The organism is Streptomyces shenzhenensis (assembly GCF_021462265.1).
GTDB lineage: Bacteria > Actinomycetota > Actinomycetes > Streptomycetales > Streptomycetaceae > Streptomyces > Streptomyces shenzhenensis.
Genome location: NZ_JAJONF010000009.1, coordinates 112712 through 170382, shown reverse-complemented (window position 1 = coordinate 170382; position 57671 = coordinate 112712). Strand labels below are relative to the sequence as shown.

45 protein-coding genes (2 of these 45 running past the window's edge) are annotated in these 57671 nt (G+C 72.7%); 20 read left to right on the top strand and 25 right to left on the bottom strand.

The genetic code is table 11. The features are described 5' to 3' along the window. From LQ326_RS15200 to LQ326_RS15190, 3 genes are all read left to right on the top strand, one after another. Window positions 1-251: the 3' portion of an RNA-guided endonuclease InsQ/TnpB family protein gene (locus tag LQ326_RS15200; protein ID WP_234536752.1), read on the top strand. It extends 958 nt beyond the left edge of the window; 251 of the gene's 1209 nt are visible here — the last part of the coding sequence; its start codon lies beyond the left edge, outside the window; the stop codon is at window positions 249-251. A 163-nt stretch (window positions 252-414) separates the two neighbouring features. Next, the gene (locus LQ326_RS15195; protein WP_234536749.1) at window positions 415-1215 is read left to right on the top strand and encodes a hypothetical protein; all 801 of its coding nucleotides are present in this window, start codon (window positions 415-417) and stop codon (window positions 1213-1215) included. A 287-nt stretch (window positions 1216-1502) separates the two neighbouring features. Next, window positions 1503-2822, top strand: coding sequence for an alpha/beta hydrolase (locus LQ326_RS15190; protein WP_234536747.1), 1320 nt, complete (start codon window positions 1503-1505; stop codon window positions 2820-2822). Between the two features lie 45 nt (window positions 2823-2867). On the opposite strand, the gene LQ326_RS15185 is transcribed toward LQ326_RS15190, so the two are convergent. Further along, window positions 2868-4586 carry a dolichyl-phosphate-mannose--protein mannosyltransferase gene (locus tag LQ326_RS15185; protein ID WP_372496851.1) on the bottom strand — a complete coding sequence of 573 codons (1719 nt, stop codon included), beginning with the start codon at window positions 4584-4586 and terminating at the stop codon, window positions 2868-2870. An 81-nt stretch (window positions 4587-4667) separates the two neighbouring features. On the opposite strand from LQ326_RS15185, the gene LQ326_RS15180 reads away from it, so the two are divergent. Genes LQ326_RS15180 through fxsT (LQ326_RS15170) form a run of 3 tightly spaced genes read left to right on the top strand, consistent with a single transcriptional unit; the run spans window position 4668 to window position 12030 of the window. Continuing rightward, window positions 4668-6314, top strand: coding sequence for a VMAP-C domain-containing protein (locus tag LQ326_RS15180; RefSeq protein ID WP_308401923.1), 1647 nt, complete (start codon window positions 4668-4670; stop codon window positions 6312-6314). Next, window positions 6311-7408 carry an AAA family ATPase gene (locus tag LQ326_RS15175; RefSeq protein WP_234536744.1) on the top strand — a complete coding sequence of 366 codons (1098 nt, stop codon included), beginning with the start codon at window positions 6311-6313 and terminating at the stop codon, window positions 7406-7408. The genes LQ326_RS15180 and LQ326_RS15175 overlap by 4 nt, the downstream gene beginning before the upstream one ends. Then, window positions 7408-12030: an FxSxx-COOH system tetratricopeptide repeat protein gene (fxsT, locus tag LQ326_RS15170; RefSeq protein ID WP_234536743.1), complete on the top strand. Its 4623-nt coding sequence runs from the start codon at window positions 7408-7410 to the stop codon at window positions 12028-12030. The genes LQ326_RS15175 and fxsT (LQ326_RS15170) overlap by 1 nt, the downstream gene beginning before the upstream one ends. Window positions 12031-12126: 96 nt before the next feature. Here fxsT (LQ326_RS15170) and LQ326_RS15165 read toward each other — a convergent pair whose 3' ends face one another. Beyond that, entirely contained in the window at window positions 12127-13470 is a 1344-nt protein-coding gene (locus tag LQ326_RS15165; protein ID WP_234536741.1) for a cation:proton antiporter, read from the bottom strand. Between the two features lie 294 nt (window positions 13471-13764). Between LQ326_RS15165 and LQ326_RS15160 the strand changes: the two genes are divergently transcribed. The 5 genes from LQ326_RS15160 to LQ326_RS15140 all read left to right on the top strand — a co-directional run bounded on the left by LQ326_RS15160 (window position 13765) and on the right by LQ326_RS15140 (window position 19422). After that, window positions 13765-14823 carry a hypothetical protein gene (locus tag LQ326_RS15160; RefSeq protein ID WP_234536739.1) on the top strand — a complete coding sequence of 353 codons (1059 nt, stop codon included), beginning with the start codon at window positions 13765-13767 and terminating at the stop codon, window positions 14821-14823. Further along, window positions 14820-15932, top strand: a complete 1113-nt coding sequence (locus LQ326_RS48295; protein ID WP_234536736.1) for an effector-associated domain 2-containing protein — start codon at window positions 14820-14822, stop codon at window positions 15930-15932. The genes LQ326_RS15160 and LQ326_RS48295 overlap by 4 nt, the downstream gene beginning before the upstream one ends. 73 nt (window positions 15933-16005) lie before the next feature. Continuing rightward, window positions 16006-16182 carry a hypothetical protein gene (locus LQ326_RS15150; RefSeq protein ID WP_234536734.1) on the top strand — a complete coding sequence of 59 codons (177 nt, stop codon included), beginning with the start codon at window positions 16006-16008 and terminating at the stop codon, window positions 16180-16182. A 22-nt stretch (window positions 16183-16204) separates the two neighbouring features. Further along, a complete protein-coding gene (locus LQ326_RS15145; RefSeq protein WP_234536732.1) occupies window positions 16205-18001 on the top strand; it encodes an HEXXH motif domain-containing protein in 1797 nt (598 codons plus the stop codon). A 542-nt stretch (window positions 18002-18543) separates the two neighbouring features. Next, window positions 18544-19422, top strand: a complete 879-nt coding sequence (locus tag LQ326_RS15140; RefSeq protein WP_234536728.1) for an alpha/beta fold hydrolase — start codon at window positions 18544-18546, stop codon at window positions 19420-19422. Window positions 19423-19460: 38 nt separating this feature from the next. On the opposite strand, the gene fxsT (LQ326_RS15135) is transcribed toward LQ326_RS15140, so the two are convergent. The 4 genes from fxsT (LQ326_RS15135) to LQ326_RS15120 all read right to left on the bottom strand — a co-directional run bounded on the left by fxsT (LQ326_RS15135) (window position 19461) and on the right by LQ326_RS15120 (window position 27589). Continuing rightward, complete coding sequence (fxsT, locus tag LQ326_RS15135) at window positions 19461-23390, bottom strand: FxSxx-COOH system tetratricopeptide repeat protein (protein ID WP_234536725.1); 3930 nt, start codon at window positions 23388-23390, stop codon at window positions 19461-19463. Next, window positions 23387-24676: a TIR-like protein FxsC gene (locus tag LQ326_RS15130; RefSeq protein WP_234536722.1), complete on the bottom strand. Its 1290-nt coding sequence runs from the start codon at window positions 24674-24676 to the stop codon at window positions 23387-23389. The genes fxsT (LQ326_RS15135) and LQ326_RS15130 overlap by 4 nt, the downstream gene beginning before the upstream one ends. Window positions 24677-25112: 436 nt before the next feature. Continuing rightward, window positions 25113-27263 carry a radical SAM/SPASM protein FxsBH, inactivated beta-hydroxylase extension form gene (gene fxsBH, locus LQ326_RS15125; RefSeq protein ID WP_234536719.1) on the bottom strand — a complete coding sequence of 717 codons (2151 nt, stop codon included), beginning with the start codon at window positions 27261-27263 and terminating at the stop codon, window positions 25113-25115. 161 nt (window positions 27264-27424) lie between these two features. Beyond that, window positions 27425-27589, bottom strand: coding sequence for a hypothetical protein (locus LQ326_RS15120; protein ID WP_181805825.1), 165 nt, complete (start codon window positions 27587-27589; stop codon window positions 27425-27427). Between the two features lie 188 nt (window positions 27590-27777). Between LQ326_RS15120 and LQ326_RS15115 the strand changes: the two genes are divergently transcribed. Then, window positions 27778-28695 carry a DUF4231 domain-containing protein gene (locus LQ326_RS15115; protein ID WP_234536717.1) on the top strand — a complete coding sequence of 306 codons (918 nt, stop codon included), beginning with the start codon at window positions 27778-27780 and terminating at the stop codon, window positions 28693-28695. 66 nt (window positions 28696-28761) lie between these two features. On the opposite strand, the gene tnpB is transcribed toward LQ326_RS15115, so the two are convergent. Beyond that, window positions 28762-30189 (bottom strand): IS607 family element RNA-guided endonuclease TnpB, encoded by a 1428-nt coding sequence (tnpB, locus tag LQ326_RS15110; RefSeq protein ID WP_234536714.1) that lies wholly within the window; start codon window positions 30187-30189, stop codon window positions 28762-28764. Window positions 30190-30268: 79 nt separating this feature from the next. Between tnpB and LQ326_RS15105 the strand changes: the two genes are divergently transcribed. Next, window positions 30269-30472: a helix-turn-helix transcriptional regulator gene (locus LQ326_RS15105; RefSeq protein WP_234536711.1), complete on the top strand. Its 204-nt coding sequence runs from the start codon at window positions 30269-30271 to the stop codon at window positions 30470-30472. 71 nt (window positions 30473-30543) lie between these two features. On the opposite strand, the gene LQ326_RS15100 is transcribed toward LQ326_RS15105, so the two are convergent. The 6 genes from LQ326_RS15100 to LQ326_RS15070 all read right to left on the bottom strand — a co-directional run bounded on the left by LQ326_RS15100 (window position 30544) and on the right by LQ326_RS15070 (window position 39368). Beyond that, window positions 30544-31068 carry a hypothetical protein gene (locus tag LQ326_RS15100; RefSeq protein ID WP_234536905.1) on the bottom strand — a complete coding sequence of 175 codons (525 nt, stop codon included), beginning with the start codon at window positions 31066-31068 and terminating at the stop codon, window positions 30544-30546. Window positions 31069-31196: 128 nt separating this feature from the next. Next, complete coding sequence (locus LQ326_RS15095) at window positions 31197-32234, bottom strand: rod shape-determining protein (RefSeq protein WP_234536708.1); 1038 nt, start codon at window positions 32232-32234, stop codon at window positions 31197-31199. A 379-nt stretch (window positions 32235-32613) separates the two neighbouring features. Then, window positions 32614-34920 (bottom strand): IPT/TIG domain-containing protein, encoded by a 2307-nt coding sequence (locus LQ326_RS15090; RefSeq protein WP_234536705.1) that lies wholly within the window; start codon window positions 34918-34920, stop codon window positions 32614-32616. Window positions 34921-35199: 279 nt separating this feature from the next. Further along, window positions 35200-36555, bottom strand: a complete 1356-nt coding sequence (locus tag LQ326_RS15085) for a carboxyl transferase domain-containing protein (protein WP_234536703.1) — start codon at window positions 36553-36555, stop codon at window positions 35200-35202. Then, window positions 36548-38029 carry an acyl-CoA synthetase gene (locus tag LQ326_RS15080; RefSeq protein WP_234536700.1) on the bottom strand — a complete coding sequence of 494 codons (1482 nt, stop codon included), beginning with the start codon at window positions 38027-38029 and terminating at the stop codon, window positions 36548-36550. Before LQ326_RS15080 ends, LQ326_RS15085 begins: the two co-directional genes overlap by 8 nt. Before the next feature lie 259 nt (window positions 38030-38288). Beyond that, window positions 38289-39368: a MerR family transcriptional regulator gene (locus tag LQ326_RS15070; protein ID WP_234536697.1), complete on the bottom strand. Its 1080-nt coding sequence runs from the start codon at window positions 39366-39368 to the stop codon at window positions 38289-38291. 126 nt (window positions 39369-39494) lie between these two features. Here LQ326_RS15070 and LQ326_RS15065 point away from each other — a divergent pair, with 126 nt between their 5' ends. Then, the gene (locus LQ326_RS15065; protein ID WP_234536694.1) at window positions 39495-40373 is read left to right on the top strand and encodes an ATP-grasp domain-containing protein; all 879 of its coding nucleotides are present in this window, start codon (window positions 39495-39497) and stop codon (window positions 40371-40373) included. On the opposite strand, the gene LQ326_RS15060 is transcribed toward LQ326_RS15065, so the two are convergent. Then, a complete protein-coding gene (locus tag LQ326_RS15060; RefSeq protein ID WP_234536692.1) occupies window positions 40354-40908 on the bottom strand; it encodes a hypothetical protein in 555 nt (184 codons plus the stop codon). The genes LQ326_RS15065 and LQ326_RS15060 overlap by 20 nt on opposite strands. A 184-nt stretch (window positions 40909-41092) precedes the next feature. Between LQ326_RS15060 and LQ326_RS15055 the strand changes: the two genes are divergently transcribed. Both LQ326_RS15055 and LQ326_RS15050 read left to right on the top strand, forming a co-directional pair. Next, complete coding sequence (locus LQ326_RS15055) at window positions 41093-41866, top strand: IclR family transcriptional regulator (RefSeq protein WP_234536689.1); 774 nt, start codon at window positions 41093-41095, stop codon at window positions 41864-41866. Beyond that, window positions 41866-42714: an SMP-30/gluconolactonase/LRE family protein gene (locus tag LQ326_RS15050; RefSeq protein ID WP_234536687.1), complete on the top strand. Its 849-nt coding sequence runs from the start codon at window positions 41866-41868 to the stop codon at window positions 42712-42714. Before LQ326_RS15055 ends, LQ326_RS15050 begins: the two co-directional genes overlap by 1 nt. 237 nt (window positions 42715-42951) lie before the next feature. On the opposite strand, the gene LQ326_RS15045 is transcribed toward LQ326_RS15050, so the two are convergent. From LQ326_RS15045 to LQ326_RS15035, 3 genes are read right to left on the bottom strand one after another with little or no spacing between them, the layout of a single operon-like run. After that, complete coding sequence (locus LQ326_RS15045) at window positions 42952-44355, bottom strand: FAD-dependent monooxygenase (RefSeq protein WP_234536684.1); 1404 nt, start codon at window positions 44353-44355, stop codon at window positions 42952-42954. After that, window positions 44348-45583 (bottom strand): MAB_1171c family putative transporter, encoded by a 1236-nt coding sequence (locus LQ326_RS15040; protein ID WP_234536681.1) that lies wholly within the window; start codon window positions 45581-45583, stop codon window positions 44348-44350. Before LQ326_RS15040 ends, LQ326_RS15045 begins: the two co-directional genes overlap by 8 nt. Beyond that, window positions 45580-46176: a toxin-antitoxin system, toxin component family protein gene (locus LQ326_RS15035; protein ID WP_234536679.1), complete on the bottom strand. Its 597-nt coding sequence runs from the start codon at window positions 46174-46176 to the stop codon at window positions 45580-45582. The genes LQ326_RS15040 and LQ326_RS15035 overlap by 4 nt, the downstream gene beginning before the upstream one ends. A gap of 323 nt (window positions 46177-46499) precedes the next feature. Between LQ326_RS15035 and arfA the strand changes: the two genes are divergently transcribed. Continuing rightward, window positions 46500-48011, top strand: a complete 1512-nt coding sequence (gene arfA, locus LQ326_RS15030; RefSeq protein ID WP_234536676.1) for an arabinosylfuranosidase ArfA — start codon at window positions 46500-46502, stop codon at window positions 48009-48011. A gap of 86 nt (window positions 48012-48097) precedes the next feature. On the opposite strand, the gene LQ326_RS15025 is transcribed toward arfA, so the two are convergent. After that, window positions 48098-51079, bottom strand: coding sequence for a glycoside hydrolase family 35 protein (locus LQ326_RS15025; protein ID WP_234536674.1), 2982 nt, complete (start codon window positions 51077-51079; stop codon window positions 48098-48100). A 73-nt stretch (window positions 51080-51152) separates the two neighbouring features. Here LQ326_RS15025 and LQ326_RS15020 point away from each other — a divergent pair, with 73 nt between their 5' ends. Both LQ326_RS15020 and LQ326_RS15015 read left to right on the top strand, forming a co-directional pair. Further along, window positions 51153-51611: an RrF2 family transcriptional regulator gene (locus LQ326_RS15020; RefSeq protein ID WP_234536672.1), complete on the top strand. Its 459-nt coding sequence runs from the start codon at window positions 51153-51155 to the stop codon at window positions 51609-51611. A gap of 40 nt (window positions 51612-51651) precedes the next feature. Continuing rightward, a complete protein-coding gene (locus LQ326_RS15015; protein ID WP_234536669.1) occupies window positions 51652-51891 on the top strand; it encodes a hypothetical protein in 240 nt (79 codons plus the stop codon). Between the two features lie 82 nt (window positions 51892-51973). Here the strand turns inward: LQ326_RS15015 and LQ326_RS15010 are convergent, their stop codons facing one another. From LQ326_RS15010 to LQ326_RS14995, 4 genes are all read right to left on the bottom strand, one after another. Next, the gene (locus tag LQ326_RS15010; RefSeq protein ID WP_234536665.1) at window positions 51974-52960 is read right to left on the bottom strand and encodes a GlxA family transcriptional regulator; all 987 of its coding nucleotides are present in this window, start codon (window positions 52958-52960) and stop codon (window positions 51974-51976) included. A gap of 44 nt (window positions 52961-53004) precedes the next feature. Then, a complete protein-coding gene (locus LQ326_RS15005) occupies window positions 53005-53820 on the bottom strand; it encodes a helix-turn-helix domain-containing protein (protein WP_234536663.1) in 816 nt (271 codons plus the stop codon). A 10-nt stretch (window positions 53821-53830) separates the two neighbouring features. After that, window positions 53831-54859 carry an NAD-dependent epimerase/dehydratase family protein gene (locus LQ326_RS15000; protein WP_234536660.1) on the bottom strand — a complete coding sequence of 343 codons (1029 nt, stop codon included), beginning with the start codon at window positions 54857-54859 and terminating at the stop codon, window positions 53831-53833. Window positions 54860-54976: 117 nt separating this feature from the next. Beyond that, window positions 54977-55768 (bottom strand): helix-turn-helix domain-containing protein, encoded by a 792-nt coding sequence (locus LQ326_RS14995; RefSeq protein ID WP_234536658.1) that lies wholly within the window; start codon window positions 55766-55768, stop codon window positions 54977-54979. A 122-nt stretch (window positions 55769-55890) separates the two neighbouring features. On the opposite strand from LQ326_RS14995, the gene LQ326_RS14990 reads away from it, so the two are divergent. After that, window positions 55891-56283 (top strand): isomerase, encoded by a 393-nt coding sequence (locus tag LQ326_RS14990; protein WP_234536655.1) that lies wholly within the window; start codon window positions 55891-55893, stop codon window positions 56281-56283. Here the strand turns inward: LQ326_RS14990 and LQ326_RS14985 are convergent. The 3 genes from LQ326_RS14985 to LQ326_RS14975 all read right to left on the bottom strand — a co-directional run. Next, a complete protein-coding gene (locus tag LQ326_RS14985) occupies window positions 56280-56798 on the bottom strand; it encodes a hypothetical protein (RefSeq protein WP_234536653.1) in 519 nt (172 codons plus the stop codon). The two genes, LQ326_RS14990 and LQ326_RS14985, sit on opposite strands and share 4 nt — an antisense overlap. Before the next feature lie 149 nt (window positions 56799-56947). After that, a complete protein-coding gene (locus tag LQ326_RS14980; protein WP_234536651.1) occupies window positions 56948-57187 on the bottom strand; it encodes a DUF397 domain-containing protein in 240 nt (79 codons plus the stop codon). Beyond that, window positions 57184-57671: the 3' portion of a helix-turn-helix domain-containing protein gene (locus tag LQ326_RS14975; protein ID WP_234536649.1), read on the bottom strand. It continues 334 nt past the right edge of the window; 488 of the gene's 822 nt are visible here — the last part of the coding sequence; its start codon lies beyond the right edge, outside the window; its stop codon occupies window positions 57184-57186. Before LQ326_RS14975 ends, LQ326_RS14980 begins: the two co-directional genes overlap by 4 nt.

Sequence of the window (57671 nt, the reverse complement as noted above, 5' to 3'; positions counted from 1 at the left end):
TCGACGCGGGTTGGGCACAGTTCCTCGGAATCCTGGCGAACAAGGCTGAGAGTGCCGGTCGCCTCACAGTTCCGGTGGACGCGCGCAACACCTCCCGCACGTGCCCCCAGTGCGGGCACGTAGCGAAGGAGAACCGCGTCACCCAGGAAAGGTTCCAGTGCACGGCGTGCGGGTTCGCGGCGAACGCGGACCACGTCGGCGCGACGAACGTCCTCAACAGGGCCGGGCTGGTCCTCTGCGCGGCAGCTTAGCCACCGACGCAGGAAGCCCGCGCGTTTACGCGTGGGTGGAGTCACGAACACGGTAGGAACACGGGGGCAACCGTGACCGTCCCCCACATGTCTAGCGGGTGTGACACAGCATCAGGGCCTGCCGCCCGAAGGCGGCGAGCCGTCCATCCCTAAGGGGGATTCCATGCGCATCCGCCCGGCCGTCACCGCCGTCACCCTTGCCACCGGCCTTTTCGCCCTCGCCACGTCGGTGCTCCCGACAGCCGCCCAGGCGGCGGACCGGGCCACGCCCAGTGACACGGTGTTCTCGAACGTCGTCGTCAACGGCGGCAAGGACATCGTGCTCGGCCTGACCACCAAGAAGACCGTCACCCTCACCTGGACGGCCACGGACCCGGACGGCGTCGCCGCTTCCTGGGCCTACCTGTGGCACGGCCCGAACACCGACGACGCCGACGGCATCCTGCCGCTGTACCCGCCGACGGGCACCTGCACGGTGTCGCCCACCGACCCCACCACCTCCGCCTGCACGGTGAGCATCGCCGTGGACGCCGCGCGGGACCTCGACCACAACGGCCTCGCCGGCACCTGGAAGGTGCTCGCCGGGGCCCAGGACCGTACCGACGACTGGACGGAGATCGACGCCGCGGGCACGGCCCGGGTCAAGCGGCTGGCCAAGGTGACGGTGAACGCCTCGCCCGAACCGGTGAAGAAGGGCAGGACCGTCACCGTCACCGGCAGACTCACCCGCGCGAACTGGGAGAGCGGCAGCTACACCGGCTACCAGGGGCAGGCGGTCAGGCTGCAGTTCCGCAAGAAGGGCAGCAGCACCTACACCACCCTGAAGACGGTCACCAGCGGCAGCGCCGGAGCGCTGAGGACCACCACCAAGGCCAAGACGGACGGCTACTTCCGCTACGTCTTCGCCGGCACCGGCACCACCGGCCCGGCGACCGCGGCCGGCGACTTCGTCGACGTCAGGTGAGGCCGACGTCAGGTGAGCACGACGGCCCCCCGCGCGGGGGGCCGTCCCCCGGTTTGCCAGACTGCCGGCAGCCGTCGAAATCCGGCAGCGCGGCCTCCCGGCCGCTGCCGGTGCACGGGCCGGAGACGGTGATGTCCGTCACCTCTCGGCGGCGACCCCCGCCCGACATGGCGTAACAGGTCATGTCTTCTTCCTGAATCCCTCGTTACGGAACGCGGAAGGCTCTTCCGCCCTCCTCCTGTGCGGAAGCAACGAAGCACGGGCAGGGAAAACAGGGACTGAGGGACATGGGTTTGACCAGTCGTACGACGGTATACGCGCTCGCGGCGCTGGCCGCCCTGTGTGTGGCGCTGCTGGTCTGGCTGTGGCCGCGGCTCGCCAGGCCGGGGCTGTGGCCTGTGCTGGGGCGGCTCGGGGCCATCGGAATGACGCAAGTGACGATCGTCGCGGCGTTCGCGTGCGCGGTGAACTCGTCGTACCAGTTCTTCGGCTCCTGGAACGAGCTGTTCGGCAACGTCGACACCGCTCCGGTCGGCCTGACGCAGGCGGCCGGCGGGAACGGCGGCGGCTCGGTGAACGGCATAAGCAGCGTGCACGGGGCGTCCCTCGTGCAGCCCGGGGGCGACCAGCAGTTGAGCCGGGTCAGCGGGCTGCCCGACGGGCCCGCCGCGGCCGTCGGCCGGGTGGAGTCGGTGAAGATCATCGGCCGGCGCACCGGCGTGGTCGACCCGGCCTTCGTCTATCTGCCGCCGCAGTACTTCCAGAAGGCGTACCACCGCATGCGCTTCCCGGTGATCGTCGCGCTCAGCGGCTACCCGGGCAGCATCTACAACCTCGCCCAGCACCTGCGGGTCTCGCAGACCGCCGGCGAACTCCAGCGCCAGGGCCGGATGCAGCCGACGATCATGGTGATGATCCGGCCCACCATCGCCCCGCCCCGCGACACCGAGTGCGTGGACGTCCCCGGCGGACCGCAGACCGAGACGTTCCTCGCCAAGGACCTCCCGGAGGCGATCAAGTCCGTCTACCGGGCCGGCCACTACGCGAACTCCTGGGGCGTCATGGGGTACTCCTCGGGCGCCAGTTGTGCCCTCCAGCTCACGATGCGCGACCCCGGCGTCTACACCACGGCCGCCGCCCTGTCGCCCGACTACCGGGTCAAGGACGACCCCACCACCGGCGACCTGTTCGGCAACGGACCCGGCCGGCAGGCCCGGATCGACGGCCACGACCTGATGTGGCGGCTGAAGCACCTGCCCGTGCCCCAGGTCTCGGTCCTGGTCGCCAACAGCAAGCACGGCGAGAAGGGCTACCAGGAGACCGAGGCCTTCATCAAGGCCGTCAAGGCGCCCATGCGGGTCGTCTCCATCCTCCCCGAGAACGGCAGCCACAACTTCCCCACCTGGGTACGGGAGATGCCCGCCGCCCTGACGTGGATGAACGACCAGCTGATCTTCCCCCAGGACGTCGTGCCCCGCCACCACGCCAAGACGCCGGCCACCTCGGCGGCGGGCACACCCACTCCTCGCGCCACTCCCGGCCGCGACCACCGCTCGCTGCGCGCGGAGGGCCCGGCGCCCAGCCCCACGGCCTCGGCACACCGCTGACCGGCCGTCCGCCGCACCGAGCCGGACCCGAGAGGCGGCTGAGCGTCAGATCCAGGTGTCGAGCCACATCCTGGCCTGCCAGCCGCTGTAGGGGATCGTCTGCCCGGTGTAGACGGGGAAGAAGTAGACGAAGTTCCAGGCGATGAGGAGCACCAGCACCCCGGCGGCCACCGCGCCCCGCAGCCGCCGCCGCTGGGTCGCGCCGGGCGGACCGAGCACGGCTGCGATCATCATGGCCACGGCCAGGCACAGGTACGGCACGAAGACCACGGCGTAGAAGGAGAACACCGTACGGTCCTGGTAGAGGAACCAGGGGAGGTAGCCGGCCGCCACCCCGCACAGGATCGCGCCCGCCCGCCAGTCCCGGCGCATGGCCCACCGGTACAGCAGGTAGGCCAGGGCGAGGCAGGCCGACCACCACAGCAGCGGGGTGCCCAGGGCGAGGACCGTGCGGGTGCAGGAGCCCGTCGTGGAGCAGCCGTCCTGGCCGGGCTGCGGGGAGTTGTAGGCGAACAGCACGGGACGGCCGAGGACCAGCCAGCTCCACGGGTTCGACTGGTACTTGTGCGGTGTGTGCAGGCCCACGTTGAACTGGTACACCAGGTACTCGTAGTGCCAGAAACTGCGCAGCGGGGCCGGGATCCACGACCAGGTGCCGCCCCGGCCGTCCGCCCAGTGCCGGCCCCAGCCGTCGTCGGACAGGAACCAGCCGGTCCAGGTCAGCAGATACGTCAGGAGCGCGGTCGGGACGAGGGAGAGCACCGACCGGCCGAGGTCCCGGCGCAGGACCGCCCGGTACGGGTGACGGGCGCCGGCCACGCGACGGGCGCCGACGTCCCACAGCAGCGTCAGGACCACGAAGAAGGCCAGGACGTACAGACCGTTCCACTTGGTCGAGGCCGCGAGGCCCAGGAGCACGCCGGCCGCGAGGCGCCAGGGCCGCCGGCCCGTCGGGGCCCGGTCACCGGTGTCCGCGTCCGGGCGCACCCGGCCCTCCGCGTCGGCCGGCAGGGCCGCCGCGAGCCGGGCCCGGGCCCGGTCCCGGTCGATCAGCAGGCAGCCGAAGGCCGCCAGCACGAAGAACATGACGACGAGGTCGAGCAGCGCGGTGCGGCTCATCACCAGGTGCAGGCCGTCGATCGCCATCAGGGCCCCGGCCAGGCAGCCCAGGAACGTCGAACGGAACAGGCGGCGGCCGATGCGGCACAGCATGAACACCGACAGGGTGCCGAGGAGTGCCGTCATGAAGCGCCAGCCGACGGGGTCGAGGCCGAACAGCCACTCGCCGACGGAGATCACCCACTTGCCCGTGGGCGGGTGCGCGACGAAGGAGCCGGTGTCGGAGAGCGAGATCACCTGGGGGTGCGCCAGGATCTGCGGGTCGGCGATCTTGCGGTCCGGCCAGGTGCCCTCGTACCCGAGATGCAGCAGTGCCCAGGCGTCCTTGGCGTAGTACGTCTCGTCGAAGACGAGGTCCCGCGGCCGGCCGAGGCGCCAGAAGCGGAGGGCGCCGGCCAGGGCGGTGACGAGCAGCGGGCCCAGCCACTCCGTCGCCCTCGCGAGGCGCCGTGCCCGGTCCGGGCCGAGGCCCAGCAGCCGCCACAGGCGGGTGGCGGGTTCGGGGAAGGGCGGGACCAGGCGTTCCCTGACACCGGAGTGCGGGCCCGGCCGCGGGCCGGTGAGCAAGCCGGTGTGCGGGCCGGTGTGCGGGGCCGGACGTATGCCGTCGAGGTCGTGGGAACGGGTCGCGCTGCTGTTCGTCACCGGACGACCTTAGGCCGTGCCCCCGCCCGGCCGCGAAGCGGCAGCCGTACGGCGGCGGATCACCCGTCGGCCGCCCGGCGGATGCCGGTGACAGAGCGCTCCGGGGTGGCCACGCGTTACGCCTGGCCATACCCTGGACTCAGGGCTGCGGTGCCCGGACTACCCTGCGACGAGAGGGAGTTGAGGGGCACAGGAGTCATGACGGGGGGACGCTTGTTGAGTGGCGCAAACGGCGGTCATGCGGCGGGTTTCGAGCATGAGCTGGTGGAGCAGATGTGCGCGGTGTCGGGACTCGATGCACCGGGAGGGCGCGATCTCTTGATCGACATGCTGGCGGGCCGGTTACCCGAGTTAGCCAACCTCCGGCGACACGACCGGAAGCGGCACGACATCATGGAGATAGCCCGGGCCTGCTGGCAACGGCCCACCGGGCTCTCCGTGCTGGTGGACACCCTCCAGGTGTACGACCCCGGTTCCCTTCCGGTGCTGCGGATCGTGAAGCTCGTCGCCGCCTCGCCGGTTCTGGCGGTACTGCCCGAAGCCGAGTTCCGCAGAGCCCGCTCGCTGCTCGGCCGCTTCCCGCATCCCGATCCGCAGGGCCTGCTGCACGCGGCGGCCGGTGACCTTCCGCTCCCGGCCCGCCCGGTCGCCACCCTCCAGGAGGCCTTCGACTTCCTCGCCGGGGCCAACGCCCGTCCCGACGGCCTGCTTCCCGTGCTGGCCCTGGTGGAGCACGCGATCGCGGCGGGCCCGGCGTCCGGCGTCGACCGCCAGGTCATCGACGATCTGCGCGCCTGGAACGACGACCAGGGCAAGCGACTTGACCTGGTGAAACCCCTCGAGATCTTTCGCTCACAGATCACTCTGGGGGTGGCGGAACCGGCTCCCGCCTGTCTCGTTGTCCAGTTGAGCAAGCACGGGATCAGCTCGGACGAGTACCTGCTGTCCCACTGGCGCCAGCGGCGTCCGGGCTCATGGCGGCCGGAGCGAGGAGAGGACCAGATCGTGGCCCTGGACGAAGTCGAGGCCGCGGTCGAACAGTTGGTCGGCAGCGTGGAGGAGGACTGGGGCGAGCGCCCCGGCAGACCGGTCCTTGAGTTCGTGCTGCCCCTGCAGTTGCTGAACGACCCCATGGAGTGGCTGCCGACGGCCTCGCACCCGTCCTCGGCCACCGCCCTGTGCCTGGACTACCCGGTGGCGCTGCGGAGCCTGGAGCGGATGCGGGCCCGGCGGTACCACCGGCGCTGGCGCAACCGCTGGCAGCAGATGATGGCCGCCCCCCGGATCGTCTGCCACTGGGACACCACGGGGGAGCGCGGCCACGACCCGGTGCGGTGGAACAGCACGCTCGCCGCCGACGACCGGCTGGTGTCGGTCGCGCTCACCGCGCCGCCGCTGCCCGGACCCGGGGGCCGCCAGGCCACGCTCGAAGCCGCCCTGCGGGCCGGCGTGCCGCTGGCCGTCTGGGACCGCCGGCCCACGCCGCCGGGCGACTTCAGGAAAAGGGTCGACAAACTACTGAAGGGAACGGCCGCCGAACTGCCGGAACGCGTACGGCAGTTGCGCAGCGAAGCGGCCACCGCCGCCGCGCCGCGACGGGAGGCGCACGCGGGACGTCACCTCGCGGTGCTCCTCGACAATCCGAACCGGATGGTGGACTGGTCCGAATACCCGGCGTCGGATCCCGTCAGCGTGCGCGGCGGACACAACGACGAGGGGACCTCATGAGCCGCGTGCAGCACCCGGTGCAGAACAGCCACAACGGCGGGCCGGTCAGCCGCAGTTGGTGGATCTACCGGGGCACCGGGCAGCCGCTGCCCGACATCCGTCTCGCCGACGTGCTGCCGCCGCCGCCCGGCTGGCGGGCCTTCGACGGCGGTCCGGTGCTGCCGCCCGTACCGGCCGACAGCGCCGAGACCGACCGCCGGCTCGGCAGCGTGGGCCGTGCCACCTCCCGGCAGAACCCGCACGACATCGACATGATCAACACCGCGCTGCTGCTGCGCAGGCCGCTGCTGGTGACCGGCCGGCCCGGCATCGGGAAGTCCACGCTGGCCTATCTGGTCGCCCGCGAACTGGGCCTGGGCCGCGTCCTGCACTGGGGGATCACCTCGCGCAGCACCCTGCGCTCGGGACTGTACGAGTACGACGCGATCGGCCGCGCCCAGGCCTCCCTCGGGCGGGGCCCGGCAGCCGCCGCCGACGGCGGTACCGCCGAGGCGGTACCGGAGGGCGGCACCGGGGCACGGATCGGGGACTTCGTACGGCTGGGCCCGCTCGGCACCGCCCTGCTCCCGTACGAGCTGCCCCGGGTCCTGCTCATCGACGAGCTGGACAAGGGCGACATCGACCTGCCCAGCGACCTCCTCCACGTGCTGGAGAACGGCTCCTACGACATCCCGGAACTGGTCCGCGCCCGCCATCACGAGGGCCGGGCACGGGTGTTCACCGACGACCCGGACACCACGGTCACGGTGACGGACGGCCGCGTCCGGTGCCGGGCCTTCCCGTTCGTCGTCATCACCAGCAACGGGGAACGGCAGTTCCCGCCGGCCTTCCTGCGCCGCTGCGTCCGGCTGGACGTCTCCCCGCCGCGCGAGGACCAGCTGGCCGCCATGATCGCCGCGCACTTCCGGGACCAGGAGGGCCGGCATGACGACATGATCCGGGAGTTCGTGGAGCGCAGCCGCCAGAACGGCGGACTGGCGACCGACCAGTTGCTCAACGCGGTGTTCCTGCGGACCGCCGGGGTCCGGGAGGACGACGAGTCCTGGGGCGAGCTGCTGGAGGCCCTGTGGCGTGAGTTGTCGGGGGCGCCCTGATGGATGATGACTCGCGTGCCCGTCCGGAGGCCTTCGAAGTGGCGGAGGGCCTCTGGCTGCACGCGTACCAGACGCTGGCGGCGCGCCTGCCGGCGTCGCACCGCCCGCCGCAGCCCCGGCCGACCGGGCTGTCGGAGCACTCCGGGCTGCCCGAAACCCCCGGCGTGTCACCGGCGTCCGGTGGGACGGACGGGACGGGCGGGTCCGGCGGGACTGGTGGAACTGGCGGGGGCGGCGGTGGTACGACACGCGAGACCGGCGCCGGAACGACGCGCGAGGCCGCGGCCGCGGCCGCGACGGGGCCCGAGCTGTCCGACGGCCCGGGTGTCGACGCCGAGACGCTGCTCCTGCCGTTCTCGCCCGCCGGGCCGGAACGGCCGAACGGGCGGACCCGGGCCGAAGTGGTCGAGCCGGTCGTCGAGCCCCTTGAGTCCGTAGGGCCGGCCGGGCCCGCGGAGCCGCTCGACACGCGGCCGGATCTGCGGGACGCGGCGGGGATCACCCGCGCGCTACGGGTGCTGAAGCAGCTGGTGCCCTCGGCGTTCGAGGTCGAACTGGACGAGGAGACCACCGCGGAACGCGCCGCCGAGGACGGCCTGTGGGTGCCCTACACCCGGTCGGCCGACGAACGCCGCTTCGATCTGGTGCTGGTGGTGGACGACCACCCGACGATGGTGATCTGGGAGCAGACCGTCGCCGAGTTCACCGCGGTGGCGGAGCGGCTGGGCGCCTTCCGTGACGTACGGGTGCGCCGGCTCGGCCTGCGCGAGACCCCGCGGGGGCCGGAGGCGGTGCTGCGCGGCCCGTACCCGGCGCGCGATGTCCTCGGTGTCCCCGGCGAGCTGGTGGACCGCGCCGGCCGCCGGATCATCCTGGTCCTCACCGACGGCCTGGGACCGCTGTGGCGCACCCGGGCCGGCCGGCAGGCGCTGGAGCTCTGGGCGGCGGCCGGGCCGGTGGCGGTGGTGCATCTGCTGTCCCAGCGGGACTGGCACCGCACCGCGCTGGTGCCGCGCCCGGCACGGCTGCGCGGCCCCCGCGCGGGGGCCCGCACCACCGAACTGGCCGTGGACCTTCCGGCCGAGTGGCGCGACCCGTTCGACCCGCCGCCCGCCGCCTGGACGGCGGCGGTCCCGGTCCTTGAGCTGGACGCGCGGTGGCTGGGCCGCTGGGCCGCCCTGGTGGCCGGTGCGGAGCCCGACTGGGTGGAGGCCCCGGTGCTGCTGCTCGGCGCGCCCGACGAGTCCGGCGAGTTCGACGAGTCCGGCGAGTTCGACGAGTCCGGGGCGTCCGACGAGTCCGACGAGTCCGGGGAGGACGCCGAAGGGTCGCCGTTCGCCGTCCCGGCGCCCTCGGTGCAGGAGCGCATCCGGCGCTTCCGCAGCCATGCCACCCCCACCGCCTTCCGGCTGGCCACCCATCTGGCCGCCGCGGTCCTGGAACCCCGGCTGGTGCGGGACGTGCAGCGCAGGCTGGTGCCCGAGGCGCGGCCGGCCCATCTGGCGGAGCTCTTTCTGAGCGGCCTGCTGGAGCAGCCCGCGCACCCCGAGCCGCCCGGCGCCACCACACCCCGGCCGCTGGAGTTCGTCGACGGGGCGCGCGAGGCTCTGCTGGCGGGCGCGATGCGCGCGGACACGGCCCGGGTGGTGAGCTCGGTGTCCGCGTTCTACGGCGACCGGTTCGAGGCGGCCCGCGGGCTGCAGGGCGCGCTGCTCGCCCCGGAGGGCGAACCGGTTCCACCGGTGACGGCGGAGAGCGCTCCGTTCATGCGTGTCGAACTGGCCGTGCTGCGCGCCCTGTCGGGGCCCTATCTGCAGCGGGCCCGCCGGGTCGGCGCGGCTCTGGAAGCGGCCCCGCCCGGTGCGTCGATCCCCGAGGATTCGCGGCGAATGGGCCACGATGTTCGAGATGTCCGTAATAAACATGAAGAATCAGATTTGGGCGGCCTGGACATGACCGACACCACTGCCAGTGAGCACCAGCACGCGGCGGGAGATTCCACGAGCGCGACTCCCGTGCGGGAGATTCCTGCTCCGAGTCCCGACGGGCAGCCGGGCGCCGACCTCTCGTCACCCGGCAGCGCGGTGCCCAGGCCGGCCGCGCCCCAGTCGCGTCAGGCAGCCCCGCAGCGCGCCACCGTGCCGGTGGTCTGGGGCAGTGTGCCACCCAACAACCCCAATTTCACCGGCCGCGAGGAACTCCTCACCCAGGTGCATCAGCAGTTGCTGACGGGCGACACCTCGGCCGTGCTGCCCCACACCCTGCACGGCATGGGCGGGGTCGGGAAATCCCAGATCGCCATCGAATACGTCTACCGGCATGCGTCCGAATACGACGTGATCTGGTGGATCCCGTCCGAACAGCCGACGATGATCCTGACCGCGCTCACCGAACTCGCCCACCGGCTCGGCCTGAACGTGGGCACGGAGGCCAACCGGGCGGTTCCGGCGGTCCGCGAGGCCCTGCGCCGGGGCGAGCCCTTCGACCGCTGGCTCCTGGTGTTCGACAACGCCGAGAACGTCGAGGCCGTACGCCCCTACTTCCCGACCGGCGGCACCGGGAAGATCCTCATCACGTCCCGGAACCAGGAGTGGGACCGGGTGGCCAGGACCCTCTCCGTGGACGTCTTCACCCGGGAGGAGAGCAAGGCACTGCTGCGCCGCCGGGCCCGCGACCTGTCCGACGCCGACGCCGACCTGCTCGCCGAGGAGCTGGGCGACCTGCCGCTCGCCATCGAGCAGGCCGCGGCCTGGCAGGCCGTCACCGGTATGGCCGTGGACGAGTACCTGGGGCTGATCCGGGAGAAGATCGCCGAGCTGATGCTCGAACTGGTCCCCTCGCCGGACTACCCGATGTCGGTGGCGGCCGCCTGGGACGTCTCGCTGCGCCAGCTCGAACAGCGCAACCCCGCGGCGCTCCAGCTCCTCCAGGTCTGCTCGTTCTTCGCCCCCGAGCCGATCTCGCGCTCCCTCTTCAACAACTCGCGGAGCACCATCGCCCCCGAGCTCGACGAGGCCCTGCGCCACCCGATCAGGCTCGGCCGGGCCATCCGGGAGATCAACGTCTACGCCCTGGCCCGCATCGAGCACCGGCACGACACCATCCAGCTGCACCGTCTGGTCCAGGCCGTCCTGGTCAACCGCATGTCCCCGCAGCAGCAGGCGGACATGCGGCACGGCGCGCACCTGCTGCTCGCCGACGCCAACCCCAACAGCCCCGGCTCCCGGGAACTGTGGCCGCGCTACCAGCAGCTGCTGCCGCACATCGCGGTGTCGCGGGCCGTGGAGTGCGACTCGCCCTGGGTGCGCGGCCTGATCCGTGGCGTCGTGGAGTTCCTCTACTACTGGGGCGACCACGACGGCGCGGTCTCCATGGCGCGCGAGGCGCTGGACGTGTGGACCGCGAAGTTCGGCGGGGAGGACCAGCAGACGCTGGAAATGGCGAAGTGGCTGGCCTATCTCCTGCGCATGGTCGGAGAGTACGAGGAAGCCGCCGCCATGATGCAGCGCACCGCGGACACCTACATCCGGGTCGCCGGCGAGGACGACGAGGGCACCCTGGACGCCCTCATCCAGCTGACCAGCGGGTTGCGCCTGAGGGCCGAGATGGCGCAGGCGCTTGAGATCAACCGTTCGGTCTACGACCGCTGCCTGCGGGCCTTCGGCGACGACGACCCCGCCACCCTGCGCGCGGCCCACAGCCTGGGCGTCGGGCTGCGGCTGATGGGTCTGTACCAGGAGGCCCGCGACTACGACACCGAGACGGCCCGGCTGCGTGCCCTCGCGCTCGGCGAGAACCACCTCGACACCCTGAACACCCTCAGCAACCTCTCCATCGACATCCGCGAGACCGGTGACTACGCGGGCGCCGTCATCCACCAGGAGGATGTCTACGCCCGTTACGTCGCGACCTACGGCGAGGACAACCCCTCGACGGTGAGCTGTGCCCGTGTCCTCGCGGTGTGCCGTCGGCGTGCCGGGGACCATGACGGGGCGGTGCAGCTCGGCGAACTGGCGCTGTCGAAGTTCGAGAGCCGCTACGGCGCCGACCATCCGGACTCGGTCGCCTGTGCGGCCAACCTGGTCGTCGACCTCCGGCAGGACGGCCAGCTGACGCGGTCCAGGGAACTGGGCGAAGCGACGCTCGGGCGCTACACCGCCAAACTGGGCAGCGTGCACCCCTACACCCTGTCGGCCCGCACGAACCTGGCCATCACCCTGCGTCAGCTGGGCGATTCCGACGCGGCCGGTGAACACGTCGGCGTCGCGCTGCGGGGCCTGCGCGAGTCGCTGGGCGACGAGCACATCCTCACGGTCACGACGGCCCTCGGCATGGCCAACCACCACAGTGCCGAAGCGCGCCACGAGGAGGCTCTGGAACTGGACCAGAAGTCCCTGGAGATCCTCACCCGTACCTTCGGGAAGGATCATCCGACCACCCTGGCCTGCGCCAACAACGTCGCTCTTGACCTGCGCGCGCTGGACCGCGTGGACGAGGCCACGGTGCTGCACACCGACACCCTGACCCGGTTCCGCCGGACGCTCGGCGAGAGCCACCCGGCGACCGTCGCCGCGGCCAGCAGCCGGCGGGCCGAGGCCGACATCGCCCCGGTGCCCTTCTAGGCGAAGCCCGCTGGGTCCGGCCTCCGGCCCCGGCCCTTGGGCTCCCGGCCGGCCGGAGGCCGACGGCCCGGCCGGCGGCCCGGTCCGGCACCGCTGCTATGGCTGGGGCGTCGGTTCGGGGTCGACGGCCGAGGCCTGTCCGGGGTCCGGTCCGGGCCAGGCGCCGGGCGTCCGCTGCTCGTCGGAGCCGCTGCCTGCGGGTTCCGGCGCCGGGCCGGCCGGGCGGCCCAGCGCCGCGGTCAGCGGCCCGGCGGCGGCCGTGGTGACGAGCGCCATCAGGACCAGCAGCGCGTACAGCCGGGCGCCGATCACCCCCGCCTGCAACCCCACGTTCAGCACGATGAGTTCGGTGAGCCCCCGGGTGTTGAGCAGGACGCCGATCAGCAGCGAGTCACGCCAGGGCAGCCGGGCGACGCCCCGGGCCGACAGACAGCCGGCAGCCACCTTGCCGACCACCGCCGCGGCGCATATCACCAGCAGGAGCACCAGGTCAAAGGCGTGCAGCCCGGTGAGCTGGACCGACATCCCGGAGATCGTGAAGAACACCGGCAGCAGCAGGCCGCCGGTCTCCTGGAGCGGGCGCAGCACCTGGCTGTCGGGAGCTCCGTCGCGCTGGCGGGGCATGACGATCCCGGCCAACAGCGCACCGAAGATCACGTGCAGTCCGAGCGCGCTGGTGGCCCAGGACGAGGCCAGCGCCAGGGCGGCGGCGACGGGGACATGATTGGTCATCAGGGCGCCGGGCCGGTTCATCCACCACTTCAGCACCGGCCGTACGACGAGGAACATCGCCAGTACGTAGGCCGCCAGCAGTGCCACCTTCTCGGTCCAGGCGCCCACCGAGCCGTTCTCGCCGCCGATCAGGGCGATCGCCAGCACCGGCCAGCTCAGTGCGTCGATGACACCGGCGGCCGCCATGGCGATGGTGGCGGGCCTGGTGCCGGCCAGGCCCTGGTCCCTGATGATGCTCGCCAGCACGGGGACCGCCGTGATGGACAGGGCGACGGCCATATAGACGACGAATGTCGCGTCGATCGGATGCCCGCCGTTGGCGGAACGGAAACCTCCGGGATACAGCAGCACGATGCCGGCCCCGATCAGCATGGGAATCCCGAACCCGCTCAGCGAGACCGCGGTCACCGTGCCGCGATTGCGCAGCTGGCCGAGGTCGAGTTCATAGCCGACCGCGAAGAGGAAGAGCACCAGCGCGACTTGCGCCACCGAAGTCAGAATTGGCTTGATCTGGTCCGGGAACAGGGTTTCGTACACCCCGCCGGGGGCCAGGCCGAACAGGCTGGGACCGAGGGCGATGCCGGCGAATAACTGCCCGATGACCGGGGGCTGACGAAGCCTGCGAGCCGCCGCGCCCAGAGCGGAGGAGACCGCGATCACCACCGCGAGAGCTGCGACGACGTGAGTGACAGTGGAGTCGATGCTCACCGGCATCCCCCTTCGGCAAGTGCCGCACTCTGTGGCGTTGTTCACATGCAGTGTAGCCGGTGCGGGGGCAACTGACCTATTGTTGCCTGCGTTTGAAATATGCCGTTCGGAAGCGGGGGGTCGGCGGTGACGACGGTCTTATTCGTACACGGTACGGGCGTGCGCGAGCCGGGATTCAGCGGAACCGTGGAGGCTGTTCGGCGGGGATTACGGCCGTTACGGCCCGAAGTCCGCATGTCTTCCTGTTATTGGGGAGGAAGTGCCGGATCGGTTCTGCATTCGAACGGTATTTCCGTGCCGGGGTACGGGACGGGGCGTGAATTACCGCGTTCGGGTGCCCCCGGCGCGCCGGAGGGGGACCTCGACGAGGACGTCGAATTCTGGGGACTTCTTTATCTGGACCCGCTGCTCGAACTGCGCCTGCTCACCGCGGAGACCACGGGGAGAACGGAGCTGGCCCCCGGCGCACCGCCGCCCGGCGAGGCCCTCCTGGCGGCGGCCCCGGCGCTCACCGCGGACGAGGGGCTGCGCCGGCTGCTGGGCGCGGCGGGCCTCGCGGAGGACTTCGCCGCCGCCGTGGCCGCCGTACTGACCACCGACGACTGCCGCCGCTTCCTGCGCGCCCCGGCCGAGGGCGCCGGCCCGGCCGAACTGGCCCGTGCCTTCGTGGCCGAGGCGGTGCGCCGCCGGACCGAACGGCAGGAACCGGCGCCGGCCCTCGACGGCACCGCCCGCGACGAGGCGGTCGCCCGGATCGCCGCCCTGCTCCCCGGCCCCGCCGCGACCGGGGACGGGCCTGGCACGCACCGGGGCCCGGTGACCCGGCGGATCAAGCGGCTGACGGGACGGCTGGCGCTCGGCCTGGCCTCCGCCCAGGCGGTCAGACGGCGTTCGGCGCTCACCGACGCGGCCCATCCGGCCGCCGGGGACGTGCTGCTCTACCTGGCCCGCGGCGGCCCGATCCGCGAGGCCGTCGCGGCGGCCGTACAGGAGGCCGAGCCGCCGGTCGTGCTGCTCGCCCACAGCCTCGGCGGCATAGCCGCGCTGGACCTGCTGGTGCTGCGGCCGCTGCCGCAGGTCGCGCTGCTGGTGACCGTCGGCTCGCAGGCGCCGTTCCTGTACGAGCTGGGGGCGCTGCCCAGCCTGGAGCCCGGCAGCCCGCTGCCCGCCCACGTACCGCGCTGGCTCAACGTGTACGACCGGCGGGACCTGCTCAGCTACCTCGGCGCCGGTGTCTTCCCCGGCCGGGTCCAGGACGTCGCCCTGGACAGCCGCCAGCCCTTCCCGCTCTCCCACAGCGCCTACTGGAGCAACCCCGAGCTGTACCGCCTCCTGGCCGAGGAGCTGCCGTGACCGCCGCCGCCCGCCCGGACCGGACGTACGCCGTCGTCGTCGGCGTGGAACGCTATGCCGCCGGCCCGTCCTGGGACCTGCCGGGTCCGGCCGCCGACGCCCGCCGCTTCACTGCCTGGCTGCGCCGCCGAGGAGTGCCCGCGGCACACATCTCCCTGCTGCTGGACGCCCTGCCCGGGACGGGCGGACCCGAGACGGACGTGACCGCCCGTCCCGCCGGGCGGGAGACCGTCCAGGAGGTGCTGACGCGCCGGCTGCCCGCGCTGGAGGGCGATCTGCTGTTCGTCGTCTGGGGCGGCCACGGGGTCACCGACCCGCAAGGGCACCGCAGGCTCTTCTACGCCGACGCCACCGCCGACGACAAACGCAACCTCGACCTGGACGCCTGGCTGACCGCTCTCACCACCGACGCGCTGCCCGGCTTCCGGCGCCAGATCTGGCTGGTCGACTCCTGCCAGACCTTCGTCGAGGACCTGGGCTTCGCGCGCTCCCTCCCCGGCGAAGTCCCGGCCCACGGCGACCGGTTGCCGGGCCGGGAGCAGTTCGTGCTGCTGGCCTCGGGACCGGGGCAGCGGGCGGTCAACGACCCGGTAGGGCGGACCGGGGCGTTCTCCCGGGCCGTACTGGCCACGCTGGAGGCCTCGGACGGCGAGAACTGGCCACCCGACATGGACGCGGTCGCCCGGGACGTGATCGGACGCTTCACCGAGGGAGGACAGCGACCCACCTCGCTGTGGTACCGGTCCGGGGCCGGCGACGTACGCCATTACGACTTCCCCGCCACCCGGCGGCGTGCGGAACCGGTGCCGGACGCGGCCCTGGCCGAACTCGTCGCCCTGCTGGCCGGATGGCCCGCCCTGGCCGACCGTGACCAGCGGCAACTCGTCGTCGGCATGCTGCCCGTCGACCTGGCCGGCGCCATCCCGAGGCTGGGCGCGGCCCGGGCGGACATCATCAGCATCGTGCGCACCTGCCGTCTGCACCCGGGAGGCCTGGCCGCCCTCGTCGAGGCGCTCGGGGCGCTCGACCCGGGCTCGCTGGCACAGGGCGAGCTGAAGGACTGGGCGGCCCGCCGGCTGCCGCCCGGGTCAGCGGGGCGACCGGCCTGATCACGGTCTTCCCGGTACCTGGTCCATGCGTCATCATGAAATCAACGGGAGGACGTTCTCAGGGGGACGGCACATGAACACGTCCGCGGACTCGGTGCGATCCGAACTGCCCGATCTCAGCGATACCGCGCTCCTCGACCTTCGGTCACGGCATCCGGACGTCTACGCGCGTGCACTGGACCGGCTGCTGCGCCAGGTCGAGCGGCTACGGATCAACTTCGGTGACGGACCACCTGGACGGGCTGACTGACGGTCCCTACGGAAGGAGACACGTGCAGGAGGACGGAGGCTCCGCGTCCGCCCATGCCGCTACCCACGTGATTCCCTCGGCGTATTTCGACGATCTGGCGGCGGGCCGGGGCGGTCCGGAGGCGGTTCGTTTCCTGTGGTCCACCGAGTACAGCAGGCGGCTCCTGCTGCTGAGGGCCCTGCTCGACACCATTGCCGCGACCCCGGGCGCGCTCGGTCCGCTGCCGCCCGTCGACACCGCGTGGGACATCCTGACGGCGGCTCAGCAGCGCACCCCGGAGGGCTTCGGGGAGCTGCTGCTGCACCCACAGGTCGGCATCTGGCTGGGGCACAGCCTGCGCCGGCTCAGGCACCGGGCCTGGGGCGACGGGCCGCTGTGGACCGACCTCGGCCATCTGCACGCGGTGTGCGCGGTCGCCGCGCTGCGCGCGGGGCTGCCGCTGCGCACCACCGTGCCGCTGCGGGACGGCACCGCGATGTTCCCGGCGCTCGGGCTGGCCCGCCTGCCGGACCGCCCGCGGTGGGGGACGGCGGAGGTGGTCGTGGCGGCGGGGCGGCTGCAGGTGGACCCGTACGGCACCGGCGTGGGGCCGCCCGAGCCGCCCGGGACCCCCGACGGCGACGCCCCCGGGTGGCAGGGCCTGCGCAGCCTGCGGACCGACGCGGCGGGTCGGCCGGTGACCGTCTGGCTGGACGACATCGACCCCTACCGGGACCTGAGCGAACCACTGCCTCCGCGCCGCCTCGACAAGGACGAACTGGCCCGCTGGCGGGAGGGGTTCGACCGCGCGCTGCATCTGCTCGCGCGCAGCGACCCGAATATGGCCGCCGCCATGGCCGAGGGGCTGCGCACCATCGCCGAGGTGCGCGGGGCACCGGCCTGGGCGGTCCTCAGCGCCTCCTCCGGCGACGCCTTCGGCGGCCTGCTCTCCTCGCTGCCCCCGGACCCGGTCAGTTTCGCGGTCACCCTGGTCCACGAGTTCCAGCACACCAAACTCGGCGCCCTGCTCCACTTGCTGACGCTGGAGCGGGACAGCGGGACCGAGCGGCACTACGCCCCCTGGCGCAACGACCCGCGTCCGCTGAGCGGCCTGCTCCAGGGCGCCTACGCGTTCCTGGGCATCACCGACTTCTGGTGCAGGTACCTGGATCACGCGCCGCCGGCCCGGCGCCCGCTGGCGCAGTTCGAGTTCGCCCTGCGCAGGCGGCAGACCCAGGAGGCGGTCCACACCCTGCTCGCCGACCCCGCCCTGACCGCGCACGGCCGCCGCTTCCTGCGGGGCATGGCCGCGCGGCTGCCGGCCTGGTGGTCGGACGGCCGGATCCCGCCGGACCTCGTCGCCCTGGCCGAATTCGTGGCCACCGACCACCGCACCGGCTGGCGCGTCCGGCATCTGGCCCCCGCCCCGGACGACGTCCGCGCCCTGGCCCGGGCCTTCACCGCCGGTGCCGCGGCCACCGGGCCCGTCGCCGGGTCCACCGTCGTCCCCGATCTCGCCGCGCCGTGGCCCCAGGCCCGTACCGGACTGATCCGGCAAAGCCTCGCCGTACCGTCCGACGGCGACTGGCCCGCCCCGTCCGCCGCCGACCGCGCCCTGGTCGCCGGGGACCCCGCCGCCCCCGAGGCCTACGCCCGCCTGCTGGCGAGCGATCCCGAGGACGCCGAGGCATGGACCGGCCTGGTCCTCGCCCTCGACGCCCGCCCGTTGCTGCAGCGCCCCGAGCTGCCCCGCGCGGTGCACCGCGAGCTCCGTATGACCGGCACGGCGGCCGATCCGCGCGACGTCGCCCGCTGGCTGACCGCCGCTGCGGGCACCTGAGAAACGGCCGGGCGAGCGGGCCGCGGCTGGACGCGGCTCAGGAGGCCCCGTCAACTTTGCTGTCCCGCACCAGGCTTGGATGCGCCACGGGCGGGGCAGAGCCCTCCTACCGGACAGCAGCTACCGGTCAGGGCTCGGCAAGAGGAGGGCGTCATGGACGGTCGGATTCGCGTGCGCGTTGTTCGTCGGCCCGCTCCCCGCGGGCAGGAGATCGACCGCAGGACGCCCTCCGGGCGCATCCTGCCGTACTAGGAGACCCGGAGCGCGGTACGGAGCACGAGCGCGCGGGCAGTCCACACCGGCCGTGCCTCGAGTGCTGCACGGCGGCGGTTCGGGCACCTGCGCGGTGCGGGCCGGGGCGGCCGGGTGGTGTGCGGCCGTCCGCCGCCGGGTCCGCGCACCGGGCCGTCCTCAACCCGGGCCGTCCTCAAGTCGGGCCGTTTTCAAGCCGGTTGACCTGCATGTTCGTTTCGCCGTCCGGCTCTGCGGGCAATGGCCCGGCAACGCGGCCCCGGCCAGCGCCGCGGGAGGGGGACACGGCGGTGCCTGATCTGGTGCGGACGACGGGTGGGCGGCGGCTGCGGGTGGAGGTGTCCGGCGATCCCAAGGGGCGGCCGGTCTTCCTGCTGCACGGTATGCCCGGCAGCCGGGTGGGGCCGCGGCCCCGGGCGATGTTCCTGTACCAGCAGGGCGCCCGGCTCATCAGCTTCGACCGGCCGGGGTACGGGGGCTCGGACCGCCGCCCCGGACGGCGGGTCGTGGACGTCGTCGAGGACGTGGCGGCCGTCGCGGACGCCCTCGGACTGGGCCGGTTCGCGGTGGCCGGCCGCTCCGGCGGCGGACCGCACGCCCTCGCCTGCGCGGCGCTGCTGCCGGGCCGGGTGACCCGGGCGGCCGCCCTGGTGGGGCTCGCGCCCCGGGACGCCGAGGGGCTCGACTGGTTCGCCGGGATGGCACCGTTCAACGTCCTGGAGTTCCACACCGCCTTCACCGACCCGGAGCGGTACGCCGCCCGGATCATCCCGCGCTCGGCCGTCATCCGCAGCAACCCGGCGCGGCTGCTGGAGGACCTGCGCGCGGACCTGACCGAGGAGGACCGGCTGATCGTCTCCGACACCAGCATCCGGTCCATGCTGCTGCGCACCTACCACGAGGCGCTGCGCACCTCGCCGTACGGCTGGATCGACGACGCGTTCGCGCTGACCAGCCCGTGGGGCTTCGATCCGGCCCACATCGGGGTGCCGGTGCTGCTGTGGCACGGCGCCAAGGACGTGTTCTCGCCCGCCTCCCACTTCTCCTGGCTGGCCGCGCGCATCCCGCGCGCCAAGGCCGTCCTGGAGCCGAAGGCGGCGCACTTCGCGTCGCTGCGCGCCCTGCCCGACGTACTGGACTGGCTGCTGGCGGGGACACCCAGAGGATGACCGCGCCCGGCCGGCCGGGCGCCCCGGCCACGTGAGGCTCACACGGCCAGCGGCTCCAGGTCCCGGTACACCCGCCGTTCCTCCAGGGCGAAGCGGGTGATGCCGTTGTTCTCGCCGAGTTTCTCGCGCTGCCCCTGCAGCCTGCTGACGGCTTCCTCGCGCAGCGTGCGGGCCTCGTCCGGGCGGCCGAGGGCGCTCAGCGTGAGGGCGCCGTTGCTGACGACGGCCAGGGCCTCGGGATGGTCGGCGCCGAGGTCCGCGCGCAGCGCGTCGATGCTGAGCCGCTCCCGCTCCCAGGCCTCCTCCAGCCGGCCGCTCTGGGCGAGCACGATGGCGTAGTTGGCGGAGCAGAACTGGGTGTGCGGGTGGTGGGCGCCCAGCACCTCGGTCATGCGCTCCAGCACCTTCTGGAACACCTCCTCGGCCTTCTCCCTGTCACCGCAGCCCCAGTGGAAGACCGCGAGGTTGTTCATCGCGGTCTGCGTGTAGGGGTGGGCCTCGCCCGGCTTCTTCACGTACTCGGTGAGCACCTTCTGGGCGACGTCGCGCGCGGCCTCGGGGTCCTCGGCCGCGAACAGGTCGGCGGCGAGGTTGAGTTCGCAGGCGAGCGAGTCCGGGGTGGGCGCGGTGTACTGGGCGCGGTACTGCTTCAGCGTCTCCGACGTCAGCTGCCGCGCGTCCTCCAGCCTGCCCGCCCGGCGCAGCGACACCGCGAGCGACTTCGCGCACCGCAACGTGCCCGGGAACTCCTCGCCGAGCACCCGCTTGTGCTGCTCGTACGCCCGCGACAGCATGGCCACCGACGCCTGGTACTCGCCGACCTCGCGCAGGTCGCGGCCGAGGTTCTCCGCGGACGACAGCGTGTAGATGTGATCGGCGCCGTGCACCTGCGTACGGCGGGCGAGGGTGACCTCGTCGATCAGCAGGGCGTCCCGGTACCTGCCGACCATGCGCAGCGCAAGGGCGAGGTTGTTGGCCGCGTTCAGGGTGCGCGGGTGGGCCTCGTAGAACAGGTCGCTGAAGCCTTCGTGCGCCTCCTTGGCCAGCTCCACCGCCCTGGTGTACTCGCCGAGTGCCGCGAGGTCGCTGGAGAGGCCGGAGGTGGTGATGAACGTGTGCGGGTGCCGGTCGCCGAGCAGCCGGCGCTGCCGGCGCAGCACGTCGTCGTCCATCTCCCGCGCCTCGACGTACAGTCCCTGGGAGCGCAGCACGTTGGCGAGCTGGCAGCGCAGGTACAGGTACTGCTCGTCGTCCTCGCCGAGCGGTTCCCGCCAGTGGTCGAGGAGTTCCTCGGCGAGGCGCTGCGCCCGCGGGAACTCGCCGCGCTTCCACAGGTAGCGGACGCGGTCGATGAGCAGCCGGCGCGGCTCCGCCTCGGTGCAGTTGCGGACGTCGGAGGCGGTCAGGTGCGGCCAGATGATGTCGAACTGCGCCCAGTTCTCCCGGTTGTCGGTGGGCTCGTCGCCCTTGGGCCGGGCGCCTCGGAGGATCTCGTGCACCGTGTGCCGGGCCTTGCGCCGTTCCTCCTCCGTCATCTGGGAGCGGATCACCGCCTGCACCAGGCGGTGCACCTGGATCGAGCGGTTGATCTGGTCGACCTTGGCGAGCGCGAGCTTGCCGATCTCCCGCACCAGCTGGCCGATCAGCATGCTCTCCGTCAGGCGCAGGGCGGAGAGCATCTCGTCGCTGTCGTAGAGCAGTTCGGAGGAGATCGGCTCGGCGGCGAGGAACGCGCACAGCTGCAGCAGCCGGACCGAGGCGGGCGAGCGTTCCTTCAGCCGCTCGATGGAGATGTTCCAGGTGGCGGCCACCGTCTCGGGGTAGTCGGAGGGCTGGTTGAGCCCCATCACCGCCGCCGTCTCCTCGGTGAGGCGGCGCAGGTACTCGGCCGTGGGCATGGCGGTCTCGGCCAGCCAGGCACCGGCCTGCTCCACCGCGAGCGGCAGGTCGCCCACGGCCTCCGCGACCTGGTCGGCCTCCGCGGAGGTGAGGCCCGGCGCGCGCCGGGACAGGTGCTCCTTGCTCTCCTGCCGCTGGAAGACGTCGACCTGGAGCGTCTGTCCCTTGTCCGACCACGCCTGGTTGCGCGAGGTGACCAGGATGTGGCCGCCGCCGGTGGTGGGCATGTAACCGGCGAGGTCGTCGGGGTCGTCGGCGTTGTCGAAGACGAGGATCCACCGCTTGGTGGGGTTGCCCCGGGAGAGCATGCGCACGGTCTCCTTGCTGGCCAGCGCCATGTCCTCACCGCCGGGCGCGCCGATGCGGGAGCCGAGTTCGGCGAGCGAGGCCACCACGTTGTCGACGTTCTCGGACGGCACCCACCACACCAGGTCGTAGTCGGCGCCGAACCGGTGCACGTACTCCAGCGCGATCTGCGTCTTGCCGACCCCGCCCATCCCGAACAGCGCCTGGTGCTGGGGCAGTACGGCGGTCATGCCGCTGCGCAGCTGCTCGCGCACCTTTTCGAGGATGTAACCCCGGCCGGTGAACGTGCTGTTGCGCTGCGGCACGTTCCAGTGGTCCGGCACATGGCCGGGGAACCGGGGCGCCGCCGGTCCGCCCTTCGGCAGCTGCGCGGGCAGTTCGAGCGCGCCGAGCAGCGCCGCCTCGCATCCGGGTTCGTCGAGTCCGTGCAGGTCGACCAGGTCGGCCTGGTGCTGGTACGACTCCGGTGGCTGGACCTCGTCGACCCGCACCGGAATCAGTGATCCCGGCAGCGCGTCGCCGCCGGCCGCCGGGCCCGGCAGGTCCTCGGTGTGCCGGGAGTCGTACAGGGCCTTGGACCACAGCACCAGGGCGCGGGTGCCGGGAGCGGGACCGCCGAGCGGTCCGGCGGCCAGGTCGTGCAGGGCGACGGCGCACCCCGCCCGCTTCAGCAGCGACTCGGCCCAGTCGGCCCACATCCGGTTCTCCGCGGCGTAGGCGATCTCCACCCGCACCGCGGAGGTCTGCGGCCGCCGCCGGATGAACGCGTCCCGGCAGCGCAGTCGCGCCGGATCGGGGATCGGCGGCAGCGAGGTGACCTCGTTGTCGGTCACGAACGCGGTGAGCCGCTCGAACGCGGCCAGCAGCGACTTCGGGTCGCCCTTCTTGTCACCGACGACGGCGAGCGTCTCCTCGTACGCGTAGTACGGCTTGTACGGGATTTCGACGCTGCCCCAGTAGGCGGTGATGTCGTCGGCGCTCAGCCGCTCCCCGCCCGGCCCCTTCGGCAGTCCGGCGAACTTCGCCCGGGCCACCGCGCGGCCCGCCTCGACCTTGTCCTTCTCGCCGTCGTCGACGCGCATCGGCACCGGCAGCACCCGGATCCGCCGCTTGCGGCTCTCGTCACCGACGCTGTACGCCACGTCGGCGGCGCCGTCCAGGGCCTGGTCGCTGAAGGTGAAGCAGTCGACGAGGAGGTCGGGCATCTGGAGGGTGCAGATGTCCGCGGTGTCCGATCGTCCGGTGCGCGAGTCGATCAGGACGTAGTCGTACGACCGCTTCATGCTGTCGCGCAGGGCCTCCAGGAACATGCCGCCGCCGAGACGGTCGTAGAAGTTGTCCCACTCCAGGGAGGACGCCGTGCCCGTGTAGGCGCGGAACTGCTTTCCCGCGGAGAGGAAGTCGAGCGAGCCGCCCTTCTCGAAGCCGAGCCCCTGCCGTTCGGGGGAGAGCGAGACGGCGTGCTGCTCGACGTCCGCGAACTCCAGGTGCCAGGGGCCCGTGCGGGTGATGCCGTCCGTCGCCGCCCAGGCGTAGTCCTGGAGGATGTTGAGGACGCCCCCGGTGGCGGCGAGCACGTTGGGGTCCAGGAACGGGTGGAAGAAACGATCCAGCCCGGGGGCCTCCAGGTCCCAGTCCACCGCGAGTACGCGTTTGCCGTTGGCCGCGAGGATCCACGCGGTGTTGGCGAGCGCCATCGTCCGTCCGGTGCCGCCCTTGTACGAGTAGAAGGTGATGATGCGTCCGTCGCGTGCGGCCGTCATGCCTCTCCTCCGGGGTCGTCTCCCGTGTCCGGGCCGGACGACGGGTAGGGGTCCGCCAGACGGGGCCTGGGGACGTGCGGGCCCGGCGGCAGTCGGACCTCCGCGTTCTTCAGGAACTGCCGGGTCGTGTAGGCGACCACCTCGGGCAGCACCCTGGTGAAGGACTTGAGCGTGGGTACGCCGTTGACGGCGATCCGGGTGTCGCTGCGCCGGGCCCGCTCCAGGATCGTCGGCATCACCCGTTCCAGCTCCTCGGCGAGCCGCCGCCCCTGCTCCCCGTGGTTCTGCAGGTCCGCCCGGCAGCGCGGCACGATCGCGCTCACCCACGGGCGGGCGTACGCGTCGAACGTCTTCAGCCTGCCGCGGCGTTCCTCGTCGCTCAGCGCCCACTGGTCCACCAGCAGGATGCCGGGCTGCCGCTCCCCGGATCCGTGCGGTTCCTCGACGGGGTTCTCGTCGTCGAAGGCGGCGACGGTCACCCGGTAGTCCAGCGAGCGGATCAGTTCCTCGGCGTGCGTGGACAGCGCGCGGGTCGACTCGGTGTGGTACGGGTTCCAGTCCAGCGCGTCGTCGCCGTACGGCCGGGCGTCGCGGTGCTCCGGGACCGAGTCCTCGCTGGGCGCGGCCACGGTCAGCCGGATGTGCCGGGGTCCGGCGCCGCGCGGTTTGAAGGCGCTCGGGGTGCTCTCGTAGTCCCGGGGACGGCCGGGCGGCAGCCCGGACTCGCGGGCCGCCTGCACGATGCGCTCGGCGAGGCCGAACACGGTCTCGTCGTACTCGTCGCGCAGCCGGCTGAGCTTGATCAGCCCGTAGATCCCGTTGCTCAGGTACCGCCCGCCCGACGAGGTGTTCTCGACGTGGATGTGCCGTACCGAGTCCGGCAGTTCGCGCATGTCGACGCGCGTCCACAGGGCGGGCACGATGGCGGAGGCGGTGGCCGTGCCGGTGGTCCTGGCGTTCAGCATCCGCTCGTGGAACGCGTACCACTCGCGGCCGCACATCTCGCTGGAGAAGTAGCGCGGTGAGAACAGCGGCACGAACACCCGGCAGGAGGCGAGGTTCTCGCTCAGTTTCTCGGGCCAGCCCTCCCCGGAGCGCATCTCCCGGTCCATGAAGCCGGCCGGGCAGCCCGCGGGCAGGTCGGTGAGGGCCATGATGTGGTTGCACAGGTCGTTGAACAGGACCCGCACCCAGTGGTCCGGGTCGCCGCCGTCCGGCCCCCACGCAGGGGTGTGGGCGTACGACAGGAAGAAATAGGGCCGGTTGTCCGGAACCCGATCCTGCACCCGTTCCCCCATGTCCGCACGTCCCCCTGCGCGTCGGCGAGCCGCTGGACGGACCCCGTCGCCGGTGCGCGCCTCCGCCGGACTCAACAATGTGCCCGACGGACCCCGTAACCGGTTCACTCCTTTCACGCCAAAGCCCGGCGATATCCAGACATCTGCCCCGTGACGTGGCCCGCCACGTCCCGCATCCCGCGGAGCACGACCGCCCGCGTGCCCCTGAAGGGCACGCGGCGCGGCAGCCGGACCGCCCCGAAGCCGTTGTCCTCCGGGGCGGGAGCGCCGTACGGGACCCGGCTGCCCCTTCCGTCCGGCACGCACCGGCAGGTGCGCCGGGGCCGCCTGGACCGCATCAGGTACCCGGCGTGGTGGCACGCGCCGCACCCGTCACCCGGCGGAGTGGCACGCGCCGCACCCCTCGAACGACCGCGTCACCCGGTCATGATCCCTCGCGGACACTCGACCACTGCGACCACATGCGGGCCACCAGCACGGCCCCGGTCGGGGTCAGTTCGGACTCCGGCAGCAGGGTGAGAGCCGTGAGCGCGGCCGCCGCCTCCTCCCGTGCCCGCCGGCCCAGCCCTTCGTCCGCCCGGTCCAGCAGGGCGCCGGCCGGGCTGCCCAGCCGGTGCAGGTCGGCCGTCTCGCGCAGGGCGGTCAGGCGGGCCCGGCGGCCGATACCGGTCAGTTCCCGGGCGAACTCCTCGGGCGTCACGTCGACCGCCACGCCCAGCGCCCCGAACCCGTGGGTACCGAGCACCAGACCGCTGCCCGCCGCCAGCGGGGTGAGGACCACGGGACGGAAGGCGTCCGGGTCGGAGTGCCGGTCCGGCGCGTCCTTCGCCAGCAGTTCGTAGGCGCGGGCCATCCGTTCGGCGAACTCGCCGCACTCCAGCGGCGGGGCGACGGGGAAGGGGTAGCAGTCCCGGTAGGGGTCGGCGTCGTCGACCAGCGGGCCGTCCTGGACCGGCAGCCGGTCCAGGGGACGCCAGCGCGCGGAGACGGGGACCTCGTCGAGGCGCACCCACACCGGGTCCCGCTCGCCGCCTTCGCGCACCCGGAAGGCGTCCGGGGCCACGGTGACCTCGATGCGTCCCGCGGCCTTGAGGCGGTAGGTGCCCCAGGTGGGCAGGTGCAGCCGGGTGCCGGGCTGGTCCCAGGACAGGACGGCCGCGGTCCCCGCCCGCAGGGCCGTGGCGGCGGCCAGGGACATGAACCGGGCCGTGTCGGCGGGGCCGCGCAGGGAGCGCTGGAGGCTGGTGCGCACGTACGGGTGCGCGAGCACCGCGTCGAGATGCCGGGCGGTCTCGGGGCGCGCGTCCAGGGCCAGCAGCAGCCGCCAGGCGTCCGCCCAGTCCGGCTCGGACGCCAGCTGCCCCCGCGCCCGGCGCAGCAGCAGCCGGTCCAGCTCCAGCTGGGCCCAGGAGAGGTGGGCCGAGCCCAGCACCGCGGGCGAGAACGAGCGGTCGGTCACCCGGTCGGCGATGCCCTCCACCAGGGAGCGCAGATCACCGCAGAAGACACTGGGGTTGTCGAACCCGTTCTCGGAGCTGTACCGGTGCCCGTACAGGCCGCCGCCGCAGGACCGCACCACCGGGCAGCGCCGGCAGGTGTCGCTGACCCCCTCGACGCCCCGCTGCCGGGCCTGGACACCGGGGTGCGCGGCGAACTCCGCGAAGCCGTGCCGGAAGACGTCGTACCCGGTCTCCGGAGCGCCCGCGTAGGCGGTCTTGAGCCAGTCGGCCTGCTCGAAGGTGCCGTCCGTCTCGATCACGGCGAGGTCGCTGGGCGCCAGGCCCAGCGCCTCGGTCAGGGGCGGTCCGCCGCGCAGCGTGCTGAGCACCGAGTCGAAGGTCCGCACCGGCATCGGGCGGCCCTGCCGCTCCCAGCGGTCGAAGACCGCGAGCAGCCAGTCGGCGTAGGGGGTGGCCGCCTGGGCGGGGTTGGGCGGCGGGGAGTCCCAGGTGGAGTGCGGCAGCAGGTAGTCGATCCGCGGCGGGGCCAGTTCGGAGAGGGCGTCGTGCACGGCGACCGGGTCGTTCGCGACGTCCACCGTGCACAGCACTCCGCTGAACAGGTGGCGGTACTCGGGCTCCTGGAGCAGCCGGATGCCGCGGACCACCCGGTCGTAGCTGCTGCGGCCCCCGCGGTCGAGCCGGTGCCGGTCGTTGGCGGCGCGGTCGCCGTCGAGCGACACGCTGACCCGGACCCCGAACTCCCGGCAGACGTCCAGGTGGCGCCGGTTCAGGGTGACCGCGTTGGTGTGCATGCGCAGGTCGAGCACGGTCAGCGGGGCGAGGGCGCGGGTCAGCTCCGCGCAGATGTCCCGCAGCCGGGCCGGGCCGACCAGCAGCGGCTCACCGCCGTGCAGGATCACCGAGACGGACTCGAGGGACCGGGAGGCGACGTGCTCCGCCAGCCGGGCGGCGACGGAACGCACCGTCCGAGGGCGGATGAAGGTGGGGCGCGACTGCCAGCTCTGGTCGGCGTGCTGGTACACGTAACAGTGGTCACAGAGCAGATCACACCTACTGTGGATCTTGAGGACCAACTGTCTCAGGGGTGGGCTGTCGGGCGACTGGCTCGTCACCGAAGGAAGTGTAGGCGCGCTTCCCACTCCCAGGGCGCGCCAAACCGTATTACTACGGCAAACATTGACGCACCATCAGCGCCCCGACGTGGGTACGAGCGACGCGTGCGGCCGCCGGCGCACCCACGTCAGTGCGCTGTCTCGCGCGTCGTCGCCTCTGCTCAGGCCGCCGAGTTGAAGGTGACCGACCGGTGCGAACGGTGGTCGGGGACGTCGATCACGCGGCCCGCGTCGCGCGACGCGGAGGCCTCGTACGGGTCGATGTCCGCCAGGCGGGTGTGCCGGGGGGCCGGCGCGGGGGCGAGGGAGTGCGTCGCGTTGGGCATGATGTTTCGTCGCTCCGGTTCGGGTGCGCGGAACCGTGTCTGGTCCCGATGGTGCGGACCCTATACCAGGAATGCCGCGTGAACCTCTTGTGCACGGGCCCGCGTTCCCCGCTCATTGTTTTGCTGGGCCATCTTGTCGGGGGCGCGCGCGAGCCTTCGGGGGCGTGCGGTGAATTCGGGGGGCGTTCATGGGGGCCGCTACCACTCCTGTACCGGGCACCACGCTGGGCGAACGGGATCTGCCGCCGTTGTTCCAGGTGAGTGACGAGTGGGCGTTACGCCATCAGAGTGACTCGTTCCGGGCGGTGCGCACGCATCTGATCCTGCTGCTTCTGGCCACCGCGGCCGCCGTTCTGACCGAGCAGGCGTCGGGCCATGTGATGACGGTGCTGGCCGCCGTGCTGTACGGGCTGACGATAGCCCTCGGCCTGAGCACCTCGCGCCGTCGCAGCCGCGCCCACTGGCAGGCGCACCGGGCCGCCGCCGAGCTGCTGAAGTCGCTGGCCTGGCAGTACATGGCGCACGGCGGCCCCTTCCACTCCCGTGTCGCCGACCCGGACGGGGTGTTCGCCGAGCGTCTCGAAGAACGCCTGCGCGAGCTGCGCACCTGCGGCTGGGAGGACCCCCGCAGCGACCCCGGCGAACGGGGCAAGGGCCAGATCACCCCGCGGATGCGCGCGGAGCGGGCCAAGTCCTTCGCGGCCCGCCGCGACCTCTACCTGCGCGACCGGCTCCTGGAGCAGACGGTCTGGTACAAGAACCGGGCCGCCCGCGCGCACCGCGCCGCCGCCCGCTGGTCCTTCGTCACCGCGGCGCTGACCCTCTTCGCCCTCGCCGCCGCCCTGCTGCGGACCGTCGGCCTGCTCGGCGGCGCCGACCTCGCGGGGCTGCTCAGCGCGGCCGCCGCGGCGGGCGTCGCCTGGCAGGAGGTACGCCGGCACGGTCCGCTGACGTACGCGCACTCCCTCATCGAACAGGATCTGGAGACCGCCCGGATCGCCATGACCACGACGGTGACGGAGACGGGCTGGGCCGAGGCGGTGGGGGAGACGGAGCGCCTGATGTCCCCGGCGCACACGGAGTGGCTGGTGCGCTTCGGCTCCTGACGCCGTTGCCGAGACCGTAGTCAGGTCTCAGCATTCCGGGAATTTCGACCCGGAAGGTCCGTCCCATCACCAAAGTGTGAGGGCTTCGGCTTGAGTACGGTCTCTCGCTTCCGTCTGCCGCTGCTGCGGCAGTGTTGCGCCACCTGCCCGCCCCGCCCGCGCCTTGCGGCGGGTGCGGGTGGCGCGGGTCTTCTGGTCGGCTCCACGAGGGTTCGACACCACCGGGGCGGTGTCCTGGTCTCCGGCCACTCCGGTACCAGTGGGGCAGGTCGCCGCGAGCGCGGCGAGGTTGAGTGCGGCGTTGTCGTCCCGGTCGAGTACCAGGCCGCAGGCGTCGCACTGATAGGTCCGGACGTGCAGCGGCAGCTTGGCTTTCACCGCGCCGCACCCGGAACAGGTCTTCGAGGATGGATACCAGCGGTCCGCGACCACCATGCGGGTGGCGTGGCGCTGGCGGGTCTTGTAGCCGAGCTGGCGGCGGATCTCCCCGAACCCGGCATCAGCGATCCTGCGGGCCAGGCGCCGGTTCTTCAGCATGCCGGTGACATTGAGGTCTTCGACCACGACCGTGCCGTACTCGGCCGCCACCTTCGTGGTCAGCTTGTGCAGGGCGTCTTCGCGGAGGTTCGCGACCCGGTGGTGCACCTTGTTGCGCTGGGCGCTGGCCTTCTTCCACCGCTTCGACGGCTTCTGTCCGGTGCGCCGGTCGGGGCCTTGGCGGCGGGAGACGGTGCGAGAGGCGCGGCGCAACTGCTTACACGCGGCGTCGTAGTGCCCGGGATTTGGCACGGTGCGGATCTCGCCCGTCGAGTCGGCCATGACCGCCAGGGTCTTCACGCCGAGATCGATACCGACCGCCACGTCCGGCCGGGCAACCTTCACCAGGTCCCGCTTCACCTCCACCTGGAAGGCGACGGACCAGCGCCCGCGCTCCTGCCTGACGGTCGCCGACAGGATGCGGGCCGTCCCGGCCTGGACCCGGGCGAGGAGGCTACCGGTGGGCTCGTGAGTGCGGATTGTGCCCAGCCGGGGCAGGGTGACGTGCCGGCCGTCAGTGTCGACGCGGATCGTGCCGGTCGTGAACCGGCAGGACAGGCGCGCCTTCCGCTTCGACTTGAACCGGGGAGCCCCCATACGCTTGCCGCGCCGCTTGCCCTGCTTGGATTTGGCGTAGTTGTCGAACGCGGCAGCAGCGTTGGCGAGGCCGGTGTTGTAGGCCTCCTTGGAGTTCTCGTCCCACCAGGCGGCGAACCTCGGATCGGTGTGCTTGGCCTCGTTGAATGCTTTCCGCAGCGACGGCAGCGACCACGGTCGCCACTCGGTCAGCTCGGCCTCGGAGGTGCCGTAGGTGGCTTCGGCCTTGCGCTGCCACCACGACGCCTCGACCCAGGAGACAGCCCAGTTGTAGGCGGCGCGTGCGGCACCGCAGTGCGAGCGCAGCGCCGTGTCTTGGGTGGCGCTGGGGTCCAGCGCGAACCGGAACGCCTGCACCACGAACCCTGACTGCGGACGGAACTTCTTCACACTGGACACCCCCTCTCATTTTAGTCAGTGAGTGACTACAGTTTACCGCATGAGCGACCTCGAAGGATGGATCACCAGCGAAGAAGCCTGCGCCCGCCTCGGCATCGCATGGCGCACCCTCTACAACCACCACCGCAACACCCCCGACTTTCCCCAGCCCCGCAAGATCGGTCGCACCCTGCTGTGGCCCACCGCCGAGTTGGCCGCCTGGCGCATCAAGCACCCGGCACGCGAGAGGAAAGGCGATGAATGACGGCAGACGAGTACGGAAGTCGGAGCAGTTGCGAACCCCTTCACGGCCCCGCCGGGACCGGCGGCTGGACGTCAGTCCCGCCGCACCCCCGCCTGCCACAGCACCGTCACCGGCACCCCGCTGTGCCGCGCGTAGGCCACCACGTCGCCGGTGCCGCCCATGCCGCGCGCCGGACGGCCGTCCCATACGGCGACCAGGTGGTCGCAGTGGTCCACGATCCAGCGGCCCGCGGCGAAGTAGGCCTGCTCGTGCGTCGGCTGGCGGGGCAGGTCGACGCGGGTCGTACAGGACCCCAGGAGCCTGCGGTACGTGCTCCGGGCCTCCTCGTCGCCGAGGTGGGCCTCGTAGTCCATGCCGGGGATCACGGCCGTCAGCGGGACGCCGTGGGCCAGGGCGATGTCCGCGAACAGCTGGTCGGCGCCGGCGGCGAGGCAGCTGAGGGCCTCCAGCTCCACGTCGGTGCGGCTGAACCGGTCGCGCAGGGCGGAGCGGACGTACGGCAGGACGGACGGGGGGATCGCCCGGTGTCCGGTCACGCCGACCCGGGTGACGGCGAGGCGGGGGACCGCCGCCTCGGCGGGGCTCTCGGCGAACACGGTGATGTCGGCTGTCACGGAACGTCCCCTCCCGTCACCTTCGGTGAGTCCAGCCTAACCGAGGGTCGACAAGGAGCGCAGGGGGCGCATCGGCTCACACCGGTGCCGGCCGGCCGGTGGGGGCGGGGTCAGGCGGCCAGCGGACCCAGGACCAGCGGCTCGATCCGGCCCTCCAGCATCGCCCCCATGCCCTGCACCGCGCACACGTCCGGCCGCTCCGCGATGTGCACCGGCATCCCGGTGGCCTGCCGCAGCAACTGGTCGAAGCCGGGGAGCAGCGCCGACCCGCCGACCATCGTGATCCCGCGGTCGGCGAGATCGGCGACCAGGTCGGGCGGGCACTCCCGCAGCACCTTGCCGATTCCGTCGAGGACGGACATGAGGGGCGCCTGGATGGCCTCCCGTACGGCGGCGGTGTCGACGCGCACGCTGCGGGCGCGCCCGGTGGCCACGTCCCGCCCGTGGATCTCGGTGGAGGCGGGGCCGTGCGGGGTGAGGCCGTTTCCGTCCAGGGCCAGCTGCAGGGGCCGTACCGCCTGGCTCGGCAGCATCAGTTCGTGTTCATGCCGCAGGTGCTGCACGATCGCGTGGTCCACGGCCTCGCCCCCGACGGGCAGCCGTTCGGCGCACACGATCGACCCCAGCGACAGCACGGCGACCTGGGTGGTGGCGGCCCCGCAGACGAGGATCATGCTCGCCTCCGGCCGCTCGACCGGCAGCCCGCAGCCCACCGCCGCCGCGATCAGCGTGTCGACCAGCTCCACCCGCCGCGCGCCCAGCCCCACCAGCGTCTCGATGGTCGCCCGCTGGGCCAGCGGGTCGGCGTCGTGCGGGGTGCAGGCCGCCCCCCGCAGCCGGGCCCTGCGGCGCAGCGAACGGCGGATCTTGTCGCCGAGCAGGTGGCGCAGCATGCGCTGGGCCATCTCGATGTCGACGACCGTGCCGCCGGAGACGGGGCGCACGACGCGGATGTAGTCGGGGGTACGGCCCGTCATCTGCTCCGCGAACTCGCCGACGGCGATCAGGGCTCCCGAACGCGTGTTCTCGGCGGCGACGGAAGGCTGGTCGACGACCAGGCCCATGCCCTTCACGTACACCCGGGTGCGGGAGGCCCCGAGGTCGACGGCGAAATGGCAGCGGCGCAACTGCTCCAGACTGACGGTCACGGCAGATCCTCCCGAGTGCGCGGGCCGTGGCATCGGCGGCGGTGACGGCTTCTTACGCATCCTCCGGGTGATACGTCCGGCGCGCCTGCGGGAGGGGGCCGGGCGGGGGGTGCCTGACCGGGGAGGGTGCTCGTACTCCGGCCGGGGTTTACTGCCTGACCTGGGAAGATTCCCGGGCGGCTGGAGCGCGGCGGGTTGTGCGGCCATCGGAGTTCTTCCGGTCCGGGCCCGGCCGTGGGATGCCCGCGGGGTGCGTTTCCTTCCGCGTGACCGCCATGTACCTGCGGATCTGCTCCATCGTGCCTGGCGGGAACGATGGTCACGTCAGAGGAAACGCACCCCGGTGTGGCCTGGCCGACGGCCGACGCCGCGGCTCGGGCTACGGCAGCGGCGTCGAGACGAGGAGGCGGTCGCTTTCCTGGCCGGCGACGTTCGCGTAGATCTGGTCCGCCAGGTAGATCATTCCGTTGCTCGCGATGTCGATGCCCGAGTAGCCGGTGTCGAGGGCGGTGTTCGGGTGGGGGAAGGCGGGGATCGTGATCGTGTCGAGCGGCGCCAGGGTCGTGGCGTCCAGCACCGCGATCGCCGAGTTGTCGGCGAGGTACTGCGTCGCGTACACCCTGCCGCCGCGCAGGGCGACGTCCATCGCTCCGAGCACCGTGACGGAGGTGGCCGAGGCGAGATCGCTCGCGATCCTGTAGACCGTCCCGTTGGTGAAGTTCGCCGTGTCCGTGCTGGCGAGGTAGATGGTGCCGTCGGGGGCGACCGTCAGCCCGCGTGGGGCCCCGGCCGTGCTGAATCCCGGAAGGTCGGCGAGGTTGAACGTGCCCGTGCCGTTGAAGGTGGTGTCGAGCACCGGGTTGGCGGGATCGGTCACGTCGAACCGCTGGATGTACGCCGCGCCGCTCCCGCTCGAGCTCTCGCGCGAGATGTAGAGGTAGTACGTGCTGCCGCTCTTGCGGACGGCGGCGCCGCCGATGCGCCTGTCCTTGGTGGCGGCGTCGGAGGTCTGCACCTTCCCGCTGACGGGCGTCAGCGAGCTGTCCAGGGCGAGGACGTAGGGCCGGTCGACGTCTCCCGGGCCGCCGCAGGCGATGTCGCGGTCACCTGAGCCGATGTAGACGTAGCCCCGGTCGTCGGTCGCGATCGACTTGGCCTGCTCGCGTCCGGCGGGACAGTTGACCGGATCGACGCTGCTCGCCGGAAGGACGAACGAGGCCAGCAGGGTGTCCGGAGCGGCCGTGGAGTACTTCCGGATCTGCCTGTTCGTCGGACTCGACTGGAGCCAGGTGGTGTAGACGGCTGTGCCGTCACTCGCGACCGCGACGCCCCGGAGGCTGAACGTGCCGGTGGCGGGGACCGTCTGGTCGACCAGCGCCGACCAGCTGATGTTCACGGTGTGGGTGGCCGCCGGCGACGTCGAACCGGCGAAGACGTTCGTGTCCGGCGCGTACGTCGCGCTGATCGGGATCGGCGAGCCGGTGGCCGTGGTGTAGGTGTGCGTCGTGGTCGCCACTCCGCCGGAGAGGGCGACAGCGGCCGTGCTGCCGTCACCGAACGCGAAGACCACGGTGCCGGTCGGCACCCCCGTGGCGGGGGGAACCGGCGCGACGGTGGCCGTGAACGTCACCGGCTCGCCCACCACTGACGGATCCGGGAGATCGGTCAGGGTCGTGGTCGTCGGCGCGGGGGCGTACGTGTAGGCGACGCCGTTGCTGGTGCCGGCCGGCGTCACGACGGTGACCAGGACCGTGCCGGTACCGGCGGGGACGACGGCGCGGATCGTCGAGTCGCTGGTCACGGTGAAGCTGGTGGCGTCGGTGGAGCCGAATTTCACGGCGGTGGCGCCGGTGAGACCGGAGCCGGACAGCTGGACGGTGTTGCCGCCCGTACTCGCCCCGGACGACGGGACGATGTTCGTGAGGGTCGGTCGTACCGTCGTGTACGTGTAGGCGACGCCGTTGCTGGTGCCGCCGGGTGTCACGACGGTGACCAGGACCGTGCCGGTACCGGGAGGGGCGACGGCGCGGATCGTCGAGTCGCTGGTCACGGTGAAGCTGGTGGCGTCGGTGGAGCCGAACTTCACGGCGGTGGCGCCGGTGAGACCGGAGCCGGCGATCTGGACGGTGTTGCCGCCCGTGCTCGGCCCGGACGTCGGGACGACGGATGCGATGGTCCCGCCTGTCGTCGATCCGGCGTACGTGTAGGCGACGCCGTTGCTGGTGCCGCCGGGTGTCACGACGGTGACCAGGACCGTGCCGGTACCGGCAGGCGCGACGGCGCGGATCACCGTGCCGCCGATCACGGTGAAGCTGGTGGCGTCGGTGGAGCCGAACTTCACGGCGGTGGCGCCGGTGAAACCGGAGCCGGTGAGCTGGACGGTGTTGCCGCCCGCAGCCGGTCCGGACGTCGGGGCGATGCTCGCGATGGCCGGCGCTGTCGTCGCGTAGGTGAACGCGCGGCCGTTGCTGGTGCCACCGGGTGTCACGACGGTGACCAGGACCGTGCCGGTACCGGGAGGGACGACGGCGCGGATCACCGTGCCGCCGATCACGGTGAAGCTGGTGGCGTCGGTGGAGCCGAACTTCACGGCGGTGGCACCCGCGAGACCGGAACCGACGATCTGGACGGTGGTGCCGGGGGATGCCGTGGAGGGAGCGATGACGGAAATCGTCGGTGGTGCCATGGGGTCTCCTTGAGCGGTGATCTCAAGGCGGGGATCCCACTCGCCGAAGGCAGGCCGGTCGGCTCCGACTCCCTTGCCGCGGAGCACGGATGGAGAAGGCCGTCCGCATGTGGCGAGGTGCGGCCCCGCTACCTGATACCGCAAGTGAAGCGAGCGGAAGACGCACGGGGAAAGGAGTGAAAAACGGCAGAAGAATCATAGGAAGTGAATCGGATAATAATTTGAGGATTCTGTGGCGCCGTTCCCCACGCTGGCGTACGTCCCCGTCGCACCGGGATGTCAGCTCAAGGGCGTCACGATGCCCCGGATCACTCCCAGCTCCACCAGGTCCTGGGGCCGTATGCGCAACTGGTCGGCGGTGGGCTCGACCTCCTCCGGGGGCCGTTTCAGGATCGCCGCCGCCAGTTCCGGGGCGATGACGGAGAAGTAACTGTCCGGGGTGGCCCAGGTGTTGCCGGGCGCGGCCAGCGCCAGCGCCCCGCCCGAGCCGCCCTCCCCGATGACGAGGGTGGTGATCGGCATCCGGGCCGCCGCCACCTCCCCGAACAGCTCTGCGATCGCCGCGCCCGCCCCCTGCCGTTCCGCGTCCGCGTCATTGGCGGCGCCCGGGGTGTCGACGAGGGTTAGCACCGGGATGTCGAGCCGGTCCGCGAGCCGTATCAGGCGCGCGGCGGTCCGGTACCCGGCGGGCCGGGTCGCCGTGCCGGTCTGCGCGGCGAAGGCGACGGTACGGCCGTCCCGCTCGCCGAACCCGCACAGCATCCCGTCCGGATCCGCGCCGCCGCACCGGTCGCCGACGAGGGCGACCCGGCGGGTGAAGTAGGCGTCCAAGTAGGCCTGGGCGCGCGGGCGTTGCGGGGACCGGGCGCGCCGGACGGCCTCCCCGCCGGTGGCCGGCAGGCCGGTGCCGCCGAGGGCGGCCGGCGGGTCGGCGGGGGTCGCGGCCGGGGAGGTCAGCAGCCGCAGCCACAGCCCGAGCCGGCTCTTGAGCTCGCTCGTGGGCACCAGTGCGTCCACCGACCCCGCCGTGAACTGCGCCTCGGACGTGTACGCGGCCGGGTCGGCGTCCGGCGGGCGGACCCGGGAGCCGGCGAAGCCGACCTGGGCGCCGGGCAGGGCCAGGATCACGTCGGCGCCGGCGCCGAGGGTGGCCCAGCCGCCGCCGGTCGTCGGGTCGCGCAGGACCGCGATCTGCGCCAGTCCCGCCTCCCGGGTGAGCGCCGACTGGCGGGCCACGCGCTGGAGCTGGGACAGGGCGAGCATGCCCTCCTGCATCCGGCTGCCGCCGGTGGCGACCAGCGGCACGACCGGCAGCCGGTGCGCGCGGGCATGGACGTGAGCCGCCTCCAGCCGGTCCCCGGTCCGCTCGCCCAGCGAGCCGCCGAGGAAGCCGAACTCGAACGCGATCAGCACCGCCGTCGTGCCCTCGACGCGCGCGGTGCCGACGACGACGGACTCCTCCTCGCCGGTGCGCCCGGCGGCGCGGGCGCGCGAGGCCTCGTACCCCTGCCAGGCGAGCGGGCCGTCGGGCGGCGACCGCCGTGCCGGGTGCGGGAGTTCGGCGAAGGTGCCGGGGTCGGTGACGAGGCCGAGGACCTGGCGGGCGGAGAGCCGCTCGGGCGCCGGCTCAGGCACCGAGGGCCCGCTTCATGATCTTCCCCATGTCGTTGCGGGGGAGGGCGTCCAGGTAGTGGACGACGCGGGGGCGCTTGTGCGGGGCGAGCCGTCCGGCGACATGGTCCGCCAACTCCTCGGCGGGCGGCGGCGACTGCGGGTCGGCCGGGACGATCCAGGCGACGATCCGCTCGCCCAGGTCCGCGTCCGGCTCCCCGGTGACGGCGGCCTCCCGCACCCCCGGATGTTCCAGCAGCGCGTTCTCGATCTCCCCGGCGCCGATCTTGTAACCCCCGCTCTTGATCAGGTCGGTGGCCTTGCGCCCGACGATCCGCACATAGCCGTCCGGCTCGCGCACCGCCATGTCACCGGTGCGGAACCAGCCGTCGGCGGTGAAGGCGGCGGCGGTGGCGTCCGGCCGGTTGAGGTACTCGGTGAACAGGTTCGGGCCGCGCACCTGGATCTCCCCGACGGTCTCCCCGTCGTACCGCGCGATCGCCGTCCCGTCCTCCTCCACCAGCCGCAGCTCCACCCCGGGCAGCGGCACGCCCACGGTCCCCGCCCGGGCCTGCCCGTCCGCGCGCACACTGGTGTTCATCAGGGTCTCCGTCATGCCGTACCGCTCGATGACCCGCCGTCCGGTCGCGGCCGCGATCCGCTCGTGGTCGTGGACGGGCAGCGCGGCCGAGCCGGAGACCAGCAGCCGGGCCCGCCCGAGCGCCTTCGCCAGGTCCGGGTCGCCGGGCAGCGCCTCGGCGATGCGGTGGTACATGGTCGGGACGCCGAAGAACATGGTCGCGCCGTCGTTCAGCTCGCGGGCGACCCCGGCGGTGTCGAACCGCCCGAGGTGCCGGACGGCGCCGCCGCGCCGCAGCGGCCCGAGGACGCCCAGCACGAGCCCGTGCACATGGAAGAGCGGGAGTCCGTGGACGAGGACGTCCTGCCCGGTCCACTGCCAGGCGTCGGCCAGCGCGTCCAGCGTCGCGGCCAGCGCCCGGCGCGGGATGACGGCGCCCTTGGGCGGGCCGGTGGTGCCGGAGGTGTAGACGACGAGCGCCGGGTCGGACTCGGCGGCGCGGTCCTCGGGCAGCGGGCCCACGGCCTGCGCGTCGACGTCGATCCGCGGCAGGCCGGCGAGCCCGGCCGGGAGCTCGGCGCCGGGCGCGGCCAGCACGGCGGCCGGTGCGCTGTCCGCGAGGATGTGCGCGAGTTCCCGGTCGCCCGACTTCGGGTTGAGCGGTACCGCCGCCCGGCCGGCGAGCAGGGTGCCGACGACGGCGACGGCCGTCTCCAGGTCCGGGGTCGCCCACACCGCGACCCGCTCGGCGTCCCCGATCCGCGGGGCCAGGGCGCCGGCCGCGGCGGCGAGCTGCCCGTAGGTCAACGACCGCGTGCCGAACCGCAGGGCGACCCTCCCCCGGACCTCGTCCGGGGCGACCCCCGTCCCGCTGCGCTCGCCCGGACCGCCCACCAGGGCCGGAAACAGAAACGACACGCGACGACTCCTCACCGCTTCGGAAGCTCGACGGTCCCTTCCTACACCAGCCGCCGCACTCCCGGGTCACCCCACTCGCACCGCGCACCACGACCTTGATCACAGTGCCCTGGGGTCACGCCCGCAGCGTCCCGACGACCGTGCACAGACCGGGCGCGAGCCGCACCTCCGGCGCCCGCAGCGCCGGATGCTCCAGCCGGCGCAGCCGCGCCCGGTCGACGTCCCCGCCGAACCGGGGCGGCCACCGGGGCCATACCGCCTAACTCGCCGGGACGGGTGGTCCGGTGGGCCTCACGACGTCGGCCACCACCGCGCTCACGTTGTCGGCGCCGCCCGCCGCGTCGGCCGCCTCGGTCAGCGCCCGGACCGCGTCCGCCGGCTCGCCCCGGCCCAGCAGCTCCGCGATCCGTTCGTCGCGGACCGCCCTGGTCAGCCCGTCCGAGCAGACCAGGTACCGGTCGCCGGCCCGGACCTCGTGGAGCTTCAGGTCCGGGGTGTCGGCGCTGCCGCCGGGCAGCGCCTTCGCCAGCAGCATCCGCTGCGGATGGCTCTCGGCCTCCTCCGGCGTCAGCCGGCCCTCGTCGATCAGCGACTGCACCACGCTGTGGTCGTGCGTGATCCGCAACAGCTCCCCGTCCCGCAGCAGATACGCCCGCGAGTCCCCGATGTGCACGAGGGCCAGCCGGGACCCGGTCCACAGCAGCGCGGTGAGCGTCGTACCGACCTCCGTACTGCCCCGGGCCACCCGCCGTACCGCCTCGCCCGCCGAACGCACCGCGTCCTCCAGCAGGTTCAGCACGTTGCCCGCCGCGAGCTCCGCGTCCTCCAGGGGCCGCAGCGCCGCCACGGCGGCGGCACTGGCCGAGGCCCCGGCCGGCCCGCACCCGTCGGCGACGGCCAGCAGCCGGCGCCCCGCGTACGCGGTGTCCTGGTTGGACGGCCGGACCCGACCCCGGTCCGAACGGGCGGCATAACGCAGTTCCAGCATCGTCGTCGTGTCCCTTCTCGACTCTCCGGACAGGTGGTCGACGAGGAACGCGGCCAGGTCCCGCCGTACGGCGGTCTCCGCCTCGACGCGGGCCCAGTACGCACGCACCTCCCGCGCGGCCGGGCCGGCCGGCAGCGCGCACACCTCGCGGATCCGCGCCAGCGGCATCCCGAGCCGCCGCAGCCAGGCCACCAGCCGGGCGCGTTCCAGCTGCGCGCCGGCGTAGTACCGGTAACCGGTCTCCGGGTCGACCCGGGCGGGCTTCAGCAGGTCCAGCTCGTCGTACAGCCGCAGCGCCTTCGGCGACAGCCGGCAGGCCTTCGCGAAGGCCCCGATGGTCAGCCACTCCATACCGGCTCCGCCTCCCGTTCCTCGACGTCCGCCACCGATGCTGGGGCTTGACCGAAGGTGAAGGTCAACAGCGTTCCGTTAGCCTGCCCGGGGAACGCGGCCGCCGTCAGCCGAAGGAGCTCCACCGTGCCTCGCATAGCCCTCGCCACCTACGACCCCGGCGCGGAACCGAGCAGGGACCGGGACCTGCCGGTGCTGCTGCGGGCGCTGGCCGAGGCGGGGGCCGAGGCCGTCGCCCGCCCGTGGGACGACCCGGAGACGCAGTGGGGCGGTTACGACCTGGTCGTCATCCGCTCCACCTGGGACTACACCTGGCGCGCCGACGAGTTCGTGTCGTGGGTGGAGAAGGTGGGGACGGCGACCCGGATCGCGAACCCGGCGCAGGTGGTGCGGTGGAACACCGACAAGCGGTATCTCGGTGACCTCGCGGCGGCCGGGGTGCCGGTCGTGCCGACGCGGTATCTCGCCCCCGGCGACCCGGCCGGCCCCGCCCTCCCCGCCGACCGCGACTTCGTCGTCAAGCCCGTCTTCGGCGCCGGCGCCCGGTACGCCGCCCGCTACACGCCCGCCGAGCACGAGACGGCCCTGCGGCATCTGGCCCGGATGCACGAGGAGGGGCTGACCGCGATGGTCCAGCCGTACGTCTCCGGCATCGACGTCAGCGGCGAGCGGGCGCTGCAGTTCGTCGGCGGGCGGCTGCTGCACGCCAGCCGCAAGCGGGCCGTGCTCACGCCGGGCACGGCGTACGACGCGGCCAAGGTCGCCCATCCCGACCTGGAGCCGTGGACCCCGGCCCCGGCCGAACTCGCCGTGGCCGAGCGCGCGCTGGCCGCCGTACCGGAGGCGCCCGAGCTGCTCTACGCCCGGGTGGACCTGGTCGACGGCGAGGGCGGGCAGCCGCAGGTGATGGAGCTGGAGCTGGTCGAACCGAACCTGTTCCTGTTCCTGCACCCCGGTTCGGTGGCCGCGGTGGCGGCGGCGATCCTCAGCGCGGCTCGTCGATGACGGCGGTGCGCTGGAGCAGGCCCCAGGTGAACTCGGCGACCACCTGACGGCCGTCGGGCACCTTGAAGGTGAGGCCCCACCGGGTGGGTGCCGTGCCCTCCAGGGGGCGGGCGGGGGCGAAGGCGCGGGCGGCCTCGTCGACCGTGCAGGACCAGGGGGTGAGGTCCTCGAAGGTCTCCAGTCCCGGGGCCGGCGCGTCCGGGGCGCGGACCAGCCACGCGTTCCAGACCGTCCCGCCGGGGCCGGCCATGACCTCGAAGCGGAGGGTGGGCCACAGGGGCAGCGGCCACTGCCAGGCCGCGCACTCCAGGTCGCCGACGGTGCGCTTGGTCTCCCACTCCGGCGGGCCGAGCACCGAGCGGTACCGTGCCGCGGCGGAGCGGGACCGCGGTGAGCGGGCCATCGCCTGCCAGCGCTTGTTCGCCTCGCGCATCTCCGCGACCGAGGCGCCCAGCGCGCGCCGGGCGTCCTCGACCAGGTCCGGGTTGTGGTCGGCCATGCGGCGCAGCAGCACCAGCTGGAAGTCCAGTCGCATGTTCCCATGGTGCCCAGGGCGCACCTGCCTGTGCCCGGCTGGGCCCCGGCCATTGCCCACGGAATCCCCGATGGTTAGCCTGTGTTCGTCATGCCGATCGCCTGTTGATATCTCGAACGGCTCCGCAGTTGAGACGCGCGGCGCACCGATATCTGGCGCTTACACCCAAGGGAGGGGGCCGGACGTGGGACGCCTCGTGCCTGCCGTGACCCGGGCTCTTGACATTCTTGAGCTCTTCCTGGACGGGGACGGGACCCTCTCCGCCCCCGACATAGTGCGCAGACTCCAGTTGCCGCGGACCACCGTGCACGAACTGGTGACCACGCTCTCCGCCCGGTCGTACATCGTGCCCGTACCCGGACAGCCCGGACGGTACCGGCTGGGCGTGCGTCCGTACCAGCTCGGCAGCAGGTACGCCGAGCAGCTCGACCTCGCCGCCGAGGGCCAGCAGGTCGCCCGCTCCGTCGCCGAGACCTGCGACGAGACCGTCCACGTGGCGATCCTCGAAGGCACCGACGTCATCTACATCGCCAAGGTCGACTCCACGCACGCGGTCCGCATGGTCTCCGCCGCCGGCCGCCGGCTGCCCGCCCACTGCACCTCGGTCGGCAAGATGCTGCTGGCCTCGCTGCCGGAGCCGGAGCTGACCGCGCGCATCCCGGACGACGCCGACCTGGTCGCGATGACCCCGAACAGCATCACCGAGCCGGGCGCCCTGCGCGAGGCCCTCGCCGGGATCCGCGCGCGCGGCATCGCCGTGGAGAACCGCGAGTCCAACCCGGACGTCTCCTGTGTCGCCGCGCCGGTCCGCGACCGCGCCGGCCAGGTCGTCGCGGCCCTGTCCATCTCGGTGCCGATGATCCGCTGGAGCGACGAGCGCCGCGGCGAGCTGGAGCAGCTCGCGGCCAAGGGCGCGGCCGAACTCTCCGAGCGCCTCGGCCACCGGAGCGTGGCGTGATGACGACGGCTTACGAGGTCGCGGTGGCGGCGGAGGCGACCCTCGGCGAGGGTCCGACCTGGGACGCGGCGACCGGCCGCCTGCTGTGGATCGACGTCCTGGGCTCGCGGGTCCACACGTACGACCCGGCCACCGGCCACCGCACGATCCGCACCACCGAGCAGCACGTCGGCGCGGTCAAGCCGCGCGCGGGCGGCGGCCTGGTCCTCAACCTCCGCGACGGTGTCGGCCTCCTCGACCCCGACGGCACGTTCCGCTGGCTGCACCGCGAGCCGGTCCCCGGCCGCCGCGCCAACGACGCGGCCGTCGCCCCCGACGGCTCCCTGTGGGCCGGCACGATGCGCTACGACGAGGCCACCGGGGGCGGCACGCTCTCCCGGGTGGCGCCCGACGGCACGGCGACGACGCTGCTGCCGGCCGTCACGGTCAGCAACGGCACGGGCTGGAGCCCGGACGGCCGCCTCGTCTACTACGTCGACACGCCGACCCGCCGGGTGGACGTCTTCGACTACGAGGACGGACTCCCCGTCAACCGCCGCCCGCTGGTGACGGTCGAGGAGAGCGCCGGTTTCCCCGACGGCCTGACGGTCGACGCGGACGGCTGTGTGTGGGTGGCGCTGTGGGGCGGGGCGGCGGTACGCCGCTATACGCCGGCCGGCGAGCTGGACCGCGTCATCAGCCTCCCCGCCTCGCTCACGACGGCCTGTGCGTTCGGGGGCGCCGACCTGACGGACCTGTACGTCACGACCGCGCGGGTGGGCCTGGAGGCGCCGCACCCGACGGCGGGCTCCCTGCTGGTGGTCCCGGGCGCGGGCAAGGGCGTGGCCCAGCCGGCGTTCCGGGGCTGAGCGCCCCGTAGGGGCGCGGGGCCCCGGCCGATATGCGGCTGCGCCCTGCCGCGCGGGGCAGTAGACCGTCTGCGGCGCCGTCGTGGCTGGTCGCGCAGTTCCCCGCGCCCCTTACGGGGCGCTGCCGAACGGCCGCTGTCAGCCTGCGGGGGCTGAGCGCGCCCGCGCGGCGGCAGCCGCACATGCAGCACAGCCCCGCGCCCCTACGGGGCGCTGCCCCGCCCCCCTGAAGGGGCGCTATTGCAGACCCGCTCTCTTCAGCTCCTCCGCGGTGAGCGGCGGTCCGGGCAGGGCCGGTTTCAGCGGCCCTGCCAGCGCCGCCAGCAGGACGGACGGCGTCAGCAGTACCTCCGCCCGCCGCTCCAGGGAGGTCACGTCCGTCACCCGGCGGGCGACGCGCCCGTTGCCGGTGGCCGTGTGCATGAGCCGGGACACGTACGCGGCCACGATCCGGTCCCGGGCCGTCGGCCCGTTCTCCGTCGCCCCCGGATAGAACACGTCCTGCCCGATGGCGAGGTCCCAGGCCGCCCCGACCGGCCGGGCGACCGCCTTCTGGACGCGCCGGGACAGGCCGGGTGCGCCGAGACCGTGACGCCGCGCCAGATCCCGCAGGAGCAGCGCGCTCTGCGCGCCCACGGCCAGCCCGTGGCCGTACACGGGGTTGTACGCGGCCAGGGCGTCGCCGAGGACGGTGAAGTTGTCGGGCCAGGCGGGCATCCGCTCGTAGAAGTAGCGGCGGTTGACGGTGGCCCGGGTGACGGCGACGTCGGACAGCGGCTCGGCCCCCGCGAGCAGGTCGCCGATGAGCGGGTGCCGCAGCCGTTCGCGGGCGAACGGGACGAAGTCGTCGGCGGAGGAGGTCGGTTCGGCCCCGCGGGTGCCGTTGAGGGTGACGATCCAGCGGCCGTTCTCGATGGGCAGCAGGAAGCCCGCCCGGCCGGGACCGCCGTCCCGCGGGTCCGGCTGCACGTTGATCACCGGGAAGCCGGCCCGGGCCTGCTCGGGCGCGAGGTAGAGCCGGCTGGCGTAGGCGAGACCGGTGTCGACCTCGCGGCGCTCCGGCGCGGGCAGCCTGAGGGCCGTGAGCCAGCGGGCGGCCGCGGAACCCCGTCCGGTGGCGTCGACGACCAGGTCCGCCTCGACGGTCCGCTCCCGGCCGTCGCGGTCCCGCACCCGGACCCCGGTGACCGCCTCCGCGCCGCCCGTGAGCCCGAGCACCTCCGTCGCCCCGGCCACCTCGACATGCCCGTCCGCGAGGACCCGCGCCCGGACCGTCGCGTCCAGCAGGTCCCGCCCGGCCAGCAGCACGTGGTGGGACTCGGGCCAGCGCCGGAACCAGCCGTGCGCCGAGAGGACGACCATGTCCGTGGTGACCGGGGCCCGGCGCGCCCCGGCGTCCAGGAGTGCCGCGGTGATGCCCGGCAGCAGCTCCTCCATCGCCCGTACCCCGCCGGACCAGAGCATGTGGGCGTGCCGGGCCTGCGGAAGTCCCCTGCGGGGCTCGGGCGCCGCGGGCAGTTCGTCGCGTTCCACGACGACGACCCGGTCGGCGAGGCCGGCCAGGGCCCGCGCCACGAGCATGCCGGTGTGGGATCCCCCCAGGACGACAGCGGCTCTGGCGGGGGAGGGACGTTCACTCATGCGTGGACATGCTCTCTGCCGGGACGGCCGCGCGGGTGCGTACCGCCGTGATCTCTTCGGGGTGGCGCAGGGCCTCGGAGAGGGCCTGGATCTCCTGGAGCAGATACGAGGCGTCGGTCTCGCCGGTGCCGCCGTCGTCGTCCGGGCCGTGCCGTCCGCTCTCGACGGCGTCCAGGACCGTCACGGCGGCGGCCAGGGCCTGGGCCCGGCCGGGTTCGTGGCCGAGGGCGAGAGCGGCGTCGTGGGCCCGGCCGCGCAGGTTCTCGTCGAGGAACCGGGACAGCGGCAGGAGCGCGTCGCGGATGTACGTCTCGCGGCGGATCAGGCGCATCTCGGCGGTGGCGCGCAGGGCGAGCGGTTCGCGGCCGCCCACGACGGTCCGCAGCAGCCGGGCGAGCGGCTTCAGGGAGCGGTGCCGACGGCGCAGCAGCCAGCGGTCGTGGAAGTACTGGCCGGCGTGCGGGACGATGAAGCCGGTCGCGACGAGCGTGGCGGCGATGCAGGCGGCCGACGGTGCGATGTTGGTGTTCAGCCAGTCCAGGTCGTGACCGGTCCAGCGGGCCGCCACGGCCGTGAACTTGGCGGCGCTGAAGAGCAGGTTCGTCGCGTAGCCGATGCCCAGGAACCTGAGCCCCCAGCGCAGCCAGGCGTCGAGGCCGTCGGTGCGGATCCAGTTCCACACCAGCCGGGTCGTGATGGCGCAGGCCACGGTGTGCGCGAGGAGGTAGAGCAGGATCTCCTCGCGCATGAACGGCGTACTCGCGTAGTAGGTGTCCAGGTTCCGGACCTGCTCCACGGGCACGTCGGCGAGCGCGAACAGCACCCACAGGGCGACGACCACGGCCGCGTAGACCGAGACCACCCAGCGGGTCGCGCGCCGCGTCTGCTCCCGGCGGTCGGTGTGGCCGTTGCGCCAGTGCACGACCAGCAGCAGCCAGGACGCGGACAGCGCGGTGATCAGGGAGTACACCAGGGGCGCCGCGATGTTCGGCACGCCGGTCACCCGGTTCGTCCAGGCGATGGTGGGCGGGGCGGCGAAGGCGAACACCGCGCAGGCGAACAGCAGCAGACCGCCCACGGCACGCAGCAGCGGGTCCCGCCACAGCTTGAGGATGCTCGGCAGCTTGATCACCAGGGCCGCGGTCAGCACGAGGCCCGGGAGCCAGAAGGAGATGTACAGCCCGGTGAGGAACGCGGCCGGGCCCGCGGCCAGTGGGGAGGAGGTCACCGTGCTCCGCCTTCACGCCCGCGGTAGCCGAGGGAGCGCTGGACCGGATCCGGCGGAGCCTCGCCGCCCCGGCCGGGCAGGAAGGACCGGAGCGCGGCCGCGAGCCGGTGCCCGAAGTCGTCGGCCTCGGCCTCGTCGGCCTCCCGGGAGCCGTTGCGGGCGGCCACGGTCAGCGCGACGGAGTCCCAGCCCGGCCGCCCGGCGAAGGCGTTCGCCGCGGCCGCGTGATGATGCGTGTGACGCGCGTGCATGTGCCACAACTCGTGTCCCAGGATGACCAGTTGCTGTACGGCCTCGGCCCGCTCCTCGACTATCACCAGGTCGAAGTCCAGGAACTCCACCCACAGTCCGGTGACCTCGATCTCGTCGGGGAACCGTTCGAAACGCAGCTCGACGGGCCGGCCCTCGCGTCTGCGGCCCATCTCCGCGCACAGCGCCCGGCACAACTCCCGTACGTCGGCCGGTGGCCGGGTGCCGGCGCGGACGGCGGCGCTGAGGCCGGCGGCGAGTCCGCGCATCCCCGGCCTCGGCCGGGAGCGCCGCGGCCGCACAGTGATCCGGGCCCACCGGTGCCGCGCGCCGGCCAAGTCCATCGCTCCCCCTTCGCGCCGCCCCGGCGGCGGTCACCGCGCTGCGTCGGCCCGTTTGAGACTACGCGCCCGGCGCCGGTAGTTCGAGCGGTAGTTCACAGGGCAACGACTGCCCGGGGCGGGAAAATCACGCCGGACCCATTGACGCGCGCGCGCTTCGATCTTACGGTCCCGTTCGAAGTTGCGAGCATGAGCCGATATCTCGAACGGGGTCGCGAGCGCGATCACGAGCACGACGAAGCTGGACAAAGGACGGCCGGCCAGAGCCCCTGCGGGGGGCGCGGGGCTGTGTCCGTGGATCAACCACCCACCCCGAAAGGCGAACATTGCGCACCGCCCGCTTCACCCTCGACCCCGCCTTCACCGTCGGCGAAGTCAACCCCCGCCTGTTCGGCTCCTTCATCGAGCACCTGGGCCGCTGCGTCTACACCGGTATCTACGAGCCGGCCCACCCCGCGGCCGACGCCGAAGGCCTCCGCACGGACGTCCTCGGCCTCGTCCGTGAACTCGGCGTCACCACCCTCCGCTATCCCGGCGGCAACTTCGTCTCCGGCTACAAGTGGGAGGACTCGGTCGGCCCGGCGGCGGAACGCCCCCGCCGCCTCGACCTCGCCTGGCGGTCGACGGAGACCAACCGCTTCGGGCTCGCCGAGTACATCGGCTTCCTGAAGAAGGTCGGCCCGCAGGCCGAGCCCATGATGGCGATCAACCTCGGCACGCGGGGCGTGGCGGAGGCCCTGGAGCTCCAGGAGTACGCCAACCACTCCTCCGGAACCGCCCTGTCGGACCTCCGCGCCGCCCACGGCGACAAGGACCCCTTCGGCATCAGACTCTGGTGCCTGGGCAACGAGATGGACGGCCCCTGGCAGACCGGACACAAGACCGCCGGGGAGTACGGCCGCATCGCCGCCGAGACCGCCCGCGCCATGCGCCAGATGGACCCGTCCGTGGAACTGGTCGCCTGCGGTTCCTCCAGCCAGTCCATGCCGACCTTCGCCGAGTGGGAGGCGACGGTCCTCACGGAGACGTACGACCTGGTCGACTACATCTCCCTGCACGCCTACTACGAGCCCCAGGACGGCGATCTCGACTCCTTCCTGGCCTCCGCCGTCGACATGGAGTCCTTCATCGAGAACGTGGTCGCCACCTGTGACCACGTGGGCGCCAGACTGAAGTCCCGGAAGAAGATCAACCTCTCCTTCGACGAGTGGAACGTCTGGTACACCTCGAAGTGGCACCAGATCGAGAACTCCGCCGCGCGGGACTGGGCCGAGGCCCCCCGTCTCCTGGAGGACAACTACAGCGTCCTGGACGCGGTGGTCTTCGGCTCCCTCCTCATCGCCCTGCTCCGCCACGCCGACCGCGTCACGGTCGCCTGCCTGGCCCAGCTGGTCAACGTGATCGCCCCGATCATGACGGAGCCCGGCGGCCCGGCCTGGCGGCAGACGACGTTCTTCCCGTTCGCCCAGGCGTCCCGGTACGGCAGGGGCCAGGTCCTGGACGTACGGGCGGACTCACCGACGTACGACACGAAGAAGTACGGCGAGACCAGCCTGCTGCACGCGACGGCGGTCCGGGCCGAGGACGGCACGGTCACGGTCTTCGCCGTCAACCGCAGCCGGACGGAGCCGCTGCCGCTGGAAATCGCCCTGAGCGGACTGGACCTGACCCAGGTCACGGAGCACAGCGTCCTGTCGGACGAGGACCCGGACGCCCGCAACACCTTGGCGGACCCGGAGCGGGTGACCCCTCATCCGGCCGAGGGCACATCGCTGAACGACGGCACGCTCAGTGCTGTCCTCGAACCCCTTTCCTGGAATGTGATCCGACTGGCCTAAGGGCAGACGCGCCCCTTCAGGGGCGCGGGGCCGTATCGGTGTGCGGCGCCGCCGCGTGGGCGCGACCAGCCCCCACCGGCCCGCAGTCAACGGCCGGGGGAGTCCACCCCCAGAACCTCGACTCCTCCGGCCGCGCTACCCAGCAACTCAAGCCGCACCGCCCCAGGGCCGGCCTCGGACGTTCCGTCCGAAAGCACGGCCAGCGCCAACGTGTTCGACCCCCGCGTCCGCAGGATCCCGTTCGGCAGCACGAACGTGTGCTGGGGCCCCACGTCGTTCACGTACTGCCCCAGGTTCCACCCGTTCAGGAAGATCTGCACCCGATAGGCCCGCGCCGGGTCGTCCTCCAGCACCAGCCCCACCGACGCGTCCACTCCGCCCGGCACGGTCATCCGGAACTCCGTCCGGTACCAGGTGACCCCCATCCGCTGGTCCGCGCGCGGCAGCGAAACCGACTCCCACCCGCCGTCCGCGAATCCGGGCAGGTGCCAGCCCTCCCGCTCCCCGTGCAACCCTCCGTTGTTCTGCGGCCCCCGCACCGGATCCGGCGCGGCGGCCCCCTGGATCCGCCAGGTCACCTCAGGGGAGACCCCGTCGAAGGAGACGGCGGTCAGTCCGCGCGCCACCTTGTGGGTGTCCTGCGACCCGCCGTCCATGTCGTGCTGCATCCGCCGCACCAGCACGGACAGCACATGCCGCCGCTTCTTGCGCCGCTTCTTCCGCAACCCGGCGGCGGAGAACTCGGCCGTGGCGGTCCAGCTCCCCTTGCGCACCGTCTTCGCGTCCGGCACCGGCATCCGGTGCGAGCCCAGCGGCACCCCGTCCAGCCAGGCCATCAGCATGCCCTGGGTGCCCGTGCTGTAGGCGAGCGAGACCGACTCCAGGTCCGTCAGGTCGCCGTCCACCCGCCCCCGGTACCAGACGTCTCCGTAGTGGAAGCCGTAGTCGTCGGCGAAGAGCACCGGCTGACCCGCGGGGACGGCCGTCGTGCTGAACGACGTCCGCTTGTCGGCGACCGTCCACGCCGAGTCGTCGAAGCCCACCGCGGCCTCGGGATTCCCGGCCTTCCTGCGCCAGCCTCCCAGGACCGGCAGCGCCGGCCGCGGCGCCGCCGGCATCTCCGACAGGGCGACCAGGCTCTCCGAGACGGTCACCCGCGTCGGTACCGGCTGCCCGTTCCAGGTGACCGAGGTGATCCCGCGGGGCCCCCAGACCTCCACGCCGCTCGCCCCGACGATGTCCCCGGTGAGCTGGACGGCCGACCCGTCGAGCTTCGCGTGGCGCAGCAGCGCCGGGCCGTAGACGAGGAGCGTGCCGGACGGGGTGTCGTACGGGAACAGCCGCAGGGAGGTCGCGTCGTCGGCGAAGAGGAGGAGCAGCGGGGTGTCGGACTCGCCCCGCTGGACCAGGACCCGGGTCAGCCCGCCCTGCCCGAGCGGCGCGGTGACGTGCAGGACGCCCTGGTCGTAGACCCAGGCCGCCTCGGCGTCGAGGCGCTGCACGAAGGGCTCGGTCGGGCAGTCCAGCACCAGGTGCGCCATCTCGCCGTAGCGGCCGGTGAACAGGGCGATGTCCTGGCGGCCGGCGGTGATCAGGAACATCGGTTGGGCGGTGCAGTAACGCAGCTTCCGTTTGCCGAGGGAGAGGCCGGCGGTGACGAGCCGGGCGTCGTGGGCGGGGACGGTCAGCTCGACGTCGTCGCCGGCGGCCGTCCGGAGTGTGGAGGTGACCTCCTCGGCGCCGTCGTTGCGCAGGACGTAGACGTGGGCCTGGGTGTCGGGGTTGGTGAGGTGGTAGGCCTTCAGCCCGGTCACGTGGACGTCGGCCGCGCGGTCCAGCTTCGCGAAGTCGGGGATGCGCTGGAGGAGGTGGCCGAGCTGGTGCATCGGCGCGGTCTTCGGCGTGACGTTGCGGGCCTCGTCGATGGCCGCGCCGTAGTCGTACGACGTGTAGACGACCGGCGCCGGCAGCCAGCCCCAGGTGGTGCCGCCGTAGGTCATGTAGACGTTGTGGAGGGTGATGCCGTTGGCGAGGTTGGTGAGGTAGAAGCGGCGTTCGTAGGCGGCGTCCCGGGTGCGCCGGGACTCGGCGTAGCCCTTGCCGCCGAACTCGACCCCGCCCCACGGGTCGAACCAGCCGCCGCCGAACTCCGGCACGAACCCCGGGGTGCCGGGGCTCGCGGTCGCGCCGCCCCGGGGGCCGCCGATCCCGAAGTCACCCCAGTCCGGCGGGGGCTGGGAGGGCGAGGGGTAGCCGTCGAAGCCGTACAGCCACTTGCCTCGCTCGCCGCCGGTGTCGAAGGAGCCGGGGATCCAGTAGCCGTTGCGGCCCTTGTCGTTGTGGAAGAGGGGGACGTCGATGCCGTCGGCCCGCACCTTCTTGTAGAGGTGGGACATGTAGGCGGCGCCTGCCGGGTCGGTGACGTGGCCGTCGTACTCGTTCTCGATCTGGTAGAGGAGGACGGTTCCGCCGCCGTCGGTGTGCTGGTGGCGGCGGACGACGCGGTTGACGGCCGTCAGCCACTCGTCGACGTGGGAGAGGTAGACCGGGTCGGTGGAGCGGGCGGCGCCAGCGGTGGCGGTGAGCCAGCCGGGGAAACCGCCGGCGTCGACCTCGGCGTTGATGTAGGGGCCGGGGCGGACGATGACGTACAGGCCGGTCTCGGCGGCGGTGCGCAGGAACAGGTCCAGGTCACGGACGCCGGTGAAGTCGTAGGTGCCCGGTGCGGGCGAGTGGTAGTTCCACGCCACGTAGACGCTGACCGTGTTGTAGCCGTGCGCCCGCATCTTCTCCAGGACGTCCCGCCACAGGGACGGGCTCGGGAGGCGGAAGGGGTGCATCTCGCCGGACCAGACGACCAGCCGCCGGCCGTCGACGATCAGGGAGTGGTGGTCGTGGCCGATGCCGTGCCGCCGCCCGTCGGCGCGCGGCGCGGCCGGTGGCGGGCCGGTGGGCACGCTGCGCGCCGCGTAGGCCGAGGGCGCCCCGGGGCCGCCGCTGCCGCCCAGGGCGAAGCCGAGCGCGGCCGAGCCGGCGAGGGCACTGAAGGTACGTCTGCTGAGCGCCAAGGGATCCTCCCGGGCGATCTTACGGGGCGCGGGTGCGGCCATTGTCCACGCAAGGACGCCTCACAATGGACGCATGAGGATCTCGGCACGAGCGGATTACGCGGTACGGGCGGTTCTGGAGCTCGCCGTACGGCAGGGCGAGGGCCCCGTGAAGGCGGAGGAGATCGCCGGCGCCCAGGCCATCCCGCACAAGTTCCTGGAGGGCATCCTGGGTGACCTCCGGCGCGCCGGGATCGTCGACAGCCGGCGTGGCGGGGGCGGCGGCTACCGGCTGGCGCGGGAGGCGTCCGCGATCACGGTGGCGGACCTGATCCGCGCGGTGGACGGCCCGATCGTCTCGGTACGCGGCGAACGCCCGACGGGTCTGGCCTACACCGGCACCGCCCAGCCGCTGCTGCCCCTGTGGATCGCCCTGCGCGCCAACGTCCGCAAGATCCTCGAAGGCGTCACCGTCGCGGACATCGCGGCGGACGCCCTGCCGGAGCCGGTACGAGCACTGGCGGCGGAACCGGCGGCCTGGGAGAACCCCTGAGCCAACGGGCGGCCGGCCGCCGGTCCCTGACCGCCGGCTGTTGGCCACCGGCTGCTGGTTCCTGGCGACCGGCCGCCGGCTGCTGGCCACTGGCTGGTGGCCGCTGACGACCGGCTGCGGTCCCTGGCTGCTGGCTGCTGGCTGCTGGCTGCTGGCCGCTGACGGCCGCTGGTACCTGGCTGCTGGTCACCGGCCGCTGGCCCGTGACCGCCGGCTGCCGGCCACCGGCCGCTGGTCCCTGGCTGCTGGTCACCGGCCGTTGACCCTCGGCGTGCTGTGAAGTCCGGGATTGTGATGGCCGGACTTCGCCCGCGCCGGGCGCTCCTGGCGTCGGTTTGCCGCTCTCGGTGTCGGTCTGCCGGTCAGGCCCGGCTCGGTGCCGTGGCCCGGAAGGTGTTGCGGTACGCCTGCGGGGAGACGCCGATCGCCGCGTGCAGATGCTGCCGCAGTGAGGTGCCGGTGGCGAACCCGACCTCGGCCGCGATGCGGTCGATCGACAGCTCGCTGGTCTCCAGGAGGTCGCGGGCCCGCCGTACCCGCTGCTGGATCAGCCAGCGCCCCGGGCTCGTACCCGTCTCCTCCTGGAACCGGCGGGCGAACGTGCGCTGACTCATCCGGGCGTGGTCGGCCAACTCCCGCAGCGCCAGCGGCCGTTCCAGGTTCTCCAGGGCCCAGGCCCGGGTGGCCGCGGTGCCGGTGGCACCCTCCTCCGGCACCGGCTGCTCGATGTACTGCGCCTGGCCGCCGTCCCGCCACGGCGGCACGACGCACTGCCGGGCCACGCTGTTGGCGACCGCGCTGCCGTGGTCGGAGCGCACGATGTGCAGGCACACGTCGACGCCGGAGGCCGCGCCGGCCGAGGTCAGGACATCCCCGTCGTCGATGAACAGGACGTCGGGATCCAGTGCGACCTGCGGGAACATCCGCCGGAACTGCGGCGCCAGCGCCCAGTGCGTGGTCGCCGGCCGCCCGTCCAGCATCCCGGCCGCCGCGAGCGCGAACGCCCCCGTGCAGATCGAGACGATCCGGGTACCGGGCCGGATCCGCGCCAGCGCGCCGGCCACCGGCTCGGGCAGCTCCTGCGTGATCCGCGCCATGTCGTACGGCGGCACGACCACGGTGTCCGCGCTCTCCAGCGCCTCGGGCCCGTGCCCGACGGTGACCGCGAAGTCGGCACTGGTCGTCACCGTACGATCGTCGGTCGCCGCGCAGGTCACCACCTCGTAGGCGCTGGGAACACAGGGGAAGACCCGGTTCGGGATCCCCAGCTCGAAGGGGTAGACCCCGTCGAGCGCGAGGACGACGACCCGGTGGGGGCGGGCGGGCAGGAAGTCGACAGGGGCGGACATGGCACGATTCTATCGCTCGCCGTGCATTCGGCCATGCGCGCTGGTCAGAGGCTGCTGAGCAGTGCCAGGCGCTCGGCGCTGGCGGAGCCCTGGTCGGCGTAGTGGACGACGATCAGCTGGCGGGTCTGCGGGCGCACCATCTTCTCGTAGTGCAGGTCGAGTTCGCCGACGAGCGGGTGGTTCAGCCGGGTGCGGCCGCTGTCCCGGCGGCGGACCTCGCGGCGGGTCCACAGCGTGCTGAACCGCTCGCTGGCGACGGTGAGTTCGCCGATGGTCTCCAGCAGCTCCGGGTCGGCCTCGTCGATGTCGATGACGGCGCGCAGTCCGGAGACGGCCTTCGCGGTCATGTCGTCCCACTGCGGGTAGAGGCTGCGCATCTCGGGTTCGAGGAAGGCGGCCCGCAGCGGGTTGTGGCCGACGGCGAAGAAGGGGCACAGCAGCACGGCCGGCCGGTTCGCGGCGACGACCCGTCCGCTGGGCCCCTGGGCGTAGGCGGGGGTCTGCGGCCAGCTGTCCAGCAGTGGCTGCAGATCGCCCTGGTTCGTACGGGCACGGCCGCGCGGCCTGCGGGCGGGCGGGGCGGGGTGGGCGAGGCGGTGCAGGTAGGCGACGGCGTCCTCGTCGAGCTGGAGGGCGGCGGCCAGGGCGGTCAGGATCTGGTCGGAGGGGTTGAGGTTGCGGCCCTGCTCCAGGCGCAGGTAGTACTCGGGGCTGATGCCGGCGAGCTGGGCGACCTCCTCGCGCCGCAGTCCGGGGACCCGGCGCCGCTCGCCGGCGGGCAGCCCGGCCTGCTGCGGGCTGATCTGCCCGCGCCGGGCCCGCAGGAACCCGCCCAGGGTGTCGGCCGTCTCGTGCGCCATGCTCTCGACGTTAACCGCTCACCAGTCCGAGGCGGACCAGGCTCTCCGCGGTGGCCACGACGGCGTCCTCGTTGGAACGCGGGGACCAGTCCAGCTCCTTGCGGGCCTTCGCGTGGGAGGCGCGGCGCACCACACCCAGTTGCGGCACCGTCTCCCGCAGCGCCGGGCTGACCACGGCCAGCAGGCGCAGCAGCCAGGCCGGGGCCGAGCCGGTGGGGGCCTCGGCGGCGGCCTCGCCCAGCCGCGCGCGCAACGCCAGGGCGATCTGCTGGAAGGAGATCGGCTCGCCCGCGAGCGCCAGGTACCGCTGTCCGGCCGCCTCAGGCGCCGTCATGGCACGCAGATGCAGGTCGGCCGCGTCCCGGACGTCCACCGTGTTGGTCCAGATCGGCGGCGCGGCCCGCATCCCGCCGGTCAGCATCGCGTGGATGATACGGACGGACGCGGAGTAGTCGGGTCCGAGGACCGGCCCGAAGATGCCCACGGGGTTGACGACGGTCAGCTCCAGGCCGTCGCCCTCGCTCCCGACGAAGTCCCAGGCGGCCCGTTCGGCGACCGCCTTGGACTTGACGTACGCGGACACCCCCGGTCCGTCGGTCCGCGTCCAGTCGTCCTCGTCGAACCTCCGTCCGGTTGCGCCATGGCCGTAGCCCACCGCTGCGAAGGAGGAGGTCAGCACCACGCGCCGGACGCCCGCGGCGCGGGCGGCGCGCAGGACCCGCAGGGCCCCGTCCCGGGCCGGGACGATCACCTCGTCCTCGTTCTTCGGCCGCGCTCCGGGAAACGGCGAGGCCACGTGCAGGACGTAGTCGGCTCCCGCCACGGCCCGGTCCCATCCCCGGTCGGAGGTCAGATCCGCCTCCACCCAGGAGACGCCGTCCGCGTGCGGGGCCCCGGCCTCGGCGAGCATCCGCTCGGCGCCGGACCGCCGTGTCAGGGAGCGCACCGTGGTCGTGACGGTGTGCCCGGCGGTCAGGAGCTGCGCGATCGTGTGGGAACCCAGAAACCCGGTTCCGCCCGTGACGAGTACATGTGCCATGCCTTCATGGTCGGCGGCCGGACCGGCGCGTTCCAGATCCCGCCGATACCAGTACTCCGGGGGACAGGCTCGGCGACGCCACCCCTTGAACCGGCGGGAAGACCGGCACCCGGGCCGTCATCCGGCCATCGCCCGCAGCAGAGCCGCCGTGTGCGCGTCCGCCGGGAAGAACGTCTCGATGGCGATCTCGTCCAGGGTCACGTCCCGCGGGGAACCGAACACCGTGGTGGTGTAGAGCAGGGCGAGGTCGCCGTGGTCGGAGGACAGTCGCAGGGGGACCACCAGGTCGTCGTGGAGCGAGCCGCCGCCCGGGACGTCGTCCGTCGCGGGGGCCGGGTAGCTCTCCAGTTCCGCGAGCAGTTCGGCGAGGCCCGCGGTCGACGTGCGGTCGAGCTGGCGGCGGACCCGGCGCAGCACGTGGGCACGCCACTGCGCGAGGTTCCGGATGCGCCCGGACAGGCCTTCGGGGTGCAGGGTCGCCCGCAACACGTTGAGCGGCGGGCCGGCCACGTCCGCCGTCACGTCGCCGAGGAACAGCCCCATGGCGCGGTTCGCGGCCAGCAGTTCCCACCGCACGTTGACGGCGAGCGCCGGATTCGGCTCGTGCCCGGCGAGCACGGCCTCCACCGCGGAGCGCGCCGCACCCAGGTCGGCGTAGGCGCGTTCGCGGTGCACCGGGGCGAAGCCGGCCGCCAGATAGAGCGCGTTGCGCTCCCGCAGCGGCACGTCGAGCTCGTCGCACAGCCGCCGGATCATGTCCCGGCTCGGGTTCGCCCGCCCCGTCTCGATGCAGCTCAGATGCCGGGTCGACAACTCGGCGGCGAGCGACACGTCGAGCTGCGAACGCCGGCGCCGCTCACGCCAGCGCCGCACCAGCACCCCGACCGGCTCGATGGTGGTCGTCGTCATGACACTCAGGCTGCCCGGCGGCGCGGGGCACGGCAATGACCTCGCGGGTCATCGACAGCACGCGCCGCGCCCCTTCAAAGTCGTTGACCGACAGCCCACTTCACCGCGAAGGGACGCTCCCCATGACCGAGACCGCCGAACCGCTCGACCAGTACGTACGGTTCTGGAACACCGGCACCGAGCACGAGCAGCGCGCCTGCGCACAAGCCGCCTTCGCCGACGGCGTCGAGTACCGCGCCCAGATCGGAATCCTCAGCGGGACCCAGGCGCTGATCGACTTCCGCAACCAGTTCGCCGCCCACATGGGCACGGTCGCGCTCCGCCTGCGCGAGGAGCCTCAGGTCCACCACGACCGGGCCCGGCTCCGCTGGGAGATCCTGACCGGCGCCGACGCGGAGACGTCCTTCGCCACCGGAACCGACGTCCTGCACCTCGACGGGGACGGCCGGATCAGCTCCGTCACGGTGTTCCTGGACCGGGCGCCCGAGGGCTTCGATCCCGAGGCGCACGACTAGTCGACGGGCTGGCCGAGGCGGATCCGGGTGTCGCAGCCGATGTCCTGGTTGTAGGTGGCGGAGCCCTGCCGGTACGTGTAGCGGCAGGTGGTCAGGTCACCGCGCACGGCACCGGTCACCTTGATCCGGGCCTCGTAGTACAGGTCCGACAGGGTGTGCGCCCGGATCCGGAACGAACTGCCCTTGTGATAGAGGGCGTGGTCGTCCCTGAGGCCTACGGGTACCACTCCATAGGGGTGGGCGCCGGCGCCGTCGCTGACAACCCGGTAAGCGGTGACGCGCAGTCCGGCCGGCACATGGACGATCTTCCCGCTGAGGACGGTGAGCGGCTTCCCCGACGTGTTCTCCATCTGCGGCATGGTCACCCAGTACTCCTTGCCGATCTGGGTGTGCTCGTACCCGACGAGGTTGCTGTGCTTCGCGTCGCCCTCCAGTGCCGTTCCGCCGCCGTCGGAGCACGAGGTGAGGAGGGCGGCGCTCAGGACCACGGACACGGCGAAGAGACGTCTGGACATGGCTGGATCCCCCCTGGTGGACTCGCAGTACCGGGATCAAATCACGCTGTTCAGAGCGTGAATGAGGGGGGCCGGGCATTTTGCGTACCCTTGGCCGGTTCCCCATCCGGCCGATGTGCGAGTGAGACCGGACCGGTATCCGGCGGTCGTCACCGCCCGGCGTACGCGAGGAAGCCGGCCCAGGCGGCGGGGGAGAGGGCCAGTTGGGGGCCCTGGCGGTTCTTGGAGTCGCGGATGTGGATGCTGGTGGGGCAGGTGGCGACCTCGACGCAATCGCCGGAGCCGCTGCTGCTGTAGCTGGACTTGTGCCAGGAGAGGGCGACTTCGATGCAGTCGTCGCCCGAGCCGCCACTGTAACTGCTCTTGAACCAGGCCAGGTTGGTGGTCATAAGTCCCCTCGCATCCGCTTCAGCAGGCCGACTGAGTCTCTAATAGTGTGAGCCTGCGAGCGCATCCTGGCATACCGCATCTGGAGCATGCTGACCACTTTTGGATCAGCGATCAGTTGACCACTCTCCTGGCCTTCGCAGTACGCGAACCAGCGGTTCTCCGGAGTTTCCAGCAGTCGCATAGGACCGTCCAAACCGGCATGCGTCTCCTGCACCTGCGGCATGACCTGGATCTCGACGTTCCGCAGCTCCGCCAGCCGCAGTACGTGGTCGATGAGTTCCCTGGTGACCTCCGCCCCGCCGGTCCGGCGCAGGAACACCCCCTCTTCCAGGATGAAGCTGAACGCCGTGTTGGGGCGCTCGCGCAGCAGTCGCTGTCGGTCCGCTCGGGCCACCCACTGGGCCTCGATCTGTTCGTCGTCCAGCAGCGGAAGCTGCTGCGTGAACAACGTCCGCGCGTACGCCTCCGTCTGCAACAGCCCAG

Bases quoted from the DNA above. Each gene is read 5' to 3' on its own strand.
- LQ326_RS15195 (WP_234536749.1), top strand. From the start codon at position 415: ATGCGCATCCGCCCGGCCGTCACCGCCGTCACCCTTGCCACCGGCCTT.
- LQ326_RS15190 (WP_234536747.1), top strand. From the start codon at position 1,503: ATGGGTTTGACCAGTCGTACGACGGTATACGCGCTCGCGGCGCTGGCC.
- LQ326_RS15180 (WP_308401923.1), top strand. From the start codon at position 4,668: ATGCCGGTGACAGAGCGCTCCGGGGTGGCCACGCGTTACGCCTGGCCA.
- LQ326_RS15175 (WP_234536744.1), top strand. From the start codon at position 6,311: ATGAGCCGCGTGCAGCACCCGGTGCAGAACAGCCACAACGGCGGGCCG.
- fxsT (WP_234536743.1), top strand. From the start codon at position 7,408: ATGGATGATGACTCGCGTGCCCGTCCGGAGGCCTTCGAAGTGGCGGAG.
- LQ326_RS15150 (WP_234536734.1), top strand. From the start codon at position 16,006: ATGAACACGTCCGCGGACTCGGTGCGATCCGAACTGCCCGATCTCAGC.
- fxsT (WP_234536725.1), bottom strand. From the start codon at position 23,390: ATGACGGCCGCACGCGACGGACGCATCATCACCTTCTACTCGTACAAG.
- LQ326_RS15120 (WP_181805825.1), bottom strand. From the start codon at position 27,589: ATGCCCAACGCGACGCACTCCCTCGCCCCCGCGCCGGCCCCCCGGCAC.
- LQ326_RS15115 (WP_234536717.1), top strand. From the start codon at position 27,778: ATGGGGGCCGCTACCACTCCTGTACCGGGCACCACGCTGGGCGAACGG.
- LQ326_RS15105 (WP_234536711.1), top strand. From the start codon at position 30,269: ATGAGCGACCTCGAAGGATGGATCACCAGCGAAGAAGCCTGCGCCCGC.
- LQ326_RS15090 (WP_234536705.1), bottom strand. From the start codon at position 34,920: ATGGCACCACCGACGATTTCCGTCATCGCTCCCTCCACGGCATCCCCC.
- LQ326_RS15070 (WP_234536697.1), bottom strand. From the start codon at position 39,368: ATGGAGTGGCTGACCATCGGGGCCTTCGCGAAGGCCTGCCGGCTGTCG.
- LQ326_RS15060 (WP_234536692.1), bottom strand. From the start codon at position 40,908: ATGCGACTGGACTTCCAGCTGGTGCTGCTGCGCCGCATGGCCGACCAC.
- LQ326_RS15050 (WP_234536687.1), top strand. From the start codon at position 41,866: ATGACGACGGCTTACGAGGTCGCGGTGGCGGCGGAGGCGACCCTCGGC.
- LQ326_RS15045 (WP_234536684.1), bottom strand. From the start codon at position 44,355: ATGAGTGAACGTCCCTCCCCCGCCAGAGCCGCTGTCGTCCTGGGGGGA.
- LQ326_RS15035 (WP_234536679.1), bottom strand. From the start codon at position 46,176: ATGGACTTGGCCGGCGCGCGGCACCGGTGGGCCCGGATCACTGTGCGG.
- LQ326_RS15020 (WP_234536672.1), top strand. From the start codon at position 51,153: ATGAGGATCTCGGCACGAGCGGATTACGCGGTACGGGCGGTTCTGGAG.
- LQ326_RS15010 (WP_234536665.1), bottom strand. From the start codon at position 52,960: ATGTCCGCCCCTGTCGACTTCCTGCCCGCCCGCCCCCACCGGGTCGTC.
- LQ326_RS15005 (WP_234536663.1), bottom strand. From the start codon at position 53,820: ATGGCGCACGAGACGGCCGACACCCTGGGCGGGTTCCTGCGGGCCCGG.
- LQ326_RS15000 (WP_234536660.1), bottom strand. From the start codon at position 54,859: ATGGCACATGTACTCGTCACGGGCGGAACCGGGTTTCTGGGTTCCCAC.
- LQ326_RS14995 (WP_234536658.1), bottom strand. From the start codon at position 55,768: ATGACGACGACCACCATCGAGCCGGTCGGGGTGCTGGTGCGGCGCTGG.
- LQ326_RS14990 (WP_234536655.1), top strand. From the start codon at position 55,891: ATGACCGAGACCGCCGAACCGCTCGACCAGTACGTACGGTTCTGGAAC.
- LQ326_RS14985 (WP_234536653.1), bottom strand. From the start codon at position 56,798: ATGTCCAGACGTCTCTTCGCCGTGTCCGTGGTCCTGAGCGCCGCCCTC.
- LQ326_RS14980 (WP_234536651.1), bottom strand. From the start codon at position 57,187: ATGACCACCAACCTGGCCTGGTTCAAGAGCAGTTACAGTGGCGGCTCG.